Origin of the sequence: Cupriavidus metallidurans CH34, assembly GCF_000196015.1 — a bacterium.
In the GTDB taxonomy this organism is placed as follows: Bacteria; Pseudomonadota; Gammaproteobacteria; order Burkholderiales; family Burkholderiaceae; genus Cupriavidus; species Cupriavidus metallidurans.
Map to the genome: position 1 here is coordinate 340543 of NC_007973.1, position 56871 is coordinate 397413.

Genomic DNA, 56871 nt, shown 5'->3' on the forward strand with positions numbered 1-56871 from the left:
TACCAGGACAATGGCCAGCCAGACACGCCGGCCGAGAAAGCGCACCGAATCGGGCGTCATGCGTTTGCGGCATCCGGCACAGCACAGGCTCAGGCGCGTATTGCAGTCCGGGTGTGCTGCCGGTGGGCATCCGCGCGGCTTACGCGGATAGTTGGCACTGTGCAGCACAGAGCCGCAATGGCAGCAGCCCCTGTCTCGCGCCACCTTCATCAAGTCTTCGTCGATCCGGCGCAACAGGGCAAAAAACGCTGGCGTTTGTAGCAAGGCATGGCACACTGCTGAGGTCTCCTTCATTGCTCGACACAATAAAGGCGACATCTTCCCTCAGGCGCGTGCATGCACGCTCCCTGAGGGAACCCCTCCAGCGTCCATCACCGTTCTTGCTCAAATCCCCACGCTTTCGGCATCACGAAAGCTGCTTATGCACAGTTCGATGAGCAATTCGCGCTTGAATTGGATGAGGTCTCCATACCCGCACGCTCCTCCAAGCTCGCGGTGGAGTTGGAAGATGAAGAGCGCGGGCCGCTCTGGGACACGGAAGTGGCTGTTCTACGTGCGGCACTGGCAAGTGACCGCTCGCAGGAGCGGGCGCACGTGATGCAGCGTGCAGCGATTGCGTTGAGCCTAGCATATGGTCGGAATCCATCGAACTATTGCCTCCTAAGGGAGGAGGATCTGTCAAACCAGTTGGCCGGGTTCGACGTGCCCCCACAGTGGATATTGTCCATTCCCCGCATCAAGAAGTGGGGAATTGGTGTGCGCCAGCAGTTTGCGCAAGAGCGGGTGAGCAACGATCTGTTGCCGTTGATACATGAGCTGCTGGCGGCCAATGGGAGTATCGATTGCAAAGGCTACCCGCGACCGCTGTTTATGCGTGACAGTGTGGACGAATGGCGGGCCGATACCGGTGTCGAAGAGTATGCGTATCACATGACGGGGAAGGAGTTCTTGGCGCTCATACGGGGATTCGCTACGAGAATGGCAATCGAATCCCCGCGTACCGGAAGTCAGCTTCGCTTGAGTTCACGCCGCTTGCGGTACACGTTTGCCACGACGATGGTGGAGCTTGGCGCTTCCAAGACCGTGCTCGCGACGATGTTGGACCATTCCGATACGCAACATGTACGGGTCTACTACTCGCTGAAGGGAGCGCGGCTGACTCGCATTCTGGATCGCGCTGCTGCGTTGCGGCTCGGCCCCCTCATGAAGCTGTTCAAAGGGACGCCCATTGGAGTGGATTCCGAAGCGGCAAAGGACACTCGCCAGGAAAAGAGAGTTCGCTTCGTGGGGGATGTGGAAGTGATAGATCCGGTGGAGATCGGTGCATGTGGCCAGTCACCGCACTGCTCGTTGGATCCGCCATTCTCCTGCTACGTCTGTCCCAAGTTCCAGCCATACTTGGAGGCCGACCATCAGGCCGTACTGGATGCGCTGCTCAAAGGAAGGGATGAGCGTCGTGGTCGGCTCGGCATGCGCCTGTCAGTTCAGATGGATGAAGTGATCTACGCCGTAGCGGAGGTTGTTCAACTGGTGGCTCACCATGCCAAACGGAACGGCGGTAAGGCGTAAGACGATGGCGGCCGTAGGCCGCCTGGAAGCACCCGCAGGAGACGACTGGATCGAGAACGGAAGGCAACTGATTGGCAAGGCGAAAGCTCTGATGCCGTTCGGGGATGTCGAGTGGGATGCCCCGGTCTGGGATGTCTCGGCTGCCTATGAGCATCGCACGCGAGGATACAAGGCCAATGCCCGGGGATTACGACTGCCATTTACTCAGCACAGGCAAGCGGGGAAGGGGGTGGGCGATCCGTTGCCAGAGGGCTTTGCCGATGTCGTCAAGGCGCTTGTGTGCATGCGCCATCAAAGACGCGGCCAGTCCATGGCGAGCCACAGCGTCTTTATCCGTGCTGCACGCTACATCTGCGACGCCATCCGAGGGACCGGGCATCAACTAGGTGAGTTGCGCAAGGATGATCTGGATAGGGCGGCGACCGTGCTTCTACGCAGAGAGCGGGAGACCTCGGCATACAAGGTACTTGGCCACATGGAGGAGTTCGCCGATATGGTGGACGGATACCGGCTCAGTCGAATGAGGCTGGACTGGCGCTGCCGGCGAAAAGCACGGCCGCGGTCACTGACGCCCGACAGGATTGGAGACCCCTCGACAGAAGTATCGGACAGGCTGCCAACAGAAGAAGCGATCCGGGCGCTTGGATGGCTCTACCAGACGATCCCGCGAGCCGAACGCCCTGACGATGGGCGCGCCGCGGACCGCACACTGATTCTGATCGCCACGATCATGGCATGTACGGGCCTGAGAGTTGGCGAGATGCTGACGTTGCCGGTGAATCCCATCTCCATTGCGAAGGATGGCAGTCGGAACCTGCGCTATGCAAGGCTGAAAGGACGGGCTGACGACGTGATGGTCGAATGGCATTCGAAGCCATTGCTATCCGAGACTGTGGAGTTGGTGGAGGCAGCGGTGGCGGAACTGCGCGAGGCAACCGCGGGGCCGAGACAGGTTGCCCTGAAGGCCAGCCGCTGCGGATCTCTGATGCCGCGAAGTGCTCTTCCCCCAGTTCTATTCACGTCTGATCTACGAGCCGTTCTTGGGTTGAACAGTTGGAAACTTGCTCAGTTCCTGCGGGCTCGTGCGATTCCCTTCGAAATCGTGGATCGACGGCTGCGCGTGAACCGCGATGCGCTGTGCAGAGGTATTGAGAAGGACCACTGGTTCGGACCAGTGATTCCGGGCCCTCCCAGTCAAGGCCTCAAGCTCCACCAAGCGCTATGCGTGGTCTACGCGAACCAGTTCCATCGCGGGACGCGGACGACGCTTACATATGCAGCCCGGCCGGTGTCAGACCAGAACGTGCAGGACTTCCTGGCCGGTCGGCCCGCCATCCCATCGGCGTTCGAGCGGTATGGACTCGTGGGCGAAGACGGCTTGGTACTACGTGTTCGATCACATGGACTCCGGCACTTCCTGAACCATCTGCTCGACGAAGGTGGAGCACCGGACCTGGTGCAAACGAAGTGGTTTGGTCGCCAGCATGAGGCGGATACTCGAGCCTACCAACATCTGACGGCTGCCCAGCGCGCGGCGCAGGTGGTTAAGGAGGTTCTGGAGGGAAAACTAGCGGGTGGCATCGTTGAGGTAGCCAAATCTCTCCCGCTGGAGGTAGCCAAGACATTCCTGGCCGCACGCATTCAGGCAGTCCACGATGTGGGGCCGGGTCTGTGCGTCCATGACTTCCAGATGTCTCCTTGTGAGCGCCACCTGCAATGTACGGCGAAGTGCGAGGACTACCTGTGGATCAAGGGCGAAGAGGCCAGAGCACATGAACTGAAGAGACAAGCCGCAGTGGCATACATCAGCCTGCGTACGGTGACGGCCCGCGCGCGGTCGCGATCCTTGATGCAGTCGGATTGGTATCGACACATTGCGACTCGATATGGCCAACTGATGGAGCAACTGGCCACGATAGGCTTCCATCAAGCTGATCTGGTGCGATACGTGGAGGGGTGCGGAGATGCCGACAAGGATTCGCGCGAGCGCGAAGATGAGCGAGCGTAAGAAGGCCTGCATCATCGCCGAGCTTGAACGCTGGCAGGATAGGGAGTTGGGCACACGGCTGACCTGGGAGCGTGTCGAAGCGTTCTCCGGATACACCCGTCAGGCGCTGAGCCGTCATCCGGACATCGTGTACGCCTACCAGGAGGCCAAGCGCGCGTTGGCCGATAGCGACAGAAAGTCGAGGTCGCGATTGCGTCGTGACGAGCTTGCCTATCTAGATCAAACGGTTGTGAGCCTGCGGGCAAAGATCCGCTGGTATGAGCAACTTGAAGCGCAATGGCTGCAACGCTGGCAGCGCATTGCCAATCAGTGTTTGCAGCGCGGGCTTAGTATCGAGGATCTGGATCGCCCATTGGATCCATTAAACCGGAGAGGCTAGCCTGTTTGGGCGGTGTTGGACGTGCTCGCGTCAAGTGTGGGTGTACTGAGATATCCGCAGCCGTCCAAGGTCGCCTGGGCGATAGCATCGACGTATTGCTCCGCTCGGGCGGCTCGACACGGCGTGCGCGATGTAGACGCGATCTATGGCGAGATCCTCGAAACGGCGATGGTGATGCACCTGATTGCGTTCCCGCAGTTCCTGATCGAAATCCCGCTTCCGCCCTCAAGGGCAGCTATCGGCCACTAGGCGACACTCAAAAGTTCGATTGCCAAAGGCCGCCACGGCTTCGGTTGCAGCCAATGCAACGCCCCCAGTTCCCGAGTCGCTCCGCAGTTCCCCACCTTGTCCAGGCGGGACGCCTCGCAAGCCTTAATCGCCCCGCTGCGCCTGCTGGTCATCCGTCGGCGCACCTGTAGTATTCGCGGCTACAGCGCCCCCCTATTGCTTGGATTGATCGGGGTAAATCTGGACGTACGGACGGTAAGAGTACAAACGGAGGCTGTTCCTTGGCGTGCCCAAGGGGTAGTCCTCAGGAGATACTACATACACGAACAGTTGCGGTCCCTTGATGTCGAAGTAGACTATCTTGTCCGTCATGTCATTCGGCAATCGGTGCCGGAGGTCGACGCTATCCTCAAAGATTTGACCGGTACTCTTGATGCGCCATTTGACATAGAGAGTATCGGCAGGACGCATACGTCCGTAGACACCTGCCTGTTGGCCAATCCGTCCCTCCTCCAACGCCCATTTCGGCGGACGTGTACCGGTCATGTCGGAGTCGCCGTAGCGATAATTCAGCACCTCTACCGCGGGCACGGCTCCACGAGTATCAAAACTAAAGGAGTGATTGGCGGCCTTCTGAGACGAGGCACACGCCCCCAGAAAAAGCGAAGCCAGCAAAGGCATCGCCCAGTATAGAAGACGGTGCTGCACGGCGCGCTTGGGGTAGCTGGGGCAGTAGGTGATCATGACAAGTATCGATTGCTTAAAGCTCAGGGCAAACCTGGCCGGCTCTGAACAATCTAGCAAGGTTTCCCCCGCAACCGCGGCCAACGAAGTGGGGTGTATGAGTCGTGCAACACTGACCCTCAACTCTGTTGCGAGCAACCGCGAATCACTTGACCGGGATTTCGTCGCGATACGGCTTCGCTTGTTGCGCACGGCACTGAATGACCGATTCAGCCCAAACATCGGTCGTCCGCAAGACGGAGTTTGATAGGCAGCTCAGGGTCGGTTCCAGCCCGTCGTCGCCAGCAGGTCGGCTGCCGACGGGGCCTCATTCTGCCAGTTGCTGTTGTGCTTTATAGGGCGCTGGAGAAAGAGCCCCGAAATTGCCGAGGATTCGCGCTCAAGTGAACTCGCACGCAGCGCAAAATAGGCACACCCCCGCGCGCATCGCGCATCGATCCCCGGCCCGTCGCGGCCAATACGCCCGAATCTTTACAGTTGCCGGGCTGCCTCTCTCCGAAACCGGCTCCCCATAATGGATTGCGGTCAAGGTTTACGTTGTGACGTAACAGAACCGTTCTGAGACCTCGTAACGGAAAGCTATAAAGAAAAACCCCGCTTTTTTGCGGGGTTTTTCTTTTCTATCAGTACTTTATGGTGGCGGTGTCTTGGGGTCTCATCAATGACAACATGGGCGAGGGTCATGGAGGCGCTCACTGACTGGCCGGAGAAGTCCGAGCGTTTGAACACGGCGGACGGGAAACGCTAGCTCATGGACCGTGGTGCGTAGCAGTTGCAACTGGACTATGTTGTGCTGGTCTTGAGCGGAGCCGATTGCCTGACCGCCATGAGCGTCAAGATTGCCATCATGCCAAGAGCGGAAGATAACCACAGCGACTTCGCTCCGAACTGGTCCAGACACATCCCGAAAATCCAGGGTGCTAATGCTTGTGCGACCCGGGCCGGGACCATCAATACTCCCTGGCGATGACCGTAGCCGCCCGGTCCGAAAATGACCAACGGCAGCGTGCCCTTGGCAATGGTGAGGATGCCGTTGCCGGCTCCGTGCAGCACGCCGAACAAGGCCGCCGCGGGCGCTCCGACCAGGCCGAACGCAAGTGCGCCAAGGGGATGAAGTGCTGCCGCGATCCGGGCGGACAGCAAGGGGTGGACCTTGCGCAGTAGGCCGAACTCCAGAATCCGGGCGCCAACCTGCGCCGGGCCGATCAGCGCGCCCACCATAACGGCAGTGGCCAGAGACGCGCCACCCGCTTGAAGCAGCCGCGGCAAATGTGCCGCCATCGCAGTGCTGATAAACCAGGTCGCCGCGAAAACGAAAGCCAACGCATAGGAGGCCGTTCGTTGCGAACGCTCGTCAGCATGGTGCGTCAACGCGCTACCCGTTTGCGACGTAGGCCTGCTCGGTGCCGTTGCTGTGGCGGCTACGCGCGGGATGCTCAGGTTCAGCGCAAGTCCTAGCGTGAGATGCAACGCCGCCCAGGACAAGCAGGCCCCCCGCCATCCGATGTGCGCCTCCATAGAGGTGGAAAGCGGCCAGCCGACCGTGCTGGCAAAGCCAGCGATCAGCGTGATCCCGGTGATGGCGCCGCGCGAGCGATTGCCATAGAGTGCGACCAGTGTTGCGAATGCGGCTTCGTAGAGGCCGGCACCCATGCCGATGCCAAGAATCACCCATGCGGCAAAGAGTCCGACGACGCCCTGCGCCACACCTAGCCTGGCAAGCCCGATGGTGAAAACAAGACTCGTTGCCACGAGGACAGATCGCCCACCGGTACGATCGATCATCCGTCCGGCTGCAGGTCCGAGCAGTGCCGATACCACCAGCGCGACGCTGAATGCCGCAAAGATCGTGGGCGTCGAGACGCCGAGATCCTGCGCCATCGGCGTTGCCAGCATGGCCGGCAGGTAGTACGTCGAACCCCAGGCCAGCGTCTGGGCAACTCCCAGCCTGGCAATCACGCTACTGCTCGGCTCCATGGCCCGTCCTGGTTCTTGTTATTCCACTTCGCCGCTATCGGTATCGCTAATCTGCGCTTCGCTCTCGTGGCTCATGGCGGCCGCCGCGAGCGTCGTCGCGTTGGCCGGCGCGGCTTCCTTGCGCTCGCTGTAGCGATCGGTCAGGTAGTCGCTGCGATCGCGCACCAGTAGCGTGAACTTGTAGAGTTCTTCCATGACATCGACCACGCGGTCGTAGTAGGACGATGGCTTCATCCGCCCGCTGGCGTCGAACTCTTGGTAGGCCTTGGCGACCGAGGACTGGTTCGGAATCGTCACCATGCGCATCCAGCGTCCGAGCACGCGCAGCGCGTTGACGGCGTTGAAGGACTGCGAGCCGCCGCACACCTGCATCACGGCCAGCGTGCGGCCCTGTGTCGGGCGAATGCCGCCCATCTCCAGTGGCAACCAGTCGATCTGGTTCTTGAAGACGGCAGTCAGCGTGCCGTGGCGCTCGGGGCTGCACCACACCTGGCCCTCCGACCACTCCGAGAGCTTGCGCAACTCAACCACCTTCGGGTGGTCGGCAGGCACGCTGTCGGCCATCGGCAGCTCGCGTGGATCAAACACGCGGGTCTCCGCGCCGAAATGTTGAAGAATTCGTTCGGCTTCCTGTACTAGCAGGCGGCTATACGAGGTCTCTCGCAGCGATCCGTAGAGCAGCAGGATGCGCGGCGGGTGTGTGCTGGCGCGTGCCGGCTCCAGCTTACTGAGGTCAGGCGTATCGAGCACCGCAGGGACAATATTGGGCAGATCCACGGTCATCGTATCCTCCGGCCTTGTGTGTCGATCACGGCCTCGCCGTCCTCCTTGGTGAAAGCACCTTGCTGCGGCGCCGGCAGGATATCCAGCACGACTTCCGACGGCCTGCATAACCGCACACCAAGCTCAGTGATGACAAAGGGCCGATTGATCAGGATCGGATGGGCCAGCATCGCATCAAGCAACTGGTCGTCGGTCAGTGCAGGATCGCCGAGGCCAAGCTCGGCGTAGGGCGTGCCTTTCTCGCGGATTGCTTCGCGCACGGAGAGACCGGCGGCGCGGATCATCGACTGCAAGGTCTGCCGGTCCGGCGGCATGTTCAGGTATTCGACGACAATCGGCTCGATGCCCGCATTGCGGATCATGGCTAGCGTATTGCGTGACGTACCGCACGCGGGGTTGTGATAGATGGTGACGGTCATGGGGATACCTCAGTGCGATTCGTACCAGTGCTGCGAGCGGTTCACGACGCCCACTACGAAGAGCATCACCGGCACTTCGATCAGCACGCCGACGACGGTGGCCAGCGCCGCGCCGGATTGGAAGCCGAACAGGCTGATCGCGGTCGCCACGGCCAGTTCGAAGAAGTTGCTTGCGCCAATCAGCGCCGACGGGCCGGCCACGCAGTGCGCTACGCCGAGCTTGCGGTTGAGCAAGTAGGCCAGGCCGGAGTTCAACAAGACCTGGATCAGGATCGGTACGGCCAGCAGAAGGATGATCAGCGGTTGTTCGACGATGGCATTCCCCTGGAAGCCGAACAACAGCACCAACGTTGCGAGCAGCGCGGTGATCGAGTAGGGGCCGAGTGCGCCGACCACACGCTTGTACGTAGCGTCGCCTCGCACCAGCAATACCTTCCGGATGACCTGCGCGATCAGCACCGGCACGACAATGTAGAGCGCAACCGAGGTCATCAGCGTATCCCACGGCACGGTAATCGACGACAGGCCCAGCAGCAGCGCGACGACAGGCGCGAAGGCCACGACCATGATCGCGTCATTGAGTGCCACCTGCGAAAGCGTGAAGTACGGATCGCCCTTGCAGAGCTGGGACCAGACAAACACCATCGCCGTGCAAGGCGCAGCCGCCAACAGGATCAGGCCGGCGATGTAGCTGTCGAGCTGGTCCGCCGGCAGCCAGCCCGCAAACAGATGGCGCACGAAGATCCAGCCCAGCAATGCCATCGAGAACGGCTTGACGAGCCAGTTCACGAAGAGCGTCACGCCGATGCCGCGCCAGTGGCCCGCCACCTGGCCCATCGCGCCGAAATCGATCTTGATCAGCATCGGAATGATCATGATCCAGATCAGGATGCCGACCGGCAGGTTCACCTGAGCGATTTCCATGGCGCCGATGGTGTGGAACGCCGCTGGCAGCCATTGGCCGAGCAGGATGCCGGCCACGATGCAAAGCGCCACCCAGACCGTCAGATAGCGCTCGAAGAAGCCGATGGCACTGGGTTGGGAGGCTCCTGCCGTCCTTTGTGCCGTGCTCATTGCGCGGACTCCACGGGTTGCTCGCCAATGGCGTGCATCTCCTTCTGAATGGCGTTCCGGTCCAGCACGTGCAACGGCAGGTTCACGAACTGGCTGACTCGATTCAGAATCTGCCGGAAAACCTGGGCAAATATCTTGCGCTTCTCGTCATCGGAGCCCTGTATGGCTGCCGGGTCGAGGAAGCCCCAATGTGCCGTGATGGGTGTACCTGGCCAGATCGGGCACACCTCGCCTGCGGCTTGGTCGCAGACGGTAATAACGAAGTCCATCCTGGGCGCATCGGGCAGTGCGAACTCGTCCCAGCTCTTGCTACGCAGGCCAGTCGTGTCGTAGCCAATTGCCTGGCATCGTTCGATGGCGAAGGGATTGACCGTGCCAGATGGATGGCTGCCGGCGCTGTAGGCGTGAAAGCGTCCCTTGCCGAGGACATTGAACAGCGCTTCGGCCATCACGCTGCGGGCTGAGTTGCCGGTGCACAGCACCAGCACGTTGAAGGTCTTGTCGGTCATGGTCGTAGGGGCGAGCGGGTGCCTCCTCGCCCGAGGTATCGGTACGGGAGGCCGTTAGCGAAAGCTCAGCAGCAGCCGGATTCCGGCGTACAGCAGGCGGTCTTGGTTGATGGCTTCGGCGTGGCGTTCAATTGAACCGGCACGCAGCACGCGGAGGCTTCGGCGCTGCGATCGCGCGATTCGCCATAGGTCGGCACGTTGCCGAGCGTGTGAAACGATTCCCAGGCGATACCCGTTGGGTCCACTGACCAATGCTTGTTCGAGGTCGCGTAGCAGCAGTTCGTCTCGGACTGGGACTGCATGGGCAGGTCGGCGCTGGCCAGCCGCCCCTGCATCTCGGCAAGCTCGGCATCCGTCTCCACCTGGATCCCGAGATGATCCACGCCCAGCTTCTCGGTGCGATTGGAGATGGCGAAGTTCACGCGTGGATCGTCCAGCGCCCACTTGGCATAGTCATCCCTGACGACAGTCGGTTCTGCATCGAAGAGGGCCGAGTAATAGCGGATGCTGGCCGGCAGATCGGCCACGCTGACGTGGACGTGGAAGCGCTTCATGGTTCAGGACTCCGTAGCGACTGAACAGGAGGACACCGGTGAACACGGCGCGCCGCCACAACAGTTTTCCGTGAGATAGCCCAGCAAGGCGTTCATGGTTTCGAATTGAGCCATGTAGATGATCGAGCGGCCTTCCTGACGGCTCGCCAGCAGTCCGGCGCGGTGCAGTTCCTTGAGGTGGAACGATAGCGACGACGCTGGCATCTCCATCAGTTCGGCAATACGGCCAGCCGGCAGCCCTTCGGGGCCGGCCTGCACAAGCAGGCGGAAAACGGCCAGGCGGATGCCGTGGGCCAGCGCGGCGAGGGCTTCAAGAGCGTTTTCGGTTTCCATGATTCGAATATAGTCGAATCATGGAAACCGTGCAATGGAAGATTGGCAGTGTCGCTGGCCGCCAACGCGTGGCGAATGGGCGCAAGCGTGTTGATCGTCACCAATTCGGCCTCAACGAAGGCCGCCACAGCCGCAGCAAGGATCCCTGCGCGAGGCGGGGGTCCTTGTGCCCGAAGCACCTCTGCCGCGGCGTCTACAACTTCCGCGCCACGAAGTGGAACCAGTTGACGTCGTCGAGGGGATCGCCGGGCTGAAACGCCTTGTCGTTCAAGTTGCCGAACACCGCTTCGGTCTGCAGGCCGCAGGCCTTCAACTCGCGCAACTGCGTGGGCACGTCCGTATAGACGATGACGATGCCGAACTTGTGGGCGGCGCACACGCGCACCGCGTAGCCATCGAACTCGCGGTTCAGTTGTGAGTTACGCAGGTAGTTGATGGTGGCCAGCGGCAGGTTGACGACTGTGCGCGCGACGTTGAAGCCGAGTCGTATCGGGTTGTTGGACCATGCGGGCAAGCGCAGGAACTGTGTCAGGTTCTCGCGATAGGTGGGGCCGTGCAGGTTATGCGTGGAGAACACCAGCATGCCGCCCGGGCGCAGTACGCGGGCAAACTCGGCAAGCACGGCGCGGCGTCCGGCGTAGTCCACGGCATCGATGCCATTGAAGCTGAACACCACCAGGCCGAAGGTATTGTCTTCAAATGCTGACAGGTCACGCGCATCCATTTGACTGACGCGTATATCAGGATGATTGTGCTGGCAGATCTCCACCATCTCCGGCATATAGTCGATGGCCTCGTAGTGCTGGCTCAGCTTGCGCAGCATCGGTACCGTTCGGCCGCCACCTACGCCAACGTCAAGGATGGGAGTGTCGCGCACGGCATCGGCCACGAAGGCTAGCGCCGCGGCTTCCCCGGGGTCTGTCCAGTCCGAAAGGATCTTGAACCACCTCCTGGCTCCCCAGCTGCGCCATGCCTTGCGATTGATGGTGTCCTGCGCGACGGCCGTGCTCATGGTTGTCTCCCGACGATCGGTGCATCGCCCTGATGGCGATGGCAGAGAGAGTGTTCCGGCCGTGCACGCCGTTCGGTGCGAAACCCCACATCCGTTTGATACACAGAGCGGGCTCAATCCATTGAACCCATCCCTACGCATGAGGACGACAGGCAAGACGATGGCATCGGGGACCCCCGATACGCCGTCGGTATGAGCCGGGCACCAGACCCGGTGCTGTGGCCAGCCTTTACCCGGCTACCTTCTTCATGGCGCGGCTTCGTTCTTCCTGCGCATCCTCGATCAGCTTGTAGGCGGCGTAGTACTTGTAGATGTTGCGCACGTAGGTGGTGGTCTCGATGCCGATCCGCTCGGAGGTCACGATCTCGACGTTGTTGAACCACTTGTCCGGGTTCAGGCCCCGAGCCTTGGCTTCGGTGCGCATCTTGGAGATATTTCCCGGCCCGGCGTTGTAGCTGGCGAATGCAAACAGTGGCCGGTCAGATTCCGAGAAATTCGCATCGGAGAAGTACCTCGTCATCAGCTGGTCCAGGTATTTGGTACCCGCGTGGATATTGGATTCGGTGATCTTGATGCTGCCGACGTTCAGTTCCCTCCCAGTGGCCGGCATGATCTGCATGACACCGATCGCTCCCACATGGCTACGCGCGTTCTGATTGAGCTGGGACTCCTGGAAGCCCTGCGCCGCCAGCATCAGCGGATCGAAATGGTAGAGCTTGCCGTACTTCTCGAAGAACGCCAGGGTGTCCTGGAACCGCTTGATCTCCGCGCCGTTGGTGTTGTCCGAGATCTGCTTGATGACCTTCATGTATTGCTTCAGCCGGTAGTCGGCGATGCCCTGCTTCTTGATGAAGTTGTCGTTGTAGTCCACGAGGACCGCGTTCAGCTTTGGACTGCCTTTGCGGATTGCCCAGCCGATCTTGCTGCCTTCACGTACCGCGAGGTCATCGCGAACCTTGATGCGCTTCAGGATCTGGGCCCAGATGCGCGCCTTCCAGTCGTCGACCACCAGGATCTGCAGCGTGCCGGCGTTGAGCATTTCCAGTGCGTCTTCGTCCTCCAGCGCGTCGGGTAGCAGCACCAGGTGCATCTGCGGTTTGCCGGCCTTACGGAAGCGGTCGTTCAACGCGGTCAGGCTTTCGTAGTAGCTGCTGCTGGGGCGCACGTGCACGGCCTTGCCAGCCAGGTCGTCGAGCGTGGCAAGCGTGGGGGATTTCGGGCCCGTGATGACCAGCTCCCGGATCGGCTTGCTGGTCTGCCCGACAATGAAGTCCGCTTGCTTGAGCCGGGAGTCGGTGACCGTGAGATTGCCGGCTGCGATGTCGCCAAGACCGGCATTGAGATCGGGCAGCAAACGGTCGCGCGTGACCGGAATCATGTAGACCGTGAGCGGCCGCTTGGCAAGCTGAGCGGCCATGGTCTTGTTGATATAGCGCTCGAAATCCCGCACGGTGTCCGCCGTGACGCCCCGCTCGCGTCCCCGGTCGTTGAAGTACAGGGTGCGGCTGTAGGGCACCAGCACGCGAATGGTGCGGTGCTTGAACATGCCATCGAAGTCACCGGTCCAGGGTTTGTTGGTCAGGTTGAGCTGGCGCGGAGGGGTGAGCCGTTTTTCCTTGGGAGCTGGAATGGCGGGCGTCGCTGCCGCCGCCAGTCCTGACCACGTGATGGAAGCGCCGGCCAGTGCGCGGGCGCCGATGACAAGGAACCGCCTTCGATCGTTGACCATTGCACACCTCGCGACAGTCAGGTCCTGCTGGCACGCGGATGCCGGCCACCGGGAGCGGGCCCGGATGCGCAGGCAATCGCCGTCCGTTGACTAAGCATAGACGGGCAATTGGCGATCGTAGAGGTTCCGTTGAGGTTCCGATGAGGGCCGGCCGCGAAGCCGGCGCTGGCCGGTGCGGCCAGGTCAGGCGGGCGTCGCGCCGCTCGCGCCGAATCGCCATGACAGCCGCCGCGCGGCCTGCCGCACCACGTGGGCGGTATCGCTGTCGAGCCGGCTGTCGAAGCTGCCGCTACTGCCCATCACCGCGACCACCAGGGCGAGCGCGCCGGTGTGGTCGAACACCGGTGCGGCCAGCGTGTCGATGCCGGGTACGGGCCGGCTCACGGCGTGGTCGATGCCGCCGGCGCGGATGCCGCGCAGCCGTTCGAGGTATCCGGATGGCAACGCGCCGTCGAAGGCGGTGCCCGCCATGCGGATAGCATCCTGCGCGAGCGCGTCGGCCAGCAGGTCGTCGGGGAGATGCGCCGCCACCACGCGGCCAATCGCCGTATTGACCATCGACAGCACGGTACCCACGCGCAGGCTCACGTGCTGCGGACGGGCCGATTCCTCGAGCCGGATCACGGTGGGACCGAGCGGCCCCTGGACGGCCATCGCCACCGACAACCCCGTGGCATGGGCCAGGGCGATGACCTCCGGCTCCGCCTCGCGCGTCGGGGAGAGCCGCTGCAGCGCGATCAGGCCGAGTTCCAGACCAAGCGTGCCAGCCTGGAAGTCGCCATCGGCGTTGCGGGAAATCAGTCCGATCTTCTGCAGGCTGACCAGATGCGGAAATGCCTTGGCAGGCACCATGCCCGCCGCGCGTGCGAGTTCCCCAAGCGAGAGTGGCTGCCCCGCATCGACCAGCGCGCCGAGCAACTGGCCTGTGTTGTCGAGCGACTGGATGCCGCGTTGGGGTTTGGCGGCGTCCGCCAGCATGTCGTCGCTCATGCGTCACCTTCCCTCATCGCGCGCGCGATATCGCCGATCGCGGCACGTAGCGCGCTGGCCACTGGACCATCCCATGCGACGTCGATCGCCCCGGTGGAGCCGATGGCGGTCAGCACCAGTCGCAGCGTGCTGTCGTCGTCGAGCAATGGCATCGCCAGACTGCTCACAGCCGGGCTCGGCGAATCGATGCTGCGCTCCGTGCCGCGTGCCCGGACGGCGGCAAGTGTTTCGAGAAAGGCGGGCAGGGTGGAGGCCGTGGCCGGTGTCTGCTGCTGCGTCCAGATCGGCAGCCAGTGCGATTCGGGCTGGAACGCGCAGTAGGCGCGTCCCGTGGCGGTGGTGGCCAGCGCCATCACCGTGCCGACGTGCAGGTTCAGATGCAGCGAGGTGCCGGCAGGCGCGTAGTGGACGATGGTCGGCCCTTGCGGCGTGGGCAGGCTGATGGCGACGTTGAAGCCGATATCAGTGGCCAGCGTCCGCACGCGCTGCACTGCGGCACGGTAGGCCGGCTCATTGTCGAGCCGCATCATGCCAAGCCGCAGCGCCAGCGGGCCCGGTTCGTAGTAGCCGTCCACGTGCTCGCGCTTGATCAGTCCCAGCCGCATCAGGCTCACCAGATAGGTGTGCGCCTGCGCCGGGGCCAGTTGCGCGGCAGCCGCCAGTTCGGCCAGCGGCAGCGGACGCCGCGCATCGGCGAGCGCCTGCAACAGGCGGCCGCCGACCTCCACACTCTGGATGCCGCGTTGCGTCTTGCCTGAACCCTCGCCCGGCGTGCGTGCCATGCCTGTGCCTTGCCTGAAAAGTCCAAATGGTAATCCATGCGCCTCGCAAGGCGCCCCCTGTTGCCATGCTGGATGAGGGTTTTCCCGGGGCGGGCCACGCAGCGACAAGGGTTTGCGGGATAGTTAGCGAATAGCAATTGAATTTGCCATTGACTAAAAATAGTCGAATTCCTAAGATTCCCATACCGCTCCCCACGATTCCCATAAAGAGACAGACATGGCAAAAGCATTCGCATCCCAGGCCGACCTGGAAGCCAAGCAGATCACCTTCACCCAGCTTTCCGAAAATGCCTACGCCTACACAGCCGAGGGCGACCCCAACTCCGGCGTGATCATCGGCGATGACGGCGTGATGATCATCGACACCACCGCCACGCCCGCCATGGCGCAGGACCTGATCGCCAAGATCCGCGCGATCACGGACAAGCCGATCAAGTACGTGGTGCTGTCGCACTACCACGCGGTGCGTGTGCTCGGCGCGTCGGCGTACTTCGCCGAAGGCGCGCAGCAGATCATCGCCAGCCGTGGCACCTACGAAATGATCGTCGAGCGCGGCGAAGCCGACATGAAGTCCGAGATCGAACGTTTTCCGCGTCTGTTCGCCGGCGTGGAAACCGTGCCGGGTCTGACTTGGCCAACGCTCGTGTTCGAACGCGAAATCACGCTGTTTCTGGGCAAGCTCGAAGTGCGCATCGCCCATCTGGGCGCGGGCCATACGAAGGGCGACACCGTGGTGTGGCTGCCGCAGCAGAAGGTGCTGTTCTCGGGCGATCTGGTCGAATACGACGCGGCCTGCTACTGCGGCGATGCCCAGCTCGAGCAATGGCCTGCCACGCTCGACGCGCTGGCCGCGCTGCAGCCCGAGAAGCTGGTGCCGGGCCGTGGCCCAGCGCTGACCACGCGCGAGGACGTGGCCAAGGGCCTGGCCTACACCAAGGATTTCGTGTCCACGCTGTTCCAGGCTGGCAAGGAAGCCGTGGCCGGAAAGATGGATCTGAAGGCGGCGATGGCGCATACGCGCAAGTCGATGGACCCGAAGTTCGGCCAGGTGTTCATCTACGAACACTGCCTGCCGTTCGACGTGTCGCGCGCCTTCGACGAGGCAGCCGGCGTCACGCATCCCCGTATCTGGACCGCGCAGCGTGACCAGGAGATGTGGGCGGCGCTGCAGGACTGAGCGTTGTTCGGTTGTTGTGTGTGGTTTCCCTCTCCCATGAAGTGGGAGAAGGGAGCAAACAGAAAGCAGTATCAAGCGCCGCAAGTGCGTGGATGGAGACACCATGAGCAGTACCAAGGTCGACATCGACTACCAGCGCATCCAGTACGACTACGTACCATGCGCCGAGCAGCGGGGGGCATTGACCAATGCCGCCCCGCATCCCGTGATCGTGGTCGGGGCCGGGCCGATTGGCCTGGCCACCGCCATCGACCTGGCCCGCCACGGCGTGCCGGTGGTGGTGGTCGATGACGACTGCATGCTCTCGGTCGGATCGCGTGCAATCTGCTTCGCCAAGCGCACGCTGGATATCTTCGACCGGCTCGGCTGTGGCGACCGCATGGTCGACAAGGGCGTGCGCTGGAACCTTGGCAAGGTCTTCCTGCGGGACAGCCAGGTCTATGCGTTCGACCTGTTGCCCGAATCCGACCACCAGCGGCCGGCGTTTATCAACCTGCAGCAGTACTACCTCGAGGGCTATCTGCTCGAATGCGCGCAGGCGATGCCCAACATCGAGATCCGCTGGAAGAGCAAGGCAGTTGCCATCGAGCAACACGCGGACCACGTGACGCTGACGATCGAAACGCCCGATGGCTGTTACGCGCTGCGCGGTGCCTACGTGGTGGCCGCCGATGGCTCGCGCAGCCCGCTGCGCAAGATGCTGGGTCTGGAGAGCCACGGTCATACGTTCCGAGACCGCTTCCTGATCGCCGACGTGAAGATGGAAGCGCCGTTCCCGGCCGAGCGCTGGTTCTGGTTTGATCCGCCGTTCCATCCGAACCAGTCGGTGCTGCTGCACCGGCAGCCTGACAACGTCTGGCGCATTGACTTCCAGCTCGGGTGGGATGCCGATCCCGCATTCGAGAAGACGCCCGAGCGTGTGCTGCCGCGTGTACAGGCGCTGCTTGGCCCCGATGCGAAGTTCGAGCTCGAATGGGTCAGCGTCTATACGTTCTCGTGCGTGCGGATGGACAGCTTCCGCCACGGCCGCGTGTTGTTCGCGGGCGATTCGGCCCACTGCGTCTCGCCGTTCGGCGCGCGCGGCGCTAACAGCGGCGTGCAGGATGCCGAGAACCTTGCCTGGAAACTGGCCTACGTGCTGCAGGGCAAGGCGCCGGAAAGCCTGCTGGATACCTACGCCAGCGAGCGCGAGTTCGCGGCCGACGAGAACATCCTCAACTCGACGCGCTCGACCGATTTCATTACGCCGAAGAGCGCGGTCAGCCGCATCTTCCGCGACGCGGTGCTGACACTGGCGCGCGACCACGCGTTTGCGCGGCAACTGGTCAATAGTGGCCGGCTGTCGGTGCCGGCCGTGCTGCGCGACTCGCCGCTGAACACCGCCGATGCGGAATCGTTCTCCGGCCAGATGGTGCCGGGCGCAGCATGCGTCGATGCCCCCGTGGCCGGCACGGAAGGCAAGCCCTGGTTGCTGCCGCATCTGGGCGACGACTTCGTGGCGCTGATCTTTGGCGCGCCGGCTGGCATCGACGCAGCATGCCGTGAAGCGCTGACGCAACTGCTGCAGGGAGACATTCCGCTGCGGGTGGTGTTCGTGACCGATGCGGCCATTTCGGCATCGGCCGAAGCCTGGCCCGGCGCGGTCGTGCTGCGCGACGCGGGCGGCGTGGCGGCCCGGCGCTATGACGCGCGCGCGGGCACCTGCTACCTGATTCGCCCTGACCAGCACGTCTGCGCGCGGTGGCGCGCGGTCGATGCGAACCAGATCGCCGGAGCGATCGCTCGCGCCACATGCAATGCCGCAGCAACCGTCGCGGCGCAATCGCCAGCCGCGGCACGCACGCCGGCACTGGCCTGATCGACAGTCACCAGGAGACAGGCCCATGCCGCTCAACACCGCTCCCAATCTTGCCTATCCCGACGAGTTCTACGAGGCGCTCATCGAGATGCATCATGACCTCGATGACGCCGAAAGCCAGGCCGTCAACGCGAGACTGATCCTGCTGCTGGCCAACCACATCGGTGATCTCGACACGCTGCGCGAAGCGATGCGCCTGGCGCGCGATGTCGCGCTCGAGCCTGCCGCAAGCTAGCCACTTCATTCCTGCCCGCCAGTGACCCGACAGGGGCGCGACAGACGCCCCGGGGCCAACTCGACCCTATTCCGGAGACAACCATGCATACCCAGAGCCTGGGCGCCGCCCCCGTCTTGCCTGAAATCCCGTCACACGCAATACCGCAAGTCCTTCCCACGCAGCAGGAGGACGCGCTGTACCGCAAGGTCTGGCTGCGCATCATCCCGTTCCTGTTCATCTGCTACGTCGTGTCGTTCCTGGACCGGATCAACATCGGCTTCGCGCAATTGCAGATGAAGCATGACCTTGGGTTCAGTGACGCGATGTACGGGCTGGGCGCAGCAGTGTTCTACGTCGGCTACGTGCTGTGCGAAGTCCCCAGCAACATGCTGTTGGCACGCTTTGGCGCGCGCCGCACGTTCACGCGGATCATGCTGCTGTGGGGTGTCGCATCGGTGGGCATGATGCTGGTGTCGCAGCCGTCGCACTTCTATCTGCTGCGCTTCCTGCTCGGCGTGTTCGAAGCGGGCTTCTTCCCGGGCATTGTGCTGTACCTGACCTACTGGTTCCCGGCGCGCCGTCGCGCGGCGGTGATGGCGATCTTCTTTGCGGGCGTGGCCGTGGCCGGCGTGCTTGGCGGGCTGATCTCGGGCTGGATCATGCGCGACATGGCCGGTGTGCTTGGGATGCGCGGCTGGCAATGGATGTTCGCGATCGAAGGCGCGCCGGCAGTGCTGCTGGGCCTGATCGCCGCCGTGTGCCTCGTCGATGGCCCACGCCAGGCGCGCTGGCTGACACCGGCCGAGCAGGACTACCTGGTGGCCCAACATGAGGCGGAGTCGCGCGGTGCGGGTGGCCACGCCCATTCGATGCAGGCCCTGCGTCAGGCCCTGGCCAACCCACGGGTCTATCTGTTCGCGTTCATCTACTTCGCGCTGACGTGCGGCTCGCTGACGCTGTCATTCTGGATGCCGCTCATGATTCGCGACTTCGGCATCCAGGACGTGGTGGCCGTCAGCCTCTACTCGGTCATCCCGAACGCCATCGGCGCGGTGGGCTTGATCCTTATTGCGCGGCGCTCCGACCGCCTCGGCGAGCGTCACGGGCATTTTCTCTGCTGCACTGCAGGAGGCGCACTGGCGCTGGCCGCGTTGACGCTACATGTGCCGAGCCTTGGCGTGTCGTTGGCGATCCTATCTGTTGCCGCCGTGCTGATCTTCGCCGCGCTGCCGATCTTCTGGGCGCTGCCGCCAAGCCATCTGCCGGCCCAGACCGCCGCCACCGGCATTGCCTTCATCTCCAGCATCGGTATCACCAGCGGCATCGTCAGCCCCTGGGTCATCGGCCAGATCAAGGCGCACACGGGCAGCATGGACAACGCGCTGTACCTGTTGGCCGGGCTGCTGCTGGCCAGCGGGCTGGCGCTGTGGAAGGGCGTGCCGCGCACACCGACGGCGCACTAGCAGGGCGGTGTTCCCCGATACCGGGCGGTTCATGCCCGATATCGGGGAAAAATCATTTGTTTCATGGTTATCCATGATGGAACACTTGTTGCTCTATGCCTAGCATTGCAACACCTGACGCTTTCCATCAACAGGAGTGTTCCCATGAACCAGTTCTTCATGACCCGTGCCGCCGTGCTGATGGCGGTGTCGCTCGGCGCCGGTTCGGCGCTTGCGGTCGACGTGGCCGCCAGCCCAACGCTCAGCAAGATCAAATCGTCCGGCACGATTTCGATCGGTCACCGCACATCGTCGATCCCGTTCTCGTACTACGACGCGAACCAGAAGGTGATCGGCTTCTCGCAGGACATCTGCGATCGCGTGATTGATGCGGTCAAGAAGGAAACCGGCACGCCGAATCTGCAGGTGCGCATGGTGCCCGTGACGTCGCAGAACCGGCAGTCGCTGGTCCAGAATGGCACGGTGGACCTGGAGTGTGGCGTGACCACCAACCTGAAGTCGCGCCAGCAGCAGGTGGCGTTCTCCACCACGTTCTTCGTGGCCGGCACGCGACTGCTGGTGAAGAAGGGCAGCCCGGTCCATGACTTCGGCGATCTGTCGGGCAAGGCCGTGGTGACGAACGCCGGCACCACGTCGGAACGCATCCTGCGCAAGCTCAACGACGAGAAGGGCGCCAACATCACGATCCAGAGCGCCAAGGACTATGGCGAATCGTTCCTGATCCTGCAGTCGGGCCGCGTGGCCGCGTTCATGATGGACGACGTGCTGCTGTCCGGCTCGCGCACGCTGGCGCCGAACCCCAATGACTGGGTGGTGGTGGGCACGCCGCAGTCGTTCGAGGCGTACGGCTTCATGATGCGCAAGGATGACCCCGGCTTCAAACAAGTCGTGGATGCCACCACGACGGGCCTGATGCGCAGCGGCGAGATCAACACGCTCTACACCAAGTGGTTCCTGAAGCCGGTGCCGCCGAAGAACCTCAGCTTCGACTTGCCGCAGAGCGAGCAGATCAAGAAGGCCTACGCCAATCCGAATGATGAGGCGTTCGAGTAACGCACTGGCGTTTCAGCCGCGCCGCGACGGGAGGTAGGCCCCCGTCCGGTGCAGCTGCCCCTCCGTCTGCTCCAGCGCCCGGATCGCCCCCTTGCCCTTCTTTGCCAGCAGATGCTCGACCAGCGCCTCCACCATCGCCACGCCGCTGGTGATCGACGGGAAGAACGATGGGCTGTCGATGGCGAAGAGCAGTGTGCAATCGGCTTCCAGCGCGATTGGCGCCACCGTACTGTCGGTCAAGGCGATCACCGTGCAGCCCGCCTCGCGTGCGGCGGTGGCCACGCGCATGCTTTCCTGCGAGTAGGGCGCGAAGCCGGCTACCAGCACCGCATCCTTGGGGCTCAAGGCGCGCAGTTCCATCTCCAGCGTGCCTGCGTCGCCACGGATCAGGCGCACCGAGCTGCGGAACAGCCCGTAGATGTAGTGGAACGAGAACGCGATTGGAAAGCACGAGCGGAAGCCCGCCACGTGGACCATCGGTGCGGCCGCCAGCAGTTCGGCCGCACGTGGCAGCGCGTCGGCGTTGCTGGCCAGCAGCGCGTCGAGGTTGTGATGCTGCACTTCGATCATTTCCGCGAACATGCGGCTCGAGCCACTTTCCCGCACCACCTTGCGGGCGCGCCTGGCGTAAGGCTGGCTGTCGCCGTCGCGCACTGCCTCGACGAACAGTTCGCGCAATCCCTGCCAGCCTTCGAACCCGAGCGCCTGCGACAGTCGCACCAGCGTGGCGGGCTGCACCCCGGCGTTGCCGGCCACCTTGCGCATCGACTGGATAGCAATATCGCGCGGGTGATCGAGCAGGTATCTGGCGCCACTCTGGAACTGCGCGCTCAGATTCGGGAAATCGGCGCGGAGTTGCGCCAGCAGCGCATCGAGCGACTGCGGCGGCTTGGGCGTGGAGGCGGGCATCTCTGGTTCAGGATTCTTGTGATGCAACGATTGTTGCACAGCTTGGCCCGCCGCAGGGCGCCCTTGTGTTGTGAACGGGGGGCACCGGTGGGGCATCGTATGTTTCGTGCTGGTGCCTTAATGAAACACTTGTTGCGCTGCCGGGACGTTGTTCCTATACTCACACCTGTTTCCGGGCAGACCCCCGCATCCCGCACCTCACCATGACGCACGTATTCCACCGCAATCCGAAGCAAACCTTGCCGGTCGCCGTTGGCGGCCAGGGTATCGAACTGATCGACAGCAATGGCCGGCGCTACCTCGACGCTTCGGGCGGCGCGGCGGTTTCCTGTCTCGGTCATGGCCACCCGCGCGTGATCGAAGCGATCAAGGCGCAGGTGGACACCATTGCCTACGCGCATACGTCGTTCTTTACCACCGAGGTGTCCGAGACGCTGGCCCAGACGCTGGCCGATGCGGCCCCCGGAGATCTCGATCATGTGTACTTCGTGTCCGGCGGCTCCGAGGCGGTGGAAGCCGCGCTGAAGCTGGCGCGCCAGTACTTCGTGGAGATCGGCCAGACGCAGCGCCGCCACTTCATCGCGCGGCGCCAGAGCTATCACGGCAATACGCTCGGCGCGCTGGCGATCGGCGGCAACGCGTGGCGGCGCGAGCCGTTCCTGCCGCTGCTGGTGCCGGCGCACCATGTGTCGCCGTGCTATGCCTACCGAGATCAGGCGGCCGGCGAAGCCGACACGCAGTACGCGCAGCGTCTGGCCGACGAACTTGAAGCAAAGATCCTCGAACTCGGCCCCGACTCGGTGGCCGGCTTCGTCGCCGAGACGGTGGTCGGCGCTACCGCAGGGGCGGTGCCGCCGGTGGCCGATTACCTGAAGCGTATCCGCGCTGTGTGCGACAAGTACGGCGTGCTGCTGATCCTCGATGAAGTGATGTCGGGCATGGGCCGGACGGGTTACCTGTTCGCGTGCGAAGAGGACGGCGTGGTGCCCGACATCGTGACGATCGCGAAGGGCCTCGGCGCTGGTTACCAGCCGATCGGCGCAATGCTCTCGACGTCGCGCATCTATGACGCGATCATCGGTGGCAGCGGTTTCTTCCAGCACGGCCACACCTATATCGGTCATGCGACGGCCTGCGCGGCAGCGCTGGCCGTGCAGCGCACGATTGTCGAGGACAAGTTGCTGGACAACGTGCTGGCGCGTGGCGAACAGTTGCGCGCGCGCCTGCGCGAATCGCTCGGCGACCATCCGAACCTTGGCGACGTGCGGGGCCGTGGACTGTTCGTCGGCGTGGAGTTCGTGGCCGATCGCGCCACCAAGGCCACGCTCGACCCGGCGAAGAAGACGCACGCCGTGCTCAAGCGCACCTGCATGGAGCATGGCGTGCTGGTTTATCCGATGGGCGGCACGGTCGATGGCATCCACGGTGACCACGTGCTGTTTGCGCCGCCGTTTATCTGCACGCCCACCGACATCGACAACATCGTAGACCGCTTCACGCAGGCCGTGAAAACGGTACTGCCGGCTTGAGGAGCGCGACGATGCCGAACCAGAATCCTGTCGCTACCGCTGACACCTTGCGTCGCCCGTTCGCTCTGGCGGTGGCCCCGAATGGCGCGCGCAAGACGCACGCGGACCACGCGTGCCTGCCAATCACGCCCGACGAGCTGGCGCAGTGCGCGCGCGAATGCGTGGATGCCGGCGCTGCGATGATCCATCTGCACGTGCGCAAGGCCGACGCCACGCACAGCCTCGAAGTGGTCGACTACGAGCCGGCCATTGCCGCTGTGCGCAAGGCTGTGGGCAATGCGCTGGTGCTGCAGCTGACCACCGAGGCGGTCGGCATCTACCAGCCGGCGCAGCAGATCGCGACCGTGCGTGCGCTGCGCCCCGAGGCCGCATCGGTGGCCATTCGCGAACTCGTGCCCAATGTCGCCGCGTTGCCTGCCGCCGCAGAGTTCTTCCAGTGGATGCACCACGAGCACGTGGTGGCGCAATACATCCTCTACGATGCCGATGACGTGCGCCGCTATGCGGCCCTGCGCGAAAGCGGCGCGATTCCAGCCGGGCGGCACTGGGTGCTGTTCGTGCTGGGACGGTACTCGGCCGGACAGAAGTCGTCGCCGGCGGACCTGCTGCCGTTCCTGGCCGCCTGGCGCGAGACCGGGCTCGATCAGTCTGGCGTCGAATGGGCGGTCTGCGCATTCGGCAAGCAGGAGGCCGATTGCGCGGCCACGGCCGTGATGCTGGGCGGGCACGCGCGTATCGGCTTCGAGAACAACATGACTTTGCCCGATGGCGCGATGGCGCCGGACAACGCCGCGTTGCTGCAAGCGGTGCGCACGCCGCTCCTCGCGCTTGGCTATGTCTCGATGACGGCTGACGTGCTGCGCGAGCGTTTCGCGGACTGAAAAAGCCCTCTGGCGACGACAGCAGGGCGGGGCGGATTCCGGTACGCTAGGCGTTTCATCGTTCCCCCGAAGGAGTGCCGATGTCGACCAGCCCGTCCCGCCAGTCTTCCCTGACCGAAGCGCCGCCACGGGCGCGTGACGTCGTGCACGCGCTGCGCGCGTCGCGCATCCGTGAAGTGGCTAATGCAGGGATCGGCCTGCCCGACGTGCTGCCGTTCTGGTTCGGTGAATCGGACCAGGTCACGCCGTCATTCATCCGCGATGCCGCGAGCCGCGCGCTCGCAAACGGGGCCACCTTCTACAACCACAATCTTGGCATCGCGCCGCTGCGGGCGGCGTTGTCGGAGTACGTGACCCGATTGCACGGAGCCACGCCGGTCGACCATATCGCCGTGACCAGCGCCGGCGTCAATGCGCTGATGCTCGCCGCGCAACTCGTCACCGGCCCCGGCGACCGCGTGGTGGCGGTGACGCCGCTGTGGCCCAACCTCGTCGAGATTCCGCGCATCCTTGGCGCGGCGGTGGAAACAGTGACGCTCGACTATGGCGCGGATGGCTGGACACTCGATGTCGACAAGCTGCTGGCCGCGCTGACGCCGGGCACGCGCGCCGTGATGATCAATTCGCCGAACAACCCGACCGGCTGGGTCATGCCCCGCGGCGCGCAACAGGCCGTGCTCGACCACTGCCGCCGCCACGGCATCTGGATCATCGCCGACGAAGTCTACGAGCGGCTTTACTACGGCGACGAGGGGGCGGTCGCACCATCGTTCCTTGACATCGCCGGCCGCGACGAGCGCGTTATCGCGGTCAACTCGTTCTCGAAGGCATGGCTGATGACCGGCTGGCGGCTTGGCTGGATGGTGGTGCCATCTTCGATGATGGACGACCTGGGCAAGCTCATCGAATACAACACGTCCTGCGCGCCATCGTTCGTGCAGGAGGCCGGCGTGGTGGCCGTGCGTGAGGGCGAAGCATTCACCCAGGATCTGGTCAAACGGCTGCGTTCGGCGCGTGATCATCTGGTGAGCGCGCTATCGGCATTACCCGGTATCGACGCGCACGCGCCGGATGGGGCGATGTATGTGTTCTTCCGCCTGAAAGGCGCGACCGACAGCCTCGATCTGTGCAAGCGGCTCGTGCGCGATGCCCATCTCGGGCTGGCGCCGGGAAGCGCGTTCGGCGACGAGGGCGAGGGCTTTGTGCGGTGGTGCTATGCGTGCGACGAGGCGCGGCTCGATGAGGGGGTGAAGCGGTTGCGGGGGTATCTGGGGCGGTAGCGGTTGATGGGCCTGACCCTCTGGCTCGGCCCCTCCCGCGCTAACGATCCGCTAACGATCGCTAACCACCTCTATTTCAAACTCCCCACCGTTTCCGACTCTCCCCACCATCCACCGCCCAGCGCCTGCATCAGCGCGGCTGAATCCGCCAGCCGCGTGGCGCGGGCCTGCGCCAGATCCAGCGCCGCCTGTCGTGCCTGCCGCTCGGCGTCGAGCACCGCGAACTGGCTTACGCCACCAAGCCGATACTGCTCGTTGACAATCGCCAGTGTGTCGCGCGTCTGCTTTGCGTTGTCCGCGCGCGCCTGCAGCGTGCCGGCGTCCGCGTCCAGCGCGCGCAGGGTGTCGGCAACGTTCTGCAGCCCCTGGAGCACCGCCTGCCGATAGGCGCCCAACGATGCTTCGTAGGCAGCTTCCTTCGCACGTTTCTGCGCACGCAACTCGCCCCCGTGGAACACCGGCTGCACGACGCCGGCGGCCAGGCTCCACACATTGAAGCTGTTGAACAGGTCGCTCATGCGCATGGCCTGCGTGCCGCCGCTGGCGGTCAGCGTGATCTGCGGATAGAGATTGGCCGTGGCCACGCCGATATCTGCCGAGGCCTGATGGAGCAGTGCTTCCGCCGCCCGAATATCGGGGCGACGTCGCGCCAGTTCGGAGGGCAGGCTTACCGGCAGCGTCTCGGGCAACTGCATGTCTTCGAGCCGGAATTCTGGAAGCTGAGCGGCGGCGGGGGTCTGGCCGGTGTAGACGGCGAGCTGGTGACGTGTGGCATCGATCTGCTGTGACAGTCCCGGAATCAGCGCCTGTGTCTGCGCCAGTTCGGCCTGCTGGCGCTGCACGTCGACGCGCGCGACACCACCCTGACCGAGGCGCTGCTGCATGATGGCTAGCTGGCGTTTCTGCGCGTCGGCCAGGGCCACGGTATCGGCGAGTTGCGCGCGCAGCCCGGCCTCGCGAATCGCCGCCGTGGCGACGTTGGCCGCGAGCGAAAGTCGGGCCGCCTCGAACTCGTAGCGCTGGTAGTCGACCGCGGCCTGCAAGCCTTCCAGTTCTCGACGCTGACCACCGAACAGATCCAGCGCATAGGACACCTGCACACTCGCGTTATAGAGCGTGAACGGCCCAGGGCTCGGGAACTGCGTGATGCCGACTGACTGCAGGTTGACCTGCTGCCGCGTTGCGTTGAAATTCGCGTCTACCTGCGGGAAGCGCGTGGCGCCGGTACGGGCCGCGAGATTCTCCTGCGCCTCACGCAGCTTGGCTTGCGCTTGTGTCAGCGTCGGGCTGTTGGCCAGGGCCACGCGGATGGTTTCATCGAGCTGCGGATTGCGGAACAGCGTCCACCATTGCGCGGGGACGTCGCCTTCCACCAGCGATTGCGATGGGTAGTCCTTCGCGTCAAGGCGTTCAGGCTGCGGGCCGGATGTGTAGCGAGCGTCAGCCGGCGCATCGGGCGTGCGGAAATCCGGGCCGACCGCACAGCCGGCCAGCGACATCGCGGCGGCGCACATCAACAGCGTGGGGATCGCGCGCATGGCGGTCTCCTTTCAGTCGAGCGTGCGCTTGTAGAAGCGCACGGCAATGGTGAGGACGATCACCGTGAACAGCGCCACGGGCCACACGTTCGGCCAGAGTTCGATCCAGCCGCTGCCCTTGAGCATGATGCTGCGGATCATCCGGTTGAAGTAGGTCATCGGCAGCACGTTGCCGATCCACTGCGCCCACGTTGGCATGCCCGCGAATGGGAACATGAAGCCGGACAGCAGGATATTGGGCAGGAAGTAGAAGAATGTGAGTTGCAGCGCCTGCAACTGGTTGGCCGCCAGCGAGGACAGCGTGATGCCCACGGTCAGGTTGGCCGCGATGAACAGCAATGCGGCCAGGTACACGGCCACGGGTGATCCGACGAACGGCACGCCGAACACGAAATGCGCCGCCAGCAGGATGATCGTCGCCTGAATCAGTCCGATGAAGATGTACGGGATGATCTTGCCCGAGATCACCTCAAGCGGCTGCACCGGCGTGGCCAGCAGATTTTCCATCGTGCCGCGCTCGCGTTCGCGCGTCATGGCCAGGCCGGTCATCATGACCATCGTCATCGTCAGGATCGTGCCCATCAGCCCCGGCACGATGTTGTACTGCGTGATGCCCTCCGGGTTGTAGAGCCGGTGCACGTTGACGTCGAAGGCGGGTTGCCCGCCGGCCAGTGGCGCCAGCGCGCCCTTCAGGTCGATCCGGGCAACGGTGGCCGGGAGTTGCGCCAGTGCGGCGATGGCCTGGCCCGTCGCGGAAGGATCGGTGGCATCGGCCTCGACCAGGATGGAAGGGCGATCGCCATGCAGCAGGCGTCGCGAGAAATCGGCCGGAATGCTGACCACGAACTGCACATCGCCGCGCATCAGCGCCTCGCGACCGGAGGCCTCGTCCGGCATCGTGCGCACCACCTTGAAGTACGTGGTGTTGTCCAGCGCGGCAATGAAGGTGCGGGAGAAGTCGCTGTGCTCGGCCACGATGACCGCGGTGGGCATATGGCGTGGATCGCTGTTGATCGCAAAGCCGAACAGCAGTAGCTGGATGATCGGTATCCCAATCATCATCCCGAACGTGACGCGATCGCGTCGTAGTTGCAGGAATTCCTTCAGGACGATGCTCCACCAACGGTGCGCCGAGAAGCGGGAGATCTGACGGCGTACGGCTTTCACGCGTCCCCCTTCGGCCCGCTGGCCCTTTCTGCGCTCTCCTTGGTGGCTTCCTTGGCGGGAACGGCCATGTTGTCCTGTGCGTCACCCATCATGTGGATGAAGACGTCCTCCAGGCTCGTCTCCACCGGCTCGATGCGGTGATCCCGGCCGGCGTACTGCCTGAGTGTCTGTTCGAGCGCGGTGCCGTCCTTGCCCGTGACATGCAGCGCCGTGCCGAACGCGACGGTCTGGTCCACGCCGGGCTTGCCTTGCAACTGGGTCGACAGTTCGGCCAGTTCGTCGCCCGATACGCTCCACGTGGTCAGGTTCTGGCTGGCGACGACTTCAGCCGAAGTGCCTTGCGCCAGCAGTTTGCCGTAGGCGATATAGGCGAGCTTGTGGCAGCGCTCCGCTTCGTCCATGTAGTGCGTGCTGACCAGCACCGAGATGCCACGGGCGGCCAACTGGTGCAACTGCTCCCAGAAGTCGCGGCGGGCCTTGGGGTCCACGCCGGCCGTGGGTTCGTCGAGCAGCAGCAACTGCGGTTCGTGCAGCAGGCACGCGGCCAGCGCCAGGCGCTGCTTCCAACCGCCGGAAAGCGACCCGGCCAGTTGTTCGGCCCGCGACGCCAGCCCGAGGTCCTCGAGCGCGCGGTCCACGACCTCGCGCCGGTTCGGCATGGCATACACGCGTGCGACGAAGTCCAGGTTCTCGCGGATCGACAGGTCTTCCCAGTAAGAGAAACGCTGCGTCATGTAGCCCACGTTGCGCTTGATCTCGGCGGACTCCTTGATGATGTCGAAGCCCAGGCAGGTGCCCGCGCCGGAGTCCGGTGTCAGCAGTCCGCACATCATGCGGATCGAGGTGGTCTTGCCGCTGCCGTTCGGGCCCAGGAAGCCGAAGATCTCGCCACGGGCCACTTGCATCGTCAGGTCGTTGACCACGTGCTTGTCGCCGAAGCGCTTGTTGAGGCCGTGCACGTCGATGGCCAGTTCGCCGTTCATGATTGCGTGACCTCGACAGGCTGGCCAGGGCGCAGCTTCGGTGCTTCGGCGGGGTCCGGACGTGCCTCGATCAGGAACACGAGCTTGCGGCGTGTCTCGTTGCTGTAGATGACCGGTGGCGTGAACTCGGCTTCGTTCGAGATATAGGTGATCTTTGCCGCCACCGGGGCCGCGCAACCGTCGCAGCGGATATGGACGGCCTGCCCGTTCTTGAGCGCGCCGACCACGGTCTCAGGTACGTAGAAGCGCACCTTGACGTTTGTGACGGGCAACATGCGGACCACGGTGCTGCCCGCGGGCACCCACTCGCCGGGGCGGAACGGCACGTCATAGACCAGGCCCGGCACCGTGGCATTGACGAACTTGCGCGAGAGCTTCCACTCGGCCTGCGTCAGCGCCGCACGCGCGGCATCCACCTGCGCGCTTTGCGCGGCAAGCTGGTCCTTGCGACCCGGCAGGCGTGCGACGTCGATATCGCGCTGCAACTCCCGCACGCGTGCCGCATCCGCATCCGCCGTGGCGCGGCTGTCGTCGAGCTGCTGCCTGGAGACGCCGCCGATCTCGAACTGGGCTTCGTCGCGCCGGCGTTGCGCCGCGCTGCGTTGGGCCTGCGCCTGCGCCTGCGACAGTTGCGCCTGGGTCACGGCCACTTCCACGGGGCGCTTGCCAATCTGGATATCGGCAAGCTGTGCCTCGGCCGCACGTAGCTGCTCGGCGGCTTGTTGCCGCGCGGCGCGTTCGTCGTCGGATTCCAGCACGAATAGGGGCGCACCATCGGCCACCTGCTGGCCACGGTCGACCGACAGCTTTTCCAGGCGGCCCGCGAATGGCGACGCCACAGAGACGAACTCGCCCTCCACGTAGCCTTGCCAACTGACGGGCTTGTCATTGCCGCACGCGGCCAGTGCCGCTGCCATGATCAGCAGGGACCACGCATGACGGGGGACGGGATAGGACATACGGGCTCCGGGTGGGCTTATTTGTCTTGGGACGGGGTGCCGGCGGACAGCCCGTGGGTGAGCAGGGTGGTGACGTGGCGCACGAGCGTTTCGGTATCGATATCGGCCGCGCCGGGGAGGCTGCGCCAGATGTGCGTGGTGGCGGGCGGCAGCAGCGCCAGCCCGATCAGCGACACCATGACAAGGGCCGGTTCGAGCCCCGGGGTCAGCTTGCCTTGCGCGTGTGCGGCTGCCAGTGGCCCCATGATCAGCGAGGCACGCCGCAGGGCCACGCGCTCGACCATCCGCTCGCGCAGATGGCCATCGGTACCGACGATCTCCCGGATCCACAGGCCCGGAAACCACGGCGTGGCGGACGCCGTGCGGATCAATTGGCCCGCCAGCGCCGGGATTACTGTCACGATGTCACCGGCGTGCCCGGCCAGGGTCTCGAACACCTGCTCGAACAGCGGCTCCAGCCGTTCGTCGAAGACGGCATCGAGCAGTAGCTCCCGATCGTGGAAGTAGTAGTGGACCAGTGCCGGCGTGACGCCAGCTTCGGCGGCGATCGCCTTGGTGGAGGTGGCGGCCACGCCGTGGCGCGCGAACAGGGTGACGGCGGCGTCGATCAGGCGGTTACGCTGATCGGCATCATTGGCGTTGGCCGTGGGGCGTCCCGGCCGGCGCTGTCGCGGTGCCGGGGACGGATCGGACGAGGACTTGGCTGGCATCAGTCAACTCCAGACGGTATCGAGTAGATATTAATTTTCGAATTAATTAATTCAAGATCGGTTACAAAGTTGAGTGAGAGCGCAGCGCGTTGGATATGCTGCATTGCAACAATTCACGGTAGACATGTCATGGGGCTTTGGCTAAGCTGCCCGCCAATCCATTGGATGCCTGCATGCGCGCATCCACTGCCCCCAATTCCTATGTCGCGTTCTTGTCCGCCAGCCGCTCCGCAGCGGTTGCGCCCGAGCTTTGCCCGCCGCTTTGCCGTCCCGTTTGCCGCCTTGCTGGTGGCGGGCGGGCTTGCTTTGCCGTGGGCGGCGCAAGCGCAGGAAGCCACCGGGCCAGGGCAGGAAGCCGTGTCCGATGTGGAAAGCCCGTTCGCCATCCATGGGCAGACCACGTATATCTGGCAGCGCAAGCCGTCTTTCGGCGCGGGGTACTCCGGCGAGAACAGCCTGACGCCCGATCGTGCCAAGAGCTATTCGTTCACGGCCACGCTCGACCTGGGATTGCGGCTCTGGCAGGGCGCCGAGTTCCATTTCAATCCGGAGGTGGCCCAGGGCGTGCCGTTCTCCGAACTGCATGGCGTGGGTGGCCCTTCCAATGGCGAACTGGCCAAGACGGCCAGCACCAATCCGAAGTTCTACCGCGCACGGGCCTTCATTCGTCAGACGTGGGGGCTGGGAGGCGGCGAGGAAAAGCTCGAGGCCGATTTCAACCAGTTCGCCCGCACCGTCGACAAGCAACGCGTGGTGCTGACCGCCGGCAACTTTAGCGTGCTCGATGTCTTCGATCAGAACCCCTACGGGTCCGATCCACGCACGCAGTTCATGAACTGGTCGTTCCTGACGCACGGTTCGTTCGACTACGCGGCGGATGCGCGAGGCTACAACTGGGGGGCTTCGGTCGAGTACATCGGCGATGGCTGGTCGGCGCGTTTCGGCCGTTTCCTGCAGCCGCTCGAATCAAATGGCCAGGAGCTCGACACGCGCATGTTCGAGCACTACGGCGACGTGCTGGAACTCGAAAAGCGCTACCAGATCGGTGGCCGCCCTGGCCAGGCCCGGCTGCTGCTGTGGCGTAACAAGGCGAAGATGGGGGCGTTCAACGACGCCATCGCTTTCGGACTGGCCAACAACGTGACGCCGGACGTGGCCGACGTGCGCCGCGAACACGCGAAGGTGGGCGTGGGGCTTGCGTTCCTGCAGGAGGTCAACGATTCACTGGGCCTGTTCCTGCGGGCCAACTGGTCCGACGACAAGACCGAAACCTACGCGTTCACGGAAATCGGCCGGCAGGTGGCGTGGGGCGGCACGCTCAAGGGAACGGCGTGGGGTCGTCCCAAAGACGAGGTGGGGCTGGGGATGGCGATCAACATGCTTGGGTCCAACCATCGCAACTATCTGGCGGCGGGTGGTCTGGGCGCGTTCCTGGGGGATGGGGCGCTCAACTACGGCCCCGAGCAGGTATTCGAGATCTACTACAGCTTCGCGGTCTGGAAGACGCTGAGCCTGAGCCCGGACTTCCAGTACATGCGGAACCCGGGCTACAACCGGGATCGCGGGCCCGCCAAGTTCATCGGCATCCGGGCCCACGCGGAGTTTTGAGTCAGTGCGGTCCTACTGCCGCGCATTGCGCCGGTTGTCCGGCCACGGCGTGTTGTAGTTGGTGCGGAACGGATTGATGTCCAGCCCGCCGCGGCGCGTGTAGCGTGCGTAGACCGCGAGCTTCACCGGCTTGCACATGCGCATGACGTCCGTGAAGATCCGCTCGACGCACTGCTCGTGGAACTCGTTATGGTTCCGGAACGAGATCAGGTACTTGAGCAGACCTTCCTGATCGATCGGCGCGCCCACGTAGCGGATCTGCACGCTACCCCAGTCTGGCTGGCCCGTGACCAGGCAGTTCGACTTGAGCAGGTGCGACACCAGCGTTTCCTCCACCGGCGACTCTTCCTGTTCGGCCGACAGCAGCGTCGGATCGGGTTCGTAGATATCGGTCTCGATGTCGAGCCGGTCCAGCAGCAGCCCGTCCAGTTCGCCCATCTTCTGCGTGCCAAGGTCGGCCTCGGTCACCAGCCGGACCTGCACCGTGCCGCCCGTGGCCTCGGAGAGGTCGTGATGCAGCAACTGCTGCAGCGCCTCGGGCGAAGCGATCTTGGTCTGGTTGAACGAGTTCAGGTACAGCTTGAACGACTTCGACTCGACGATGTTCGGCGTATCGGCAGGAATGATGAACGTGGCCAGCGCCACCTGCGGCTTGCCCTTCAGGTTCAGCCACGATACCTCGTAGGCATTCCAGATATCCACGCCGAAGAAGGGCAGCGCGCGCCCTTCCGGCAGGCCGATCTCCGCGCGTTTCGGCTGGCGCGGGATCGGGAACAGCAATGATGCGTCGTATTCGGTCTTGTACGCCGAGGGCTTGCCCAGCGGCGAGTGCTCAGGAAGCGTCATGATCGGGGGCGTCAGGAAAGGAACAGCTTGTAGACGGGGTTGTCGGTCTCATCCCAGTGTACGTAACCGAGCGTCGAAAGGAAGCTGCGGAACGCGCGCTTCTCGTTCTTCGGCACCTGGATGCCGACCAGGATGTTCGACGTATCCGCGCCCTGGTTCCGGTAGTGGAACAGGCTGATGTTCCAGTTCGGGCTCATGCTGGACAGGAACTTCATCAGCGCGCCCGGGCGCTCCGGGAACTCGAAGCGATACAGCAGTTCGTCATGCGCCAGCGGCGAATGGCCGCCGACCATGTAGCGGATGTGCTGCTTGGCCAGTTCGTCGTTCGACAGGTCGAGCGTGTCAAAGCCATGGCGGCGGAAGTTGGCGGCGATCTTGTCGCTCTCCGCGCGGCTGGCGATCTGCACGCCGACGAAGATATGCGCCACGCCCTTGTCGGCGATGCGGTAGTTGAACTCGGTCACGCTGCGCGTGCCGACCTGTTCGCAGAAGCGCTTGAAGCTGCCGCGTTCCTCGGGGATCGTCACGGCGAAGACCGCTTCGCGCGCTTCACCCACTTCGGCGCGCTCGGCCACAAAGCGCAGGCGGTCGAAGTTCATATTGGCGCCGCAGGCGATCGCCACCAGGTGCTGGTGCTTGAGCTTCTCGCGCTCGGCGTACGCCTTGAGGCCGGCCACGGCCAGCGCGCCGGCCGGCTCGAGGATGCTGCGGGTGTCCTGGAACACATCCTTCAGGCCCGCGCAGATCGCATCGGTATCGACCAGGATGATGTCGTCGACCAGTTCACGCGTGATGCGGAACGTTTCCTTGCCCACCAGCTTGACGGCGGTACCGTCCGAGAACAGGCCCACATCCTTCAGTTCCACGCGCTTGCCGGCGTCCACCGAGCGCTTCATGGCATCGGAATCGAAGGTCTGCACGCCGATCACCTTGATCTCGGGGCGCACCGCCTTGACGTAGGCGGCGATGCCGGAGATCAGGCCGCCGCCGCCGATGGCGACAAAGATCGCGTGGATCGGGCCAGGGTGCTGGCGCAGGATCTCCATCGCGATGGTGCCCTGGCCGGCGATGACCTCGGGGTCGTCAAACGGGTGGATGAACGCGAGCTTGTGCTTCTTCTCGAGTTCGGCCGCGTGCAGGTAGGCATCGCTGTACGACTCACCGTGCAGAACGATCTGCACCCACTCGCCGCCGCGCTCGCGCACGGCGTCGATCTTCACCTGCGGCGTGGTGGTCGGCATGGCGATGATCGCCTTGCACTGCATGCGGGCCGCCGCCAGCGCCACGCCCTGGGCGTGGTTGCCTGCCGAAGCAGCGATCACGCCGCGCTTGAGTTCCTCGGGCGTGAGGGACGCCATCTTGTTGTACGCCCCCCGCAACTTGAACGAGAACACCGGCTGGGTGTCCTCGCGCTTGAACCAGACCGCATTGCCGGTGCGTGCCGACAGCGCGGGCGCATAGGTCAATTCGGTCTCCTGGGCCACGTCATAGACCTTGGCGGTCAGGATTTTTTTCAGATAGTCGGGCTTGGCGGGCGTGCGGGTCATGGTCTGCGGAGTGCGGCGCCGGGGGGCAGCGGCAAAAAAACCGGAAAAATCGGCGGAAACCGCCAATGATAATGGATGGCGCACTTGGCAGTGCCAGGTTGGCAGTTGCCGTGCGACGGGTGCAGTGACAGCCACAGTTGTAGGACAGCGTCCGGCTGACACCTTCCAAATCGACGTGTTACGGTCTTGCGTGATGTCTTCGCTACCTCTCATCGAACCCGATACCGCGCTGTTTCTGGATTTCGACGGCACGCTGGCTGACCTCGCGCCACGCCCCGAGCTGGTGCAGGTCGAGCCGGAACTGGTTGGCACGCTGCGCGCGCTGCACACCTGCCTGGACGGCGCCCTGGCCATTATCTCGGGCCGGCCCGTTGCCGAGCTCGATGGCTTCCTGCAGCCGCTGAGGCTCCCCGCGGCAGGCGTGCACGGCGCCGAACTGCGCCATGACGGCGAAGCGCTGTTCATGCCACCGGCCCCGGGCATCACGGCATTGATGCCGAGGCTCGAAGCCTTCGTCGCGCGCCATCCCGGCCTACGCATCGAGCGGAAATCCGTGGCAGTCGCCATTCACTATCGACAGGCTCCGGAACTCGAGGCACAGGTGCGAGCGATGGTGGCCGACACCCTGCACGACGTGGATGGGCTGGAAGGCTTGCCCGGAAAAATGGTTGTCGAGATCAAGCCTGCCGGCGTCGACAAGGGGGGCGCGATCGCCGCGTTCATGCGCATGGCCCCCTTCGAAGGACGCAAGCCGCTGTTCGCGGGTGACGATGTCACCGACGAAGCCGGTTTCGTTGTGGCGCGTGAACTCGGCGGGGTGGGCGTGCTGGTTGGCGAGCGCGCCACCGCCGCCACGGTCAGCGTGACCGGGCCCGCTGCGTTGCGTTGCTGGCTTCATCGATCCGCCCATGCTCTTCTGGCGCTCAGGGCGCAACGCGGCGGCAAGCCGCAGTCCGTCTCATCCACTTCGTCCGAAACGGAGGACTCGCTGTGAACGCCCCCCCCACACCTGCCGCGCATCATCCAGAAGCGCCCGCTTTCAATACCGATACCAACTGCACTGGCCGTCACGCCGATCCGTCGCTATCGCTCGGGATGATTGGCAACTGCGCATTCTCGGCACTGGTCGACGGACGCGGCCGCATCGTCTGGTGTTGCCTGCCGCGCTACGATGCCGACCCCGTTTTCAATGCGCTGCTCGATTCGAGCGAGAACGGTGGCCACTTTTCCATCGAGGTGGAAGACCTGGCGAAGTCCACGCAGTGGTACGAGCCGAATACGGCCATCCTGCGCACGCGCCTGTACGACAAGCATGGTCACTGCCTGGAAATCACCGACTTCTGCCCTCGGTTCTTCCGGCTCGGACGCTATTTCCGCCCGCTGACGCTGGTGCGGCGGATCCGGCCGGTCCGTGGCGCGCCACGGGTGCGGGTCACGGTGGCACCGCGCTTCAACTGGGGCCGGATCAAGCCGCAGATGACACGCGGCAGCAGCCATGTGCGCTATATCGGCGAGGACCTGACGCTGCGGATGACCACAGACGCGCCGCTGGCCTATGTGCTGTCGAACACGCCGTTCCTGGTCACGCGCAACTACAACTTCATTCTCGGGCCAGATGAAACGCTGGCGCATGGCGTGGAGGAGACCGCGCGCGACTTCGAACAGGAGACCACGTCCTACTGGCGTATCTGGAGCCGCCGGCTGGCCGTGCCGCGCGAATGGCAGGACGCCGTGATCCGCGCGGCGATCACGCTGAAGATGTCGCTCTACGAGGAGACTGGCGCGATCGTCGCGGCGATGACAACGAGCATTCCCGAGGCGCCCGGCAGCGGCCGGAACTGGGACTACCGCTACTGCTGGTTGCGCGACGCGTTCTTCGTGGTGCGCGCGCTCAACAGCCTGTCCGAAGTCGGCACGATGGAGGACTACATGCGCTGGCTGACGAATGTCGTCGTGCAGGCGCAGGATGGCCATATCCAGCCGCTCTACGGCATCGGGCTCGAACGCGAGCTGCCGGAGAGCGTCCTCGATCATCTGGGCGGATATCGCAATATGGGCCCGGTGCGCGTGGGCAACCAGGCGCAGGAGCATTTCCAGCACGATGTCTACGGCAACGTGGTGCTCGGCGCCGCGCAGGCGTTTCACGACCACCGGCTGCTGCATCGTGGCGGCCTGACGGAATTCCACCGGCTCGAGGACGTCGGCGAGCAGGCGGTGCGCGTGTTCGGCACGCCGGACGCGGGCATGTGGGAGTTGCGCACGCGCGCGCGGGTCCATACGTCTTCGGCGCTGATGAGCTGGGCAGCCTGCGACCGGCTGGCCAAGATCGCCACCAAGCTCGAGCACCCGCAGCGCGCCGCGTACTGGGCGGAACATGCCGACCGCATGAAGCAACGCATCCTGGCCGAATCGTGGAGCGAGTCGCGACAGGCTTTCGCGGAGAGTTTCGGCGGTAACGTGCTCGACGCCAGCGTGCTGCTGATGGCGGAAGTGAATTTCATCGACCCGAAGGACCCGCGTTTCATTGCGACGCTGAAGGCGCTCGAGGAAACGCTCTGCGACGGACCGTACATGCGGCGCTACGAGGCGCCGGACGACTTTGGCAAGCCCGAGACAGCCTTCAATATCTGCACGTTCTGGCGCATCGACGCGCTGGCACGCATCGGCCGTCGCGAGGAAGCGCGCGAAATCTTCGAGGCCATGCTGGCGGCGCGCAATCCGCTCGGGTTGTTGTCGGAGGACACGCACCCGGTCACGGGCGAGATGTGGGGCAACTTCCCCCAGACCTATTCGATGGTCGGCCTGATCAATGGCGCCGTACGGCTGTCGGCCCCCTGGGACAGCGTGATTTGAACGAGGAGTGGATCTCAACCAGAAGCGAGATATGGGAAGACTAGTAGCCGTATCGAACCGGGTTGCCGACCCGCGGAATCATGCGGCGGGCGGACTTGCCGTCGCGCTGTCCGACACGTTGAACAAGACCGGTGGATTGTGGTTCGGCTGGAGCGGCAAGGTAGTGGACGCCAGCCGCGGCGGCACGCCCGGAGAGGGCGAGCTGCACCAGATCCAGGCCGGCAATGTCACGCTGGCCACGGTGGATCTGAGCCGGGAGGACTTCGAGTCCTACTACCTGGGCTACAGCAATGGCGTGCTGTGGCCGGTATTCCACTATCGGGTGGACCTGGCCGACTTCGATTCCGGCGGCAACCTGAATGCCTACCGCCGCGTGAACCAGCTTTTCGCGCGCAAGCTGGCGCCGCTGCTCAAGCCCGACGATGTGATCTGGATCCACGACTATCACCTGATTCCGCTGGCTGCGGAATTGCGGGCGATCGGTTGCGGCCAGCGCATTGGCTTCTTCCTGCATATCCCGCTGCCGCCACGGCTGATCCTGGCTACCATTCCGCAGCACGAGTGGCTGATGCGCGCGCTGTTTGCCTATGACCTGCTCGGCTTCCAGAGCCACGACGATGTCGAGCACTTCTCCCGCTATGTGCAGGGCGAGGCCGGCGCCGAACCGATGGGCGAATACCGCTTCCGTGCATTCCATCGCACCGTGCGTGCGCAGGCGTTTCCGATCGGTATCGATGTCGACGAGTTCATCGAACTGGGCCGCGCCGACGAAGCGCGCGAGACCTACGAGATGATGCGCGGCCAGTACGCGCGACGCAGGCTGCTGCTTGGCATCGACCGCCTCGATTACTCGAAGGGCCTGCCCCAGCGGCTCAAGGCTTTCCAGACGCTGCTGGCCGAGTACCCCGAGAACCGTTCAAGCGCCACGCTGATCCAGATCGCCGCGCCGTCACGGGAATCGGTCGACGCCTATGCGGACCTGCGGCGCGACATGGAAGGCATCACCGGCGCGATCAACGGCGAGTATGGCGAGCTGGACTGGATGCCGGTGCGCTACATCCACCGCTCCACCGCGCGTCGCCGCCTGCCGGGCCTGTGCCGTGCGTGCAACGTGGCGCTGGTGACGCCATTGCGCGACGGCATGAACCTCGTCGCCAAGGAATACATCGCGGCCCAGGACCCGGAGGATCCCGGGGTGCTGGTGCTGTCCCGCTTCGCGGGCGCGGCGGAACAGCTCAAGGAAGCGCTGCTGGTCAATCCATACGACACGCGTGCCACCGCGCAGGCGATCCAGCAGGCACTGCATATGTCGCTGTCAGAGCGCCAGGCGCGTCACCAGAAGCTGCTGGAGCGGATTCGCCAGCAGGATGTGCACTGGTGGAGCGGGGAATATCTGCGGGCGCTAATGGAGACGGAAGGGGGGTGATGGTTGAGGCCGCAGGCAGGCGCCGCTAAATCCGCAGCGCCTACACCTACTTCAGATCGCCCGGCACATCCACATCCCGGAACGGACCATCGTCGTCGGTCAGGATGCGCGTCACTGGTTGTGACTTGAGCAGTGCGCGGGCGCCTTCGTCGCCGTCGAGCTTCAGCAGTTCCTCGCGCCATGCGGCGCCAAAACCGACCGGGTGCCCACGCTGGCCATCACGCCACGGCGCGGCGATGGTGTCGCGCGACGTGATCGTCAGTGCCACGGCGCGCACCAGTTCCATCGATAGCCACGGCATGTCCGCCAGTGCCACGACCCAGCCGCGCGCATCGGCGCAGGCCGTCACGCCAGCGCGTAGCGCCGCGCCCATGCCGGCCTCGGCGTCTGCGGATTCGACTACCTTGCAGCCGCCGCGGCGCAGCTCTTCCGATAGCTCGGGATTGCCGGGGCGCACCACGGCGATCGAACCCGGTAGCGCCGCCGCAAGCGTTCGCGCGCTGCGCCATGCCACGGTGCGGCCGTCGGGCAGTTTCTCGAGCAGTTTGTTGCGTGCGCCAGCCGGGTCGAAGCGTCGGCCAAAGCCGGCCGCCAGCAGGATGCCGATGGGCAGGTCGGATTGAGAGAGCACGGGCTTCGTCATGGCTGTGCCGCCGAAGCGGTGGGCAGGATTGGGCAGGCCGCCTCGCCAGCGGCGATTTCCCGCGCCGCTTTCGCGCCTTCGACTTGAAGGATGTCAGGGAGCGAGACGTGGTTCTTGGCCGCGACCACTTCGGCCAGGATCGAGATCGCAATCTCCGGCGGCGTGCGGCTGCCGATGTAGATACCCACCGGCCCATGCAATCGCGCGAGCTGCAGCTCTGTCAGGTCGAATTCCTTGAGCCGCTCGCGGCGCGCGTGGTTGTTGCGTCGCGAGCCGAGCGCGCCGACATAGAACGCCGGCGTGCGCAGCGCTTCCATCAGGGCCAGGTCGTCGAGCTTGGGGTCGTGCGTCAGCGCGATCACCGCGCAGCGCTCGTCGAGCTTCATCTCCATGACCGTGTCGTCCGGCATGGTGCGGACCATCGTCACCCCCGCGATGTCCCAGGTCTCGGTGTATTCCTCGCGCGGATCGCAGACAGTGACCTGGAAGCCAAGCCCCACGGCGATCTGGCACAGGTACTTCGACAGCTGGCCGGCGCCGATCACCAGCATCCGGTAGCGCGGGCCGTGGATCGTCAGCAGGGTCTTGCCGTCGAACGCCAGGCCGTCGGTGGCCTCGGCTGGCCCGAGCGTTGCCGCACCGGTTGCCATGTCGAGCGTGCGGGCGATGAGCCTGCCGTTCTCCACCGCGTCGAGCAGATCGACGATGCCACTGGCCGCAGACAGCGGCTCGGTCACCAGCTCGATCGTGCCACCGCAAGGCAGGCCGAAGCGGTGCGCTTCCTCCGCGCTGATGCCGTACTTGATCGCTTCGGGGAGGCCCGAATGGATGCCCTCGTGCCGAACGCGGTCGATGATGTCGTCCTCGATGCAGCCGCCGGAAACCGAGCCCACCACGTGGCCATCGTCACGCACGGCCAGCATCGCGCCTTCGGGGCGGGGCGACGACCCCCAGGTTCTGACGACTGTCACCAGCAATACGCCATGCCCTTCCTGCTGCCAGCGCACGCTGCATTTCAGGACTTCGAGATCCACGCTGTCCATGATCGTTTCCGCTTTGTTCCTGTGTCATCGCCGCCGTCGGTCGTTTTCCCCGCGTCGGCTGATTGTTCCGTTTCCGTATTGTCGTCGTCTTCATTCGCGCCACCGCCACCAACCGCCTCGGTGAAGCGGGCGAAGAATGTATCGGCCATCTTGCGCGCGGCGGCATCCACCAGCCGCGAGCCGATCTGCGCGATCTTGCCGCCGACCTGCGCGTGAACCACGTAGGTGAGCAGCGTCTCGTCGCCTTCGGGCGTGAGCTTGACCTGCGCGGACCCCTTACCAAATCCGGCCGCGCCGCCCTGTCCGTCGAACTGGATCGTGTAGCTCTCCGGCGCCTGGATGTCCTGCAGCGCCATGCGCCCCTTGAAGCGCGCCTTGACCGGTCCGACGGCGGCGGTCAGCGCCAGTTGGTAGGCGTTGTCGCCGTCGGGCTCGATGCTCTCACATCCCGGAATACATTGCTTGAGCAGCGCTGTGTCGTTCAGTGCATCCCAGGCGACCTGCTGGGGCACGGGCAGTCGCTGGGTCTGGGTCATTTCCATGATGGATATCCTGGTTGGGGGCGTGATGCTTTGACAGGCGGAACGCGCGCGGGATCGGCCAGCAGCGATTCCAGCGCGAACAGGCTGTCCAGGTTGTGCGCCGCACGCAGCGCGTCGACGTGGGGCAGGATCGCCTGGATGCCGCGCGCCTGCGGCGTGAAGCCTTCATAGCGCAGCAGCGGATTGAGCCAGATGATGCGATGCGCAAATCGGCGCAGGCGGGCCATCTCCTGTTCGAGCAGATCGATGTGCTCCAGATCGATACCGTCGCTGACCAGCAGCACCGTGGCGCGGCCGGACAGCGTGCGACGCGCCCATTGCCGGTTGAACGTGGCCAGCGCGGCACCGATTCGGGTGCCGCCAGCCCAGTCACGGACCTGTTCGGTGATCAGGTTCACCGCGTCGTCCGGATCGCGTTCGCGTAGCGCGCGCGTCACGTTGGTCAGCCGCGTGCCAAACAGGAAGACGTGCAGTCGCTCGCGGGACTGCGTCAGCGCGTGGCAGAAGTAGAGGACGGCGCGCGAGTACTGGCTCATCGAGCCAGAGATATCGAGCAGCAGGACCACGGGCGGCTTGCGCTCGGCACGCTTGCGGTACTTCCAGCGCAGCCATTCACCATGCTGGCGCACCGCCAGTCGCGCGCTCGCGCGCAGGTCGGCGTGCGTCCCGCAGGTGGATGGGCGCAGACGCCGTGTCTTCTGCAGGGCCAGACGCGCGCGCCGTGTGCGCACCAGATGCTGGAGCGCGCGCCACTCTTCGGCGTTCAGGGTTTCGAAGTCGCGCCCCGCCAGACGCTCCTGATCGGAGAACGTAAGCGGGGCGGTGAAGCGTTCCTCACGGGGCGGCTGGTCCGGCTTTGGCGATGGCGGTTGCCGGGCGGCCAGGGCATCGGCCAGGCGGTTGCTGCGTCGGGGCGGCGGAATCCCGGCATCGACGCGCGGCAGCAGCATCGCCCGCAGCTTGCTTTCCCAGTCGGGGTCGCGCCAGAACAGGTCGAAGGCGGCATCGAACAGCGGGCGCTGATCGGGGCCCGATAGCACCAGCGCCGCCAGCGCGGCCCGCACTTCGTCGCGCGCGCCGATATCGATATGCCGCAGGGCTTCCAATGCATCGACGGCATGCGCTGGCGATAGCCCGAACCCGGTGTCACGCAGCAGCCGCATGAAATGCGTGACGTTGCGGGCCAGCATCGGCAGCGGGGGCGGCGTGCCCGATGTGTCCGGTCGGGAAAAGGGGGCAAACGGGGCAGAGGGGGCGGAAGGTACGGCGCGTGGCATGGTCAGCCTGCTGGTGCTGCCCCGGCGAGCAGTTCGGCGATGGTCGGTCCGTCCGCGCGTGCCAAGTCGTCCTGATACTTGAGCAGGACGCCTAGCGTGTCGCGCACCGATTGCGGATCGAGTTCGGTCACGCCCAGCGCGGCCAGCGCGCGACACCAGTCGATGGCCTCGGCAATGCCGGGAGCCTTGAACAGGTCGATGCCACGCAGCCGGTGGATGAAATCGACGGCCTGCCGTTGCAGGGCCATCGCCGCTTCGGGCGCGCGCGCCGCGACGATCTGCAACTCGCGGTCGCGGCCCGGGTAACCCATCCACTGGTAAAGGCAGCGACGTTTGAGCGCGTCATGCACCTCGCGCGTGCGGTTCGATGTGATCACGATCAGTGGCGGACGTTCGGCCTGGACCACGCCGATTTCGGGGATCGACACCTGGTATTCGGACAGGACTTCGAGTAGAAACGCCTCGAACGGTTCGTCGGCGCGGTCGATTTCGTCGATCAGCAGCACGCGCGGCACGTTCGGCGCGGCAGGGTCCGGCAACAGCGCCTCAAGCAGCGGGCGCTTGAGCAGGTAGTCGTCGTGATAGAGCGATTGCTGCTCGGGCCGTTCGCCACGCGCTTCGGCTAGCCGAAGCGCCATGATCTGGCGCGGGTAGTCCCATTCGTAGAGCGCGCTGGCGGCGTCGAGACCTTCATAGCATTGCAGGCGCAGCAGCCGCGTGCCGAGCGCGCGCGCCATGGCTTGCGCCAGCGCTGTCTTGCCGACACCGGGCTCGCCTTCGAGAAAAAGCGGGCGTTGCATCCGAAGCGCGAGATACAGCACGGTGGCCGTCTCGCGGTCGGCGAAATATTGCTGCTTTTCGAGCAGCGAGAGGGTTTGGTCGATCGAGGTGGGGAGCATGGTGAGAATGCGAGTTCCGTCGCTATGCGCACCTCTCTCCCGCCGCGCGGGAGAGAGGTACAAACACGACGCAGCCTTAGCCCTTCAGCGCCTGCTCCACGGCTCGCGCCGCCAGCACGGGGATCAGATGCGCGCGGTACTCGGCAGATGCATGCAGGTCCACGTTGAGGCCAGACGGGTCCATCTTCACGGCTCGGGCGGCAGCCGGCGTGAAGCTGGCCGCCAATGCCTGCTCGAGCGCCGGCGCCCGGAACACGCTGTCTGCCGCGCCGGTCACCGCCACGCGCACGGTCTTGCCGGTGCGCGCGACCATCACGCCAACCAGCGCGAAGCGCGATGCGGGGTTGCGGAACTTGATGTAGGCAGCCTGATCCGGCGACGGGAAACGCACCGCGGTGATCAACTCGTCGGGCTCGAGCGCTGTTTCATAGAGCCCCTTGAAAAAGTCGTCCGCCGCGATGCTGCGACGATCGGTGACGACCGTCGCGTTCAGCCCGAGCACGGCGGCGGGATAGTCCGCCGCCGGGTCGTCATTGGCGAGTGAGCCACCGATCGTCCCCATCGCGCGTACCTGCCGGTCGCCGATGCCGTTGGCCAGCGCGGCCAGCGCCGGAATGCGGCGCATCACGTCGGCATTGGCCGCCACATCGGCATGGCGCGTGGCGGCGCCGATCACCAGCGCGTCACCCTCGACGCGAATCCCGTTCATGCCCGGAATGCGCGATACATCGACCAGCGTCGACGGCGAAGCCAGGCGCAGCTTCATCGCCGCCAGCAGGCTTTGACCACCAGCCAGGAACTTGGCGTCGCCATCGGCCTTCAGCTTGGCCACCGCGGCATTGGCGTCGGCGGCACGTTCATACTGAAATGCATACATGTTGTGCTCTCCCCGGTTACGCGGTGCCAGATTGCGCGGACTGGATGGCTTGCCACACGCGATGCGGCGTGGCAGGCATCTGCAGATCGTGTACGCCGAGCGGCGACAAGGCGTCGACCATGGCGTTGATGAAGGCCGGTGGCGAGCCGATCGCGCCGGCTTCGCCGCAGCCTTTCACGCCGAGCGGATTGTGCGTGCACGGTGTGCCGGTGGACGTCTCGACGGTGAAGTCGGGCAGGTCTCCGGCGCGTGGCATCGCGTAGTCCATGTACGAACCGGTCAGGAGCTGGCCGCTCTCGGGGTCGTAGACGCACTGTTCGAGCATCGCCTGACCCAGCCCCTGGCCAATGCCGCCATGTACCTGGCCTTCCACGATCATCGGGTTGATCACGTTGCCGAAGTCATCCACAGCGGTGAACTTGACCACGTGCGACTCGCCGGTATCGGGATCGACCTCGACTTCGCAGATGTACGCGCCGGACGGATACGTGAAGTTCGTCGGATCGTAGAACGCGTTCTCGTTCAGGCCTGGCTCAAGCTTGTCGAGCGGGTAGTTGTGCGGCACGTATGCCGTCAGCGCCACCTCGCCGAACGTCTTGGTGCGATCGGTGCCGGCCACGCGGAACACGCCGTCCTTGAACTCGATGTCGGCGTCGGATGCCTCGAGCAGGTGCGCGGCGATCTTCTTGGCCTTGGCCTCGATCTTGTCGAGCGCTTTCATGATCGCCGAGCCGCCCACTGCCAGTGAGCGGGAACCATAGGTCCCCATGCCGAACGGCACGCGGCCCGTATCGCCATGCACGATCTCGACGGCATCCAGTGCGATGCCCAGGCGGTCCGCCACGATCTGCGCGAACGTGGTTTCATGGCCTTGACCGTGGCTGTGCGATCCGGTGAAGACCGTCACGGTGCCCGTCGGATGCACGCGGATCTCGCCCACCTCGAACAGCCCGGCACGCGCGCCCAGCGCTCCGGCGATATTCGAGGGCGCAAGCCCGCAGGCCTCGATGTAGCACGAGTAGCCGAGCCCGCGCAGCTTGCCGCGTTGCTTCGCTTCCGCGCGCCGGGCCGGGAATCCCGCCACGTCGGCCAGTTCCTCCGCGCGAGCCAGGCAGGGCTCGTAGTCGCCGGTGTCGTAGGTCAGACCCACCGGAGTGGCATACGGGAAGGTGCGGATGAAGTTTTTGCGGCGCAGCGTGGCCGGATCGACGTTGGTCTCGCGCGCGGCCGCTTCCACCAGCCGCTCGACGACGTAGGTGGCCTCGGGGCGTCCCGCGCCGCGATAGGCATCGACGGGGGACGTGTTGGTGAACACCGCGTGGACTTCGGCATAGATCGCCGGCGTGGCGTATTGGCCGGCCAGGAGTGTCGCGTAGAGGATCGTCGGCACGCTACTGGCGAACGTCGACAGGTACGCGCCCATGTTGGCGATGGTGTGCACGCGCATCGCCAGGAAGTTGCCGTCGGCGTCGAGCGCGAGTTCAGCCTTGGTCACATGATCGCGACCATGGGCGTCGGTCAGGAAGGACTCGGAGCGTTCCGCAGTCCACTTGATCGGACGTCCCACCTTTTTCGATGCCCAGGTCAGTGCCACGTCCTCGGGGTAGAGGAAGATCTTCGAGCCGAAGCCGCCGCCCACGTCCGGCGCGATGATGCGCAGGCGCGACTCGGGCAGGCCCAGCACGAATGCCCCCATCAACAGCCGCTCCACGTGCGGGTTCTGGTTGGCGACGTAGACCGTGTAGCCGTCATCCTGGCGCGTATAGCTGGCATTGACCGCGCGCGGTTCGATCGCGTTCGGGATCAGCCGGTTGTTGACGATCTGCAGCGTGGTCACGTGAGCGGCCTTGGCGAATGCCGCGTCCGTGGCTGCCTTGTCGCCGTGGCCCCACGTGTAGCAGGTGTTGGCGGGGACATCGTCGTGGACGAGTGAAGCTGCCGACGAGGCATTGGCCAGGCCGATCACGGCTGGCAGTTCCTCGTAGTCGACAACGATCTTCTCGGAGGCGTCGCGTGCCTGCTGGAGCGATTCTGCGACGACCAGCGCCACCTGGTCGCCCACGTGGCGCACCTTGCCGTGCGCCAGCGAGGGGTGGGGCGGTTCTTTCATCGGCGAGCCGTCGATGCTGTGGATCAGCCAGCCGCAGGGCAGGCCGCCGACCTTGTCGGCTGCCATGTCATCGCCAGTCAGCACGGCGATCACGCCGGGCGAGGCCGCCGCCTCGGACGTGTCGATCGACTTGATGCGCGCGTGAGCATGCGGCGAGCGCAGGAAATAACCGTAGCTCTGGTGCGGCAGGACGACATCGTCGGTGTACTGGCCGTTGCCGGTCAGGAAGCGATAGTCTTCCTTGCGGCGGACCGGCGAACCGATCAGCTTTTCGGGTGCGTTCATGGCCGGTCTCCTTATTCCGCGCTGGCCACGGCCGCCGAGCCCTGCATGGCCGCCTGACCTTGCTGCACCGCACGCACGATGTTGTGGTAGCCGGTACAGCGGCACAGGTTGCCTTCGAGCTGGTCGCGAATCGCCTGCGCGTCGGCGTTGGGGCGGTCCTTGAGCAGGGCCGTGGCCGCCATCACCATGCCCGGCGTGCAGAAGCCGCATTGCAGGCCGTGGCATTCACGGAACGCTTGCTGTACGGGGTGCATTTCGCCGTTGACGGCCAGGCCCTCGATCGTCGTCACGCTGCCGCCGTCCGCCTGCACCACGAGCACGTTGCAGGACTTCACCGCGCGGCCATCCAGGTGGACGGTGCAGGCGCCGCACTGGGCGGTATCGCAGCCCACGTGCGTGCCGGTGAGGCGCAGGTGTTCGCGCAGGAACTGGACGAGTAGTGTGTGAGGTTCGACCTGGGCGTCAACGGGCTTGCCATTGACCGTCAGGCGGATCGGAATCGCCATGCTTGTCTCCTGTGTGGGTGCACGCATGGCCAGCTCCATCCATCCCGATTCACTGCGCGGGACTGGCCACGACGCGGTACTGCCGTTTGGTTGAGACGGCTATTTCGTGATATTGGTGCTGCCGGGTTTGCCCGGTTTGCGAAAGCGTTGTGAACGATTGGACGCAAAAGGCTCTCCCAGTTAAACACAAAACCACCGGTGCTGCCATGCGGGTTCTCCTGCGATTCGCGGCCCTATGTTCTCTAGCGCATGGACGCCTTCATCCACTGGCTGTTTGACACCCTTGCCCTCCCGACGGTGGGGTTGCCCGCCATTTTCGTGGTCAGCCTGGTGTCGGCCACGCTACTGCCGCTCGGCTCCGAGCCGGCCGTGTTCGGCTACGTCAAGCTCAACCCCGATATGTTCTGGCCGGCCGTGCTGGTGGCCACGCTCGGTAACACGGTCGGCGGGGCCATCGACTGGTGGATGGGTTACGCGGCCAAGCTTGCCGTGGTGCGCTATCGGCTACGGCGCCAGAATCGGCAGCATGAGCGCGAACACGAGCAGCACCTGGAACACCCGAAGAAGGCCAGCAAGCCGGCGCTCGATGCCAAGTACTTCCGCTGGATGCGCCGTTGGGGGCCCCCGACGATGCTGGTGTCGTGGCTTCCTGGTATTGGTGATCCATTGTGCACTTTGGCGGGCTGGCTGCGGATGCCGTTCTGGCCCAGCGTCGGCTATATGGCCATCGGCAAGTTCCTGCGTTATCTGGCGATGACGGGCAGCCTGCTGTGGATTCCGGACTCCTTCTGGCACGGCGTGGGCCAGATCTTCCACCGGTTGTTCTGAGCGGGAATGCGCCGGACGGGCAGAAAACGGCGAGATCCCTGACGAAACCAAGGGTTATAGGGGGTTTTCGGGGTTGTTGCGGTGCGGCAAACATGGGCGTTGAAGTACAATCGCGCTTTAAAGACGAAATCGCGCACCGTCCCCGTGCGCAGCAGGAAGCGGTCCCGCCATGAACGCCCCACTCGTGCTCGATGCCAAGCTCGCCGCCAAGGACGCACCCCCGCGTCTGCGCGAGATCCCCTATAACTACACGTCATTTTCGGATCGCGAGATCGTCATCCGCCTGCTCGGCGAGGAAGCCTGGCGCATCCTGGACGAACTGCGCGGGGAACGCCGCACCGGCCGCTCGGCGCGGATGCTCTACGAGGTGCTCGGCGATATCTGGGTCGTGCGCCGCAACCCGTACCTGCAGGACGACCTGCTCGAAAATCCCAAGCGCCGCCAGATGCTGGTGAGCGCGCTGCACCACCGCCTGGGCGAAATCGAAAAGCGCCGCGCCGCCGACCGTGCCGAGCACGCCGAGCCCGCCGCGGAAGATCGCTCGCACCGTGTGGAGCAGCTGGTTGCGTTCGCCAAGCAGGCGATCGAGGCCTTCAAGCAGGAGTTCTCCGACGCCTACGCGCTGCGCAAGCGCGCCCAGCGCGTGCTGGGCAAGGTGACGCAGCACGACAACATCAAGTTCGACGGACTCTCGCGCGTGTCGCACGTGACCGACGCCACCGACTGGCGCGTCGAGTACCCGTTCGTGGTGCTGACCCCAGATACCGAGGAAGAGATCGCGGGCCTTGTGAAGGGCTGTTTCGAGCTGGGTCTCACCATCATCCCGCGCGGAGGCGGCACCGGGTACACCGGCGGCGCCGTGCCGCTGACGCCGTTCTCTGCCGTCATCAATACGGAAAAGCTGGAGCAGCTTGGCGAAGTCGAGCAGACCGATCTGCCCGGCGTGTCGCGCAAGGTGGCGACGATCTTCTCCGGCGCCGGCGTGGTCACGCGCCGCGTGGCTGATGCCGCCGACAAGGCCGGGCTGGTGTTCGCAGTCGACCCGACCTCGATCGACGCATCGTGCATCGGCGGCAACGTGGCGATGAACGCGGGCGGCAAGAAGGCCGTGCTGTGGGGTACCGCGCTGGACAACCTGGCGTGGTGGCGCATGGTCGATCCCGAGGGCAACTGGCTCGAGATCACCCGGATGGACCACAACCTCGGCAAGATCCACGACGTGCCGGTGGCCACGTTCGAGCTGAAGTGGTCGGACGGTAACCGCAAGCCGGGCGAGAAGGTGCTGCGCACCGAGACGCTGGCGATCGAAGGCCGCAAGTTCCGCAAGGAAGGTCTGGGCAAGGACGTCACCGACAAGTTCCTGGCCGGCCTGCCTGGCGTGCAGAAAGAAGGTTGCGACGGCATCATCACCAGCGCGCGCTGGGTCCTGCACCGGATGCCGAAGCATATGCGCACGGTCTGCCTGGAGTTCTTCGGCCAGCCGCGCGACGCGATTCCGAGCATCGTCGAAATCAAGGACTTCCTCGACGGCGAGTCGAAGCGCGAGGGCGGCGCCATTCTGGCCGGTCTGGAGCATCTGGACGAACGCTATCTGCGCGCGGTGGGCTACGCCACCAAGAGCAAGCGCAACGCGTTCCCGAAGATGGTGCTGATCGGCGATATCGTCGGTGACGACGAGGACGCCGTGGCCCGCGCCACCTCGGAAGTGATCCGCATGGCCAACGGCAAGAGCGGCGAGGGCTTCATCGCGGTGAGCCCCGAGGCCCGCAAGAAGTTCTGGCTCGACCGCTCGCGCACGGCTGCCATCGCGCGCCACACCAACGCCTTCAAGATCAATGAAGACGTGGTGATCCCGCTGCCGCGCATGGGCGAGTACACCGACGGCATCGAGCGCATCAACATCGAGCTGTCGATCAAGAACAAGCTCAAGCTGACCGACGAGCTCGAGGCGTTCTTCGCGCGCGGCAACCTGCCGCTTGGCCGCAGCGACGACGCGAACGAGATTCCCAGCGCCGAACTGCTGGAAGACCGCGTGCAACACGCGCTGACGCTGCTGCGTGAAATCCGCGCGCGCTGGCGCTATCTGCAGGACCACCTCGACACGCCGCTGGCCGCCGCGCGCGCCGCGCTGATCGGGCATGGCCTGGGCCTGCTCGGCCCGGCGTTCGAGCAGCGTCTGCAAACGCAGCCGGATGCGACCGTGTTCCACCTGATGCAGGACCGCACGATCCGCGTAAGCTGGAAGAACGAGATCCGCGCCGAGCTGCGCAAGATTTTCTCCGGCGGCGAGTTCAAGCCGATCCTCGACGAGGCGCAGAAGATCCACAAGCAGGTGCTGCGCGGCCGCGTTTTCGTGGCGCTGCACATGCACGCCGGCGACGGCAACGTCCACACGAACATCCCCGTGAACTCGGACGACTACGACATGCTGCAGGACGCGCACCGCGCGGTGGCCCGCATCATGACGCTGGCGCGTTCGCTGGACGGCGTGATCTCGGGCGAGCATGGCATCGGCATTACCAAGCTCGAATTCCTGACGGAAGACGAGATCTCCGAATTCCGCGACTACAAGCAGCGCGTCGATCCGCAGGGCCGCTTCAACAAGGGCAAGCTCCTGCCGGGCGCCGACCTGCGCAATGCCTACACGCCGTCGTTTGGCCTGATGGGGCATGAGTCGATCATCATGCAGCAGAGCGACATCGGCGCGATCGCCGAGAGCGTCAAGGACTGCCTGCGTTGCGGCAAGTGCAAGCCGGTGTGCGCCACACACGTGCCGCGCGCCAACCTGCTGTACAGCCCGCGTAACAAGATCCTGGCCACGTCGCTGCTGATCGAGGCCTTCCTGTACGAGGAGCAGACGCGCCGTGGCGTGTCGATCAAGCACTGGGACGAGTTCTCTGATGTGGCCGATCACTGCACGGTCTGCCACAAGTGCGTGACGCCTTGCCCGGTCAAGATCGACTTCGGCGACGTGTCGATGAATATGCGCAACCTGTTGCGCAAGATGGGCCAGAAGAAGTTCAACCCGGGTACCGCCGCGTCGATGTTCTTCCTGAACGCGACCAACCCGCAGACGATCAACATGACCCGTGCGGCCATGATCGGCTGGGGTTACAAGGCGCAGCGCCTGGGCAACGAACTGCTGAAGAAGTTCGCCCGCAAGCAGACCCAGCATCCTCCCGCCACGGTCGGCAAGCCGCCTGTGCAGGAGCAGGTGATTCACTTCATCAACAAGAAGATGCCGGGCAACCTGCCGAAGAAGACCGCGCGCGCGCTGCTTGATATTGAAGACAACGAGATCGTGCCGATCATCCGCAACCCGAAACAGACCACGGCCGAAACGGAAGCCGTGTTCTATTTCCCGGGCTGTGGCTCGGAGCGTCTGTTCTCGCAGGTGGGTCTGGCCACCCAGGCCATGCTCTGGCACGTGGGCGTGCAGACCGTGCTGCCGCCGGGATACCTGTGCTGCGGTTACCCGCAGCGCGGCGCCGGCCAGTACGACAAGGCAGAGAAGATGGTCAGCGACAACCGCGTGCTGTTCCATCGCGTGGCCAACACGTTGAACTACCTCGACATCAAGACCGTGGTGGTGAGTTGCGGCACGTGCTACGACCAGCTCGCCGGGTATGAATTCGACAAGATCTTCCCGGGCTGCCGCATCATCGACATCCACGAGTACCTGCTCGAGAAGGGCGTGAAGCTCGAAGGCGTCACCGGCACGCGGTACATGTACCACGACCCCTGCCATACGCCGATCAAGACGATGGACCCGACCAAGCTCGTCAATGACCTGATGGGCGGTAACCAGGGTGGCGGCAAGATCGAGAAGAACGAGCGCTGCTGCGGGGAATCGGGCACGCTGGCCGTTACGCGTCCGGATATCTCGACGCAGATCCGCTTCCGCAAGGAAGAGGAAATGCGCAAGGGTGCCGACAAGCTGCGTGCCGGCGACTTCAATGGCGACGTGAAGATCCTGACGAGCTGCCCGTCGTGCCTGCAGGGTTTGTCGCGCTACAACGAGGATGCGTCGGTGACGGCGGACTATATCGTCGTGGAGATGGCCAAGCACCTGCTGGGAGAGAACTGGCTGCCGGAGTACGTGGCAAAGGCCAACGCGGGTGGTATCGAGCGGGTGCTGGTTTAAACCGCCGGCCGTAGTCATGAGCTCCCCTCTCTCATATGTGGGGGAGGGGAGCAAAACAACACTCTCCAATCAATTCCCATGACCCGAGCCCGCAACTGTCCCCTCTGTGAAGCCGATGGTGGAGAACTCGTCTGGATGGGCGACCGCGCGCGCGTCATCCTGGTCGAGCATGATCGCTTTCCCGGTTTCTGCCGCGTGGTCTGGAACGACCATGTGGCCGAGTTGACCGATCTGGACGAGCACGACATGGCCTGGCTGATGCGGCTGGTGGCGCGTGTGGAGCGGATCGTCCGCGAGGTGATGACGCCGGACAAGGTCAACCTGGCCGCGTTCGGCAACATGGTGCCGCACCTGCACTGGCACATCATTCCGCGCTATCGCTGGGATTCGCATTTTCCGGAAGCGATCTGGGCCGCGCCGCAACGGACGGCCGACACGGCGCGCGTCGCCGAACTGGCCGACCGGCTGCCGGCGCTGCGTGCTGCACTTTCGGCACTGGATTCGGCCGACTGACACTTCCCTCGGCACGACGCCGTGCCACCTTGGTAAAGTGCCGTTGCAGTCTGGTAAGGAACCCACCGCCGTGACGGTGCGTCTGATACCAGTCAAACAACAACATGCCTGCCGGCGTCCCCAGGCCGCGGGCCATTCCGGGCGTCTTCCATGTCCACCACACCGTCGTCTGTCATCGTCCCCGGCCCGGCCGTACCGGCCAAGGCGCTCAAGGACCAGAGCCGCCTGCGCCTGGCTGCCACCTGGGCGCTGATCATGCCCTACTGGAAATCCGAAGACCGCAAGGCGGGGCTCGGCCTGCTGACCCTGGTCGTGGCGCTGAACCTCGGTATCGTCTATATCAACGTGCTGCTCAACGAGTGGAACCGCGTGTTCTACAACGCCATCGAGCAGCGCGACTTCGTCTCCTTCAAGGCATTGCTGCTGCGATTCTCCTGGATCGCGGCCTGCTTCATCGTGCTGGCGATCTCGCGCCAGTACTACCAGATGATGCTGCAGATGCGCTGGCGTACATGGATGACTGGCCGGTTCATGCAGCGCTGGCTTGGCCACCAGGCCTACTACCGCATCGAGCAGACCCATTCGACCGACAACCCCGACCAGCGACTGGCCGACGACCTGCGCCAGTTCACGGATGGCGCGCTGTCGCTGTCGATGGGGCTGCTCAACTCGGTGGTCACGCTGGTGTCGTTCATCGGCATCCTTTGGGTGGTGTCCGGGCCGATCAGCCTGGCGCTCGGCGGGTCCGAACTGACCATCCCGGGTTATATGGTGTGGTTCGCGATCGGCTACGCCGTGGTCGGTTCGCTGATTACCCACTTCGTCGGCCGTCCGTTGATCGGCCTGTCGTTCCAGCAGGAACAGTACGAAGCAAACTTCCGTTTCATGCTGGTTCGCCTGCGCGAGAACAGCGAGCCGGTGGCGCTATACCGTGGCGAGGCGACGGAGCAGGCCGGCCTGCGCGCGCGTTTCGAACGCATCCGGGAAAACTGGAACCAGTTGATGCGCTATACGCGACGGCTGACGTTCGTGAACTCGGGCTACGGCCAGTTCGCGATCATCTTTCCGCTGCTGGTGGCCGCGCCGCGCTACTTCTCCGGCAAGCTGACGCTGGGCGGCCTCATGCAGATCAACTCGGCGTTCGGGCAGGTACAGGGCGCCCTGTCATGGTTCGTCGATAGCTACGCCACGCTGGTCGGCTGGAAGGCGGCCGCCAACCGTCTGATCGACTTCCAGCAAGCGATTCGCGTGGCTGAGCGCGAGGATCTGACCCACGAGGGTCCGGGCGACATCGAGGTGGTCGAGTCCACCGACAAGGCCGACAACAGCATCACGATCACTGGACTGGGTCTGGCCCTGCCGGTGCGTGGCGGCCCCGGCCCGGACGACGAAGGCGTCGATCCGCTGAAGCGCCCGGGACAACGTCCGCTGGTGGCGCCGTTCTCGCTGTCGATCGGGCCGGGCGAGCGCTGGCTCGTCAATGGCCCTTCCGGCTGCGGCAAGAGCGTGTTGTTCCGCGCGCTGGCGGGCATCTGGCCGTACGGTCATGGCCAGATCACGGTGCCGCACAAGCGCATGCTGTTCCTGCCACAACGCAGTTACCTGCCGATCGGCACGCTGGCCGATGCGCTGTCGTACCCCGATGCCGGCAACGCGCATTCGCGCGAAGCGCTGGCCAACGTGCTGCGCCAGGCTCGCCTCGGCATGCTGATCAAGCATCTGGATGTGTTCGACAACTGGTCGCTTCGGCTGTCGCCGGGAGAACAGCAGCGGCTGGCGTTCGCGCGTGCATTGCTGCAGAAGCCCGACTACCTGTTCCTCGATGAGGCGACGAGCGCGCTCGACGAGGAAACCGAAGGCGCGATGTACCGGCTCATGGTCGAGACCCTGCCGGATGCCGCGATCATCAGCATCGCCCACCGTAGCACCGTGGCCGCGTTCCACGACCGCCGCTTGCATTACCTGCCGGTTGGCGATGCCTCGGATGAGAGCGGCGGCGGGCCGCGGGATGGGCAATTGGAGGGCGGTGGAGTAAGCTATCGGGTCGTACAAGACGCGTGACGGCGCCGTCGCGGCCGGCCTCGCAGCAGTGGCGGAGGGTGGTCGGGTCGCGGCATCGTGCCCTTCATCTATGGCTGGCCTCGAAAAAGACACCCCTCATCCCACCGCGCTGACCGTGCATACGCAGTCGCGTGTGCTCGAAATCGGCTTCGACAATGGCAATACCTGGCGGCTGCCGTTCGAGTTGCTCCGCGTATACTCCCCGTCCGCCGAGGTCCAGGGTCATGGCCCGGGACAGGAAACGCTGCAGACCGGCAAGCGCGACGTCGGCATTGCCGCCGTGGAGCCGGTGGGAAACTACGCCATCCAGATCCGGTTCGACGATGGCCACGACACCGGCATCTATTCGTGGGAGTTGCTGTACCGGCTGGGCGACCAGCAGGAAGCGCTCTGGGCCGATTACCTGAAGCGTCTGGCAGACGCGGGGCTGGATCGCGATGCGCCCATGGCGGCCGCCGGCGGCCATGCATGTGGTCATCACCATTGACCACTATTGATTGAAAGAATCCTGGAGTCCGAGAGATGAGCGAAACCCACTTCGGTTTCGAGAAGGTCGACGAATCTGAAAAAGCCGGCAAGGTTGCTGGCGTTTTCCATTCGGTGGCAAGCAAGTACGACGTGATGAACGACCTGATGTCCGGTGGGATGCACCGGCTCTGGAAGGTGTTCACCATCGCCCAGGCCAATGTGCGCCCGGGCCAGAAAGTGCTCGACATTGCCGGCGGCACCGGCGATCTGGCAAAGGCCTTCGCGAAGCAGGCCGGCCCCACCGGCGAAGTCTGGCTGACCGACATCAACGAGTCGATGCTGCGCGTCGGCCGTGATCGCCTGCTCAACAAGGGCGTCGTGACGCCGGTGGCGCTGTGCGATGCCGAGAGGATCCCGTTTCCGGACAACTACTTCGACCTCGTCACGGTAGCGTTCGGCTTGCGGAACATGACCCACAAGGACGCCGCGCTGGCCGAGATGCGCCGGGTGATCAAGCCGGGCGGCAAGGTCATGGTGCTCGAGTTCTCGAAGGTCTGGAAACCGCTCGAGAAGTTCTACGATGTCTATTCCTTCAAGGTTCTGCCGTGGCTTGGCGAGCGCGTGGCGGGGGATGCCCCTAGCTACCGTTATCTGGCCGAATCGATCAGAATGCATCCAGACCAGGGCTCACTTGTACGCATGATGGAACAAGTTGGGCTCGAACAGGTCGAATACTTCAATCTGACGGCCGGAGTAGTGGCGCTCCACGTCGGGAGAAAGTATTAATTCGCCATGTTCGGTCGGCAATGCAAGGCATGTTGGCCGAGAATGACAGGGGATAGAAGAATATGTCATCTTTTCGCGGAAAATTCCTGGCCATGTCGCTCATCGCGACACTGGCTCTCGGGGCAGCGCTCGACGCCAATGCCAAGCGTCTGGGCGGATCGCGCAGTATCGGCAAGCAGTCGTCGGGCGTGACGCAGCAGCGCCAGCAGGCGCCGGCGCAGCAAAACACGCCGCCGGCCCAGCAACCGGCGCAGGCGGCACCGGCTACGGCGGGTGCGGCAGGTGCGGCAGGTGGCGCGGCCGCCGCGGCAGCGCCCAAGCGTAACTGGGGTGGGATGCTGGGTGGTCTGGCAGCCGGCCTCGGCATCGGCTACCTGCTTTCGCACTTCGGCCTGGGCGGCGCGGCCGCCAGCATCCTGTCCAACGTGATCCTGTTCGGCGTGATTGCGCTGATCGCAATGTGGCTGATCCGCAAGTTCCGCGGTGGCTCGGCTCGCACGCAGCAGCCTTCGTACGCCGGCATGGGCGGCAATGGGTCGAATTACGGTGGTCCGTCGCATGCCGAACCGACGCTGCGCACGGCCGAGCCTGTTGGCAATGGCGGCGCCGCCAGCAATCCGGTCATGGGTGGCGCGGCAGCAGCCGCAACCGCGGCGGCTGTCCAGCAGCCGTGGGGCGTGCCGGCGGATTTCGACACCGAGTCCTTCCTGCGTAACGCCAAGGTTCACTATGTGCGTCTGCAGGCTGCTTGGGATGCGGGCAATCAGGACGACATCCGCGAATTCACCACGCCGG

Annotated in this window: 52 protein-coding genes (2 of these 52 cut by a window edge); 23 read left to right on the forward strand and 29 right to left on the reverse strand. The window is 64.5% G+C overall.

Translation table 11 applies throughout. The features are described from left to right. Positions 1-294 carry the 5' portion of a transposase gene (locus RMET_RS31985; RefSeq protein WP_124682078.1) on the reverse strand. 252 nt of this gene lie to the left of the window's left edge, so only the first 294 of its 546 coding nucleotides appear in the window; its start codon is at positions 292-294; the stop codon falls past the left edge of the window. Positions 295-453: 159 nt separating this feature from the next. Between RMET_RS31985 and RMET_RS01640 the strand changes: the two genes are divergently transcribed. From RMET_RS01640 to RMET_RS34355, 4 genes are all read left to right on the forward strand, one after another. Beyond that, positions 454-1569, forward strand: coding sequence for a tyrosine-type recombinase/integrase (locus RMET_RS01640; RefSeq protein ID WP_049799649.1), 1116 nt, complete (start codon positions 454-456; stop codon positions 1567-1569). Between the two features lie 4 nt (positions 1570-1573). Continuing rightward, positions 1574-3577, forward strand: coding sequence for a putative integrase (locus RMET_RS01645; RefSeq protein ID WP_011515204.1), 2004 nt, complete (start codon positions 1574-1576; stop codon positions 3575-3577). After that, the gene (locus RMET_RS01650; RefSeq protein ID WP_011515205.1) at positions 3564-3956 is read left to right on the forward strand and encodes a hypothetical protein; all 393 of its coding nucleotides are present in this window, start codon (positions 3564-3566) and stop codon (positions 3954-3956) included. The genes RMET_RS01645 and RMET_RS01650 overlap by 14 nt, the downstream gene beginning before the upstream one ends. A gap of 123 nt (positions 3957-4079) precedes the next feature. Continuing rightward, positions 4080-4205: a hypothetical protein gene (locus tag RMET_RS34355; protein ID WP_011515206.1), complete on the forward strand. Its 126-nt coding sequence runs from the start codon at positions 4080-4082 to the stop codon at positions 4203-4205. 192 nt (positions 4206-4397) lie between these two features. Here the strand turns inward: RMET_RS34355 and RMET_RS01655 are convergent, their stop codons facing one another. The 12 genes from RMET_RS01655 to RMET_RS01710 form a co-directional block, all read right to left on the reverse strand. Then, positions 4398-4928: a hypothetical protein gene (locus tag RMET_RS01655; RefSeq protein ID WP_035820231.1), complete on the reverse strand. Its 531-nt coding sequence runs from the start codon at positions 4926-4928 to the stop codon at positions 4398-4400. Positions 4929-5711: 783 nt separating this feature from the next. Continuing rightward, positions 5712-6905: an MFS transporter gene (locus RMET_RS01660; protein ID WP_011515208.1), complete on the reverse strand. Its 1194-nt coding sequence runs from the start codon at positions 6903-6905 to the stop codon at positions 5712-5714. Between the two features lie 18 nt (positions 6906-6923). Then, a complete protein-coding gene (arsH, locus tag RMET_RS01665; RefSeq protein ID WP_011515209.1) occupies positions 6924-7688 on the reverse strand; it encodes an arsenical resistance protein ArsH in 765 nt (254 codons plus the stop codon). Then, positions 7685-8107, reverse strand: a complete 423-nt coding sequence (arsC, locus tag RMET_RS01670; protein WP_011515210.1) for an arsenate reductase (glutaredoxin) — start codon at positions 8105-8107, stop codon at positions 7685-7687. The genes arsH and arsC overlap by 4 nt, the downstream gene beginning before the upstream one ends. A gap of 9 nt (positions 8108-8116) precedes the next feature. Then, positions 8117-9181: an ACR3 family arsenite efflux transporter gene (arsB, locus tag RMET_RS01675; protein WP_011515211.1), complete on the reverse strand. Its 1065-nt coding sequence runs from the start codon at positions 9179-9181 to the stop codon at positions 8117-8119. Then, positions 9178-9690 carry an arsenate reductase ArsC gene (locus tag RMET_RS01680; RefSeq protein WP_011515212.1) on the reverse strand — a complete coding sequence of 171 codons (513 nt, stop codon included), beginning with the start codon at positions 9688-9690 and terminating at the stop codon, positions 9178-9180. The genes arsB and RMET_RS01680 overlap by 4 nt, the downstream gene beginning before the upstream one ends. 65 nt (positions 9691-9755) lie before the next feature. Then, a complete protein-coding gene (locus RMET_RS01685; RefSeq protein WP_011515213.1) occupies positions 9756-10244 on the reverse strand; it encodes an ArsI/CadI family heavy metal resistance metalloenzyme in 489 nt (162 codons plus the stop codon). 3 nt (positions 10245-10247) lie between these two features. Further along, the gene (locus RMET_RS01690) at positions 10248-10577 is read right to left on the reverse strand and encodes an ArsR/SmtB family transcription factor (RefSeq protein WP_011515214.1); all 330 of its coding nucleotides are present in this window, start codon (positions 10575-10577) and stop codon (positions 10248-10250) included. 193 nt (positions 10578-10770) lie between these two features. Beyond that, positions 10771-11589, reverse strand: coding sequence for a class I SAM-dependent methyltransferase (locus tag RMET_RS01695; protein WP_011515215.1), 819 nt, complete (start codon positions 11587-11589; stop codon positions 10771-10773). A gap of 229 nt (positions 11590-11818) precedes the next feature. Continuing rightward, on the reverse strand, positions 11819-13318 hold the full coding sequence (locus tag RMET_RS01700; RefSeq protein WP_011515216.1) for an MltF family protein: 1500 nt from the start codon (positions 13316-13318) through the stop codon (positions 11819-11821). Positions 13319-13501: 183 nt separating this feature from the next. Further along, complete coding sequence (locus RMET_RS01705) at positions 13502-14308, reverse strand: IclR family transcriptional regulator (RefSeq protein ID WP_011515217.1); 807 nt, start codon at positions 14306-14308, stop codon at positions 13502-13504. After that, positions 14305-15090: an IclR family transcriptional regulator gene (locus tag RMET_RS01710; RefSeq protein ID WP_011515218.1), complete on the reverse strand. Its 786-nt coding sequence runs from the start codon at positions 15088-15090 to the stop codon at positions 14305-14307. The genes RMET_RS01705 and RMET_RS01710 overlap by 4 nt, the downstream gene beginning before the upstream one ends. Before the next feature lie 217 nt (positions 15091-15307). Between RMET_RS01710 and RMET_RS01715 the strand changes: the two genes are divergently transcribed. The 5 genes from RMET_RS01715 (at position 15308) to RMET_RS01735 (ending at position 20858) form a co-directional block, all read left to right on the forward strand. Beyond that, entirely contained in the window at positions 15308-16267 is a 960-nt protein-coding gene (locus RMET_RS01715; RefSeq protein ID WP_008645261.1) for an MBL fold metallo-hydrolase, read from the forward strand. Positions 16268-16370: 103 nt separating this feature from the next. Next, the gene (locus tag RMET_RS01720) at positions 16371-18125 is read left to right on the forward strand and encodes an FAD-dependent oxidoreductase (RefSeq protein ID WP_011515219.1); all 1755 of its coding nucleotides are present in this window, start codon (positions 16371-16373) and stop codon (positions 18123-18125) included. A 25-nt stretch (positions 18126-18150) separates the two neighbouring features. Then, positions 18151-18360, forward strand: a complete 210-nt coding sequence (locus tag RMET_RS01725; RefSeq protein ID WP_011515220.1) for a DUF2783 domain-containing protein — start codon at positions 18151-18153, stop codon at positions 18358-18360. Between the two features lie 83 nt (positions 18361-18443). Beyond that, positions 18444-19805 carry an MFS transporter gene (locus tag RMET_RS01730; protein WP_011515221.1) on the forward strand — a complete coding sequence of 454 codons (1362 nt, stop codon included), beginning with the start codon at positions 18444-18446 and terminating at the stop codon, positions 19803-19805. 144 nt (positions 19806-19949) lie between these two features. Beyond that, positions 19950-20858, forward strand: coding sequence for a glutamate/aspartate ABC transporter substrate-binding protein (locus tag RMET_RS01735; protein ID WP_011515222.1), 909 nt, complete (start codon positions 19950-19952; stop codon positions 20856-20858). A 12-nt stretch (positions 20859-20870) separates the two neighbouring features. Here RMET_RS01735 and RMET_RS01740 read toward each other — a convergent pair whose 3' ends face one another. After that, complete coding sequence (locus RMET_RS01740) at positions 20871-21767, reverse strand: MurR/RpiR family transcriptional regulator (protein WP_008644433.1); 897 nt, start codon at positions 21765-21767, stop codon at positions 20871-20873. A gap of 203 nt (positions 21768-21970) precedes the next feature. On the opposite strand from RMET_RS01740, the gene RMET_RS01745 reads away from it, so the two are divergent. From RMET_RS01745 to RMET_RS01755, 3 genes are all read left to right on the forward strand, one after another. After that, positions 21971-23296: an aspartate aminotransferase family protein gene (locus tag RMET_RS01745; RefSeq protein ID WP_011515223.1), complete on the forward strand. Its 1326-nt coding sequence runs from the start codon at positions 21971-21973 to the stop codon at positions 23294-23296. Between the two features lie 11 nt (positions 23297-23307). Next, entirely contained in the window at positions 23308-24177 is an 870-nt protein-coding gene (locus RMET_RS01750) for a beta-keto acid cleavage family enzyme (RefSeq protein ID WP_011515224.1), read from the forward strand. A gap of 80 nt (positions 24178-24257) precedes the next feature. Next, positions 24258-25457 (forward strand): pyridoxal phosphate-dependent aminotransferase, encoded by a 1200-nt coding sequence (locus RMET_RS01755; RefSeq protein ID WP_011515225.1) that lies wholly within the window; start codon positions 24258-24260, stop codon positions 25455-25457. Positions 25458-25528: 71 nt separating this feature from the next. Here RMET_RS01755 and RMET_RS01760 read toward each other — a convergent pair whose 3' ends face one another. Genes RMET_RS01760 through RMET_RS01780 form a run of 5 tightly spaced genes read right to left on the reverse strand, consistent with a single transcriptional unit; the run spans position 25529 to position 30814 of the window. Further along, entirely contained in the window at positions 25529-26995 is a 1467-nt protein-coding gene (locus RMET_RS01760) for an efflux transporter outer membrane subunit (RefSeq protein WP_011515226.1), read from the reverse strand. A 12-nt stretch (positions 26996-27007) separates the two neighbouring features. After that, a complete protein-coding gene (locus RMET_RS01765; protein ID WP_011515227.1) occupies positions 27008-28162 on the reverse strand; it encodes an ABC transporter permease in 1155 nt (384 codons plus the stop codon). Next, the gene (locus RMET_RS01770; RefSeq protein WP_011515228.1) at positions 28159-29145 is read right to left on the reverse strand and encodes an ABC transporter ATP-binding protein; all 987 of its coding nucleotides are present in this window, start codon (positions 29143-29145) and stop codon (positions 28159-28161) included. Before RMET_RS01770 ends, RMET_RS01765 begins: the two co-directional genes overlap by 4 nt. Continuing rightward, positions 29142-30104 carry an HlyD family secretion protein gene (locus RMET_RS01775; RefSeq protein WP_011515229.1) on the reverse strand — a complete coding sequence of 321 codons (963 nt, stop codon included), beginning with the start codon at positions 30102-30104 and terminating at the stop codon, positions 29142-29144. Before RMET_RS01775 ends, RMET_RS01770 begins: the two co-directional genes overlap by 4 nt. 17 nt (positions 30105-30121) lie before the next feature. Next, entirely contained in the window at positions 30122-30814 is a 693-nt protein-coding gene (locus RMET_RS01780) for a TetR/AcrR family transcriptional regulator (RefSeq protein WP_011515230.1), read from the reverse strand. Between the two features lie 201 nt (positions 30815-31015). On the opposite strand from RMET_RS01780, the gene RMET_RS01785 reads away from it, so the two are divergent. Further along, positions 31016-32422, forward strand: coding sequence for a carbohydrate porin (locus tag RMET_RS01785; RefSeq protein WP_227874058.1), 1407 nt, complete (start codon positions 31016-31018; stop codon positions 32420-32422). 12 nt (positions 32423-32434) lie between these two features. Here RMET_RS01785 and queF read toward each other — a convergent pair whose 3' ends face one another. Continuing rightward, positions 32435-33268, reverse strand: a complete 834-nt coding sequence (gene queF / locus RMET_RS01790; RefSeq protein ID WP_011515232.1) for an NADPH-dependent 7-cyano-7-deazaguanine reductase QueF — start codon at positions 33266-33268, stop codon at positions 32435-32437. 11 nt (positions 33269-33279) lie between these two features. Further along, on the reverse strand, positions 33280-34815 hold the full coding sequence (gene ilvA / locus RMET_RS01795) for a threonine ammonia-lyase, biosynthetic (RefSeq protein WP_008644404.1): 1536 nt from the start codon (positions 34813-34815) through the stop codon (positions 33280-33282). A gap of 193 nt (positions 34816-35008) precedes the next feature. On the opposite strand from ilvA, the gene otsB reads away from it, so the two are divergent. The 3 genes from otsB to otsA are packed head-to-tail and all read left to right on the forward strand — an operon-like array spanning position 35009 to position 39094. Then, positions 35009-35809 (forward strand): trehalose-phosphatase, encoded by an 801-nt coding sequence (gene otsB / locus RMET_RS01800; RefSeq protein WP_029308426.1) that lies wholly within the window; start codon positions 35009-35011, stop codon positions 35807-35809. Next, the gene (locus tag RMET_RS01805) at positions 35806-37668 is read left to right on the forward strand and encodes a glycoside hydrolase family 15 protein (RefSeq protein WP_011515235.1); all 1863 of its coding nucleotides are present in this window, start codon (positions 35806-35808) and stop codon (positions 37666-37668) included. The genes otsB and RMET_RS01805 overlap by 4 nt, the downstream gene beginning before the upstream one ends. Before the next feature lie 31 nt (positions 37669-37699). Beyond that, positions 37700-39094, forward strand: a complete 1395-nt coding sequence (gene otsA / locus RMET_RS01810) for an alpha,alpha-trehalose-phosphate synthase (UDP-forming) (protein WP_011515236.1) — start codon at positions 37700-37702, stop codon at positions 39092-39094. A 46-nt stretch (positions 39095-39140) separates the two neighbouring features. Here the strand turns inward: otsA and RMET_RS01815 are convergent, their stop codons facing one another. From RMET_RS01815 to RMET_RS01850, 8 genes are all read right to left on the reverse strand, one after another. Then, the gene (locus RMET_RS01815) at positions 39141-39737 is read right to left on the reverse strand and encodes a nucleotidyltransferase family protein (protein ID WP_011515237.1); all 597 of its coding nucleotides are present in this window, start codon (positions 39735-39737) and stop codon (positions 39141-39143) included. After that, the gene (locus tag RMET_RS01820) at positions 39734-40780 is read right to left on the reverse strand and encodes an XdhC family protein (protein ID WP_029308424.1); all 1047 of its coding nucleotides are present in this window, start codon (positions 40778-40780) and stop codon (positions 39734-39736) included. Before RMET_RS01820 ends, RMET_RS01815 begins: the two co-directional genes overlap by 4 nt. Further along, positions 40753-41322: a CoxG family protein gene (locus tag RMET_RS01825; RefSeq protein ID WP_029308423.1), complete on the reverse strand. Its 570-nt coding sequence runs from the start codon at positions 41320-41322 to the stop codon at positions 40753-40755. Before RMET_RS01825 ends, RMET_RS01820 begins: the two co-directional genes overlap by 28 nt. Beyond that, positions 41313-42512 (reverse strand): vWA domain-containing protein, encoded by a 1200-nt coding sequence (locus RMET_RS01830; protein WP_049799650.1) that lies wholly within the window; start codon positions 42510-42512, stop codon positions 41313-41315. Before RMET_RS01830 ends, RMET_RS01825 begins: the two co-directional genes overlap by 10 nt. An 89-nt stretch (positions 42513-42601) precedes the next feature. Further along, a complete protein-coding gene (locus RMET_RS01835; RefSeq protein ID WP_008644391.1) occupies positions 42602-43498 on the reverse strand; it encodes an AAA family ATPase in 897 nt (298 codons plus the stop codon). Between the two features lie 76 nt (positions 43499-43574). After that, a complete protein-coding gene (locus tag RMET_RS01840) occupies positions 43575-44375 on the reverse strand; it encodes an FAD binding domain-containing protein (protein WP_011515241.1) in 801 nt (266 codons plus the stop codon). 16 nt (positions 44376-44391) lie between these two features. Then, complete coding sequence (locus RMET_RS01845) at positions 44392-46770, reverse strand: xanthine dehydrogenase family protein molybdopterin-binding subunit (RefSeq protein WP_011515242.1); 2379 nt, start codon at positions 46768-46770, stop codon at positions 44392-44394. Positions 46771-46781: 11 nt separating this feature from the next. Next, positions 46782-47276: a (2Fe-2S)-binding protein gene (locus RMET_RS01850; RefSeq protein ID WP_017513308.1), complete on the reverse strand. Its 495-nt coding sequence runs from the start codon at positions 47274-47276 to the stop codon at positions 46782-46784. A gap of 249 nt (positions 47277-47525) precedes the next feature. Between RMET_RS01850 and RMET_RS01855 the strand changes: the two genes are divergently transcribed. From RMET_RS01855 to RMET_RS01885, 7 genes are all read left to right on the forward strand, one after another. Continuing rightward, a complete protein-coding gene (locus RMET_RS01855; protein ID WP_011515244.1) occupies positions 47526-48104 on the forward strand; it encodes a YqaA family protein in 579 nt (192 codons plus the stop codon). Positions 48105-48273: 169 nt separating this feature from the next. Further along, positions 48274-52248, forward strand: coding sequence for a DUF3683 domain-containing protein (locus tag RMET_RS01860; protein WP_011515245.1), 3975 nt, complete (start codon positions 48274-48276; stop codon positions 52246-52248). 78 nt (positions 52249-52326) lie between these two features. Next, a complete protein-coding gene (locus tag RMET_RS01865; RefSeq protein ID WP_011515246.1) occupies positions 52327-52761 on the forward strand; it encodes an HIT family protein in 435 nt (144 codons plus the stop codon). 150 nt (positions 52762-52911) lie between these two features. Then, positions 52912-54822, forward strand: coding sequence for an ABC transporter ATP-binding protein/permease (locus RMET_RS01870; RefSeq protein WP_008644384.1), 1911 nt, complete (start codon positions 52912-52914; stop codon positions 54820-54822). A gap of 70 nt (positions 54823-54892) precedes the next feature. Next, a complete protein-coding gene (locus RMET_RS01875) occupies positions 54893-55309 on the forward strand; it encodes a gamma-butyrobetaine hydroxylase family protein (RefSeq protein ID WP_011515247.1) in 417 nt (138 codons plus the stop codon). Between the two features lie 35 nt (positions 55310-55344). Beyond that, on the forward strand, positions 55345-56076 hold the full coding sequence (ubiE, locus tag RMET_RS01880; RefSeq protein WP_011515248.1) for a bifunctional demethylmenaquinone methyltransferase/2-methoxy-6-polyprenyl-1,4-benzoquinol methylase UbiE: 732 nt from the start codon (positions 55345-55347) through the stop codon (positions 56074-56076). 62 nt (positions 56077-56138) lie between these two features. After that, positions 56139-56871: the 5' portion of a Tim44 domain-containing protein gene (locus tag RMET_RS01885; protein ID WP_011515249.1), read on the forward strand. The gene runs 257 nt beyond the window's last position; 733 of the gene's 990 nt are visible here — the first part of the coding sequence; the start codon lies at positions 56139-56141; its stop codon lies off the right edge, out of view.

Excerpts from the sequence above, each read along its gene's own strand:
- RMET_RS01645 (WP_011515204.1), top strand. The coding sequence starts at position 1,574 with ATGGCGGCCGTAGGCCGCCTGGAAGCACCCGCAGGAGACGACTGGATC.
- RMET_RS01650 (WP_011515205.1), top strand. The coding sequence starts at position 3,564 with ATGAGCGAGCGTAAGAAGGCCTGCATCATCGCCGAGCTTGAACGCTGG.
- RMET_RS01655 (WP_035820231.1), bottom strand. The coding sequence starts at position 4,928 with ATGATCACCTACTGCCCCAGCTACCCCAAGCGCGCCGTGCAGCACCGT.
- RMET_RS01660 (WP_011515208.1), bottom strand. The coding sequence starts at position 6,905 with ATGGAGCCGAGCAGTAGCGTGATTGCCAGGCTGGGAGTTGCCCAGACG.
- arsH (WP_011515209.1), bottom strand. The coding sequence starts at position 7,688 with ATGACCGTGGATCTGCCCAATATTGTCCCTGCGGTGCTCGATACGCCT.
- arsC (WP_011515210.1), bottom strand. The coding sequence starts at position 8,107 with ATGACCGTCACCATCTATCACAACCCCGCGTGCGGTACGTCACGCAAT.
- arsB (WP_011515211.1), bottom strand. The coding sequence starts at position 9,181 with ATGAGCACGGCACAAAGGACGGCAGGAGCCTCCCAACCCAGTGCCATC.
- RMET_RS01680 (WP_011515212.1), bottom strand. The coding sequence starts at position 9,690 with ATGACCGACAAGACCTTCAACGTGCTGGTGCTGTGCACCGGCAACTCA.
- RMET_RS01685 (WP_011515213.1), bottom strand. The coding sequence starts at position 10,244 with ATGAAGCGCTTCCACGTCCACGTCAGCGTGGCCGATCTGCCGGCCAGC.
- RMET_RS01690 (WP_011515214.1), bottom strand. The coding sequence starts at position 10,577 with ATGGAAACCGAAAACGCTCTTGAAGCCCTCGCCGCGCTGGCCCACGGC.
- RMET_RS01695 (WP_011515215.1), bottom strand. The coding sequence starts at position 11,589 with ATGAGCACGGCCGTCGCGCAGGACACCATCAATCGCAAGGCATGGCGC.
- RMET_RS01700 (WP_011515216.1), bottom strand. The coding sequence starts at position 13,318 with ATGGTCAACGATCGAAGGCGGTTCCTTGTCATCGGCGCCCGCGCACTG.
- RMET_RS01705 (WP_011515217.1), bottom strand. The coding sequence starts at position 14,308 with ATGAGCGACGACATGCTGGCGGACGCCGCCAAACCCCAACGCGGCATC.
- RMET_RS01710 (WP_011515218.1), bottom strand. The coding sequence starts at position 15,090 with ATGGCACGCACGCCGGGCGAGGGTTCAGGCAAGACGCAACGCGGCATC.
- RMET_RS01715 (WP_008645261.1), top strand. The coding sequence starts at position 15,308 with ATGGCAAAAGCATTCGCATCCCAGGCCGACCTGGAAGCCAAGCAGATC.
- RMET_RS01720 (WP_011515219.1), top strand. The coding sequence starts at position 16,371 with ATGAGCAGTACCAAGGTCGACATCGACTACCAGCGCATCCAGTACGAC.
- RMET_RS01725 (WP_011515220.1), top strand. The coding sequence starts at position 18,151 with ATGCCGCTCAACACCGCTCCCAATCTTGCCTATCCCGACGAGTTCTAC.
- RMET_RS01730 (WP_011515221.1), top strand. The coding sequence starts at position 18,444 with ATGCATACCCAGAGCCTGGGCGCCGCCCCCGTCTTGCCTGAAATCCCG.
- RMET_RS01735 (WP_011515222.1), top strand. The coding sequence starts at position 19,950 with ATGAACCAGTTCTTCATGACCCGTGCCGCCGTGCTGATGGCGGTGTCG.
- RMET_RS01740 (WP_008644433.1), bottom strand. The coding sequence starts at position 21,767 with ATGCCCGCCTCCACGCCCAAGCCGCCGCAGTCGCTCGATGCGCTGCTG.
- RMET_RS01745 (WP_011515223.1), top strand. The coding sequence starts at position 21,971 with ATGACGCACGTATTCCACCGCAATCCGAAGCAAACCTTGCCGGTCGCC.
- RMET_RS01750 (WP_011515224.1), top strand. The coding sequence starts at position 23,308 with ATGCCGAACCAGAATCCTGTCGCTACCGCTGACACCTTGCGTCGCCCG.
- RMET_RS01755 (WP_011515225.1), top strand. The coding sequence starts at position 24,258 with ATGTCGACCAGCCCGTCCCGCCAGTCTTCCCTGACCGAAGCGCCGCCA.
- RMET_RS01760 (WP_011515226.1), bottom strand. The coding sequence starts at position 26,995 with ATGCGCGCGATCCCCACGCTGTTGATGTGCGCCGCCGCGATGTCGCTG.
- RMET_RS01770 (WP_011515228.1), bottom strand. The coding sequence starts at position 29,145 with ATGAACGGCGAACTGGCCATCGACGTGCACGGCCTCAACAAGCGCTTC.
- RMET_RS01775 (WP_011515229.1), bottom strand. The coding sequence starts at position 30,104 with ATGTCCTATCCCGTCCCCCGTCATGCGTGGTCCCTGCTGATCATGGCA.
- RMET_RS01780 (WP_011515230.1), bottom strand. The coding sequence starts at position 30,814 with ATGCCAGCCAAGTCCTCGTCCGATCCGTCCCCGGCACCGCGACAGCGC.
- RMET_RS01785 (WP_227874058.1), top strand. The coding sequence starts at position 31,016 with ATGTCGCGTTCTTGTCCGCCAGCCGCTCCGCAGCGGTTGCGCCCGAGC.
- queF (WP_011515232.1), bottom strand. The coding sequence starts at position 33,268 with ATGACGCTTCCTGAGCACTCGCCGCTGGGCAAGCCCTCGGCGTACAAG.
- ilvA (WP_008644404.1), bottom strand. The coding sequence starts at position 34,815 with ATGACCCGCACGCCCGCCAAGCCCGACTATCTGAAAAAAATCCTGACC.
- otsB (WP_029308426.1), top strand. The coding sequence starts at position 35,009 with ATGTCTTCGCTACCTCTCATCGAACCCGATACCGCGCTGTTTCTGGAT.
- otsA (WP_011515236.1), top strand. The coding sequence starts at position 37,700 with ATGGGAAGACTAGTAGCCGTATCGAACCGGGTTGCCGACCCGCGGAAT.
- RMET_RS01815 (WP_011515237.1), bottom strand. The coding sequence starts at position 39,737 with ATGACGAAGCCCGTGCTCTCTCAATCCGACCTGCCCATCGGCATCCTG.
- RMET_RS01820 (WP_029308424.1), bottom strand. The coding sequence starts at position 40,780 with ATGGACAGCGTGGATCTCGAAGTCCTGAAATGCAGCGTGCGCTGGCAG.
- RMET_RS01825 (WP_029308423.1), bottom strand. The coding sequence starts at position 41,322 with ATGGAAATGACCCAGACCCAGCGACTGCCCGTGCCCCAGCAGGTCGCC.
- RMET_RS01830 (WP_049799650.1), bottom strand. The coding sequence starts at position 42,512 with ATGCTGGCCCGCAACGTCACGCATTTCATGCGGCTGCTGCGTGACACC.
- RMET_RS01835 (WP_008644391.1), bottom strand. The coding sequence starts at position 43,498 with ATGCTCCCCACCTCGATCGACCAAACCCTCTCGCTGCTCGAAAAGCAG.
- RMET_RS01840 (WP_011515241.1), bottom strand. The coding sequence starts at position 44,375 with ATGTATGCATTTCAGTATGAACGTGCCGCCGACGCCAATGCCGCGGTG.
- RMET_RS01845 (WP_011515242.1), bottom strand. The coding sequence starts at position 46,770 with ATGAACGCACCCGAAAAGCTGATCGGTTCGCCGGTCCGCCGCAAGGAA.
- RMET_RS01850 (WP_017513308.1), bottom strand. The coding sequence starts at position 47,276 with ATGGCGATTCCGATCCGCCTGACGGTCAATGGCAAGCCCGTTGACGCC.
- RMET_RS01855 (WP_011515244.1), top strand. The coding sequence starts at position 47,526 with ATGGACGCCTTCATCCACTGGCTGTTTGACACCCTTGCCCTCCCGACG.
- RMET_RS01860 (WP_011515245.1), top strand. The coding sequence starts at position 48,274 with ATGAACGCCCCACTCGTGCTCGATGCCAAGCTCGCCGCCAAGGACGCA.
- RMET_RS01865 (WP_011515246.1), top strand. The coding sequence starts at position 52,327 with ATGACCCGAGCCCGCAACTGTCCCCTCTGTGAAGCCGATGGTGGAGAA.
- RMET_RS01870 (WP_008644384.1), top strand. The coding sequence starts at position 52,912 with ATGTCCACCACACCGTCGTCTGTCATCGTCCCCGGCCCGGCCGTACCG.
- RMET_RS01875 (WP_011515247.1), top strand. The coding sequence starts at position 54,893 with ATGGCTGGCCTCGAAAAAGACACCCCTCATCCCACCGCGCTGACCGTG.
- ubiE (WP_011515248.1), top strand. The coding sequence starts at position 55,345 with ATGAGCGAAACCCACTTCGGTTTCGAGAAGGTCGACGAATCTGAAAAA.